Raw genomic sequence first — 43,904 nt, 5'->3', positions numbered from 1 at the left:
AGCCGACTTTTACATCAACCAACTTGACTCACTGTGATCAGCGAAGCCTTGTATTCTAGCATGCTTTTTGGAGCATGCCCGCAAAACGTTTCCGTTTTCTTTAGTGCTTATTGCGTCAACACTAAAGAAAACGCCCAGTCAGCTGACTGGGCGTTTCTTGCTGTAATAGCCTGACGATGACCTACTTTCACACGGGAACCCGCACTATCATCGGCGCAGAGGCGTTTCACTGTCCTGTTCGGGATGGGAAGGAGTGGGACCACCTCGCTATGGTCATCAGGCATAACTTGTTGCCACCCTGACATCGGTCAGGGCAACGAATTCATAGAGATTTAATCAGCTCCGGTATCGCACCGGATATGTGTTTTTGAATGCGTCACTTGGCATAACTAATCCTTGATACCACTTGCGTAGATCAAAGTTATAGGGTCAAGCCGCACGAGCAATTAGTATCAGTTAGCTTAACGCATTACTGCGCTTCCACACCTGACCTATCAACGTCCTGGTCTTGAACGACTCTTTAGGGGGCTCAAGGCCCCGGCAGATCTCATCTTGAAACGAGTTTCCCGCTTAGATGCTTTCAGCGGTTATCTCTTCCACACTTAGCTACTCGGCAATGCCACTGGCGTGACAACCGATACACCAGAGGTGTGTCCACTCCGGTCCTCTCGTACTAGGAGCAGGCTTCCTCAAATCTGCAGCGCCCACGGAAGATAGGGACCAAACTGTCTCACGACGTTTTAAACCCAGCTCACGTACCTCTTTAAATGGCGAACAGCCATACCCTTGGGACCGGCTACAGCCCCAGGATGAGATGAGCCGACATCGAGGTGCCAAACACCGCCGTCGATATGAACTCTTGGGCGGTATCAGCCTGTTATCCCCAGAGTACCTTTTATCCGTTGAGCGATGGCCCTTCCATACAGAACCACCGGATCACTATGTCCTGCTTTCGCATCTGCTCGACTTGTCAGTCTCGCAGTTAAGCACGCTTATGCCATTGCACTATCATCACGATGTCCGACCGTAACTAGCGTACCTTCGAACTCCTCCGTTACGCTTTGGGAGGAGACCGCCCCAGTCAAACTGCCTACCATGCACTGTCCCCGATCCAGATAATGGACCTAGGTTAGAACCTCAAACACACCAGGGTGGTATTTCAACGTTGGCTCCATGTGATCTAGCGACCACACTTCAAAGCCTCCCACCTATCCTACACAGATCTGTTCAAAGTCCAATACAAAGCTACAGTAAAGGTTCATGGGGTCTTTCCGTCTTTCCGCGGGGAGATTGCATCATCACAAACATTTCAACTTCGCTGAGTCTCAGGAGGAGACAGTGTGGCCATCGTTACGCCATTCGTGCAGGTCGGAACTTACCCGACAAGGAATTTCGCTACCTTAGGACCGTTATAGTTACGGCCGCCGTTTACTGGGACTTCAATCAAGAGCTTGCACCCCATCATTTAATCTTCCAGCACCGGGCAGGCGTCACACCCTATACGTCCACTTTCGTGTTTGCAGAGTGCTGTGTTTTTAATAAACAGTCGCAGCCACCGATTTTTTGCAACCCCGTTGGGCTCCATCCGCAAGGGACTTCACCTACTAAAGGCACACCTTCTTCCGAAGTTACGGTGTCAATTTGCCGAGTTCCTTCTCCTGAGTTCTCTCAAGCGCCTTAGAATACTCATCTCGCGCACCAGTGTCGGTTTGCGGTACGGTCGTGTGTAGCTGAAGCTTAGTGGCTTTTCCTGGAAGCAGGGTATCACTCACTTCGGCTGCAAGCAGCCTCGTTATCACCCCTCATCTAAGCCCGGCGGATTTACCTACCAGGCACGACTACAGGCTTGAACCAACATATCCAACAGTTGGCTGAGCTAACCTTCTCCGTCCCCACATCGCACTACACATCGGTACAGGAATATTGACCTGTTTCCCATCAACTACGCATCTCTGCCTCGCCTTAGGGGCCGACTCACTCTACGCCGATGAACGTTGCGTAGAAAACCTTGCGCTTACGGCGAGGGGGCTTTTCACCCCCTTTAACGCTACTCATGTCAGCATTCGCACTTCTGATACCTCCAGCAGGGTTTACACCGCCACCTTCACAGGCCTACAGAACGCTCTCCTACCACTTGCAATAAATTGCAAATCCGCAGCTTCGGTAACTGGCTTAGCCCCGTTACATCTTCCGCGCAGGACGACTCGATCAGTGAGCTATTACGCTTTCTTTAAATGATGGCTGCTTCTAAGCCAACATCCTGACTGTTTTAGCCTTCCCACTTCGTTTCCCACTTAGCCAATTTTAGGGACCTTAGCTGGCGGTCTGGGTTGTTTCCCTCTTGAGTCCGGACGTTAGCACCCGGTGCTCTGTCTCCCAAGCTGTACTCGTCGGTATTCGGAGTTTGCATTGGTTTGGTAAGTCGCCATGACCCCCTAGCCAAAACAGTGCTCTACCCCCGACGGTAATACTTGAGGCACTACCTAAATAGTTTTCGGAGAGAACCAGCTATTTCCAAGTTTGTTTAGCCTTTCACCCCTATCCACAGCTCATCCGCTAGTTTTGCAACACTAGTCGGTTCGGACCTCCAGTGCGTGTTACCGCACCTTCATCCTGGCCATGGATAGATCACTTGGTTTCGGGTCTACACCCAGCGACTGAATCGCCCTATTCGGACTCGGTTTCCCTACGCCTTCCCTATTCGGTTAAGCTTGCCACTGAATGTAAGTCGCTGACCCATTATACAAAAGGTACGCAGTCACCCCTTTCAAGGCTCCTACTTTTTGTAAGCATGCGGTTTCAGGATCTATTTCACTCCCCTCCCGGGGTTCTTTTCGCCTTTCCCTCACGGTACTAGTTCACTATCGGTCAATGATGAGTATTTAGCCTTGGAGGATGGTCCCCCCATATTCAGACAGGATTTCTCGTGTCCCGCCCTACTTTTCGTTAACTTAGTACCACGCGTCTGTTTTCACGTACGGGGCTATCACCCGCTATGGCTAGCCTTTCCAAGCTATTCCGTTAACAGTCGCGCTATCACTAACAGGCTTTTCCGATTTCGCTCGCCACTACTTTCGGAATCTCGGTTGATGTCTTTTCCTCGAGCTACTGAGATGTTTCAGTTCACCCGGTTCGCCTCGCATGACTATGTATTCATCATGCGATACCCCTAAGGGTGGGTTTCCCCATTCAGAAATCTCCGGATCAAAGCTAATTTGCCAGCTCCCCGAAGCTTATCGCAGGCTATCACGTCTTTCGTCGCCTATCATTGCCAAGGCATCCACCACATGCTCTTATTCACTTGACCCTATAACTTTGACGTCTCTTTACAGAAACACCACCGTTGTCTTCAAGGAATGTTTGATTGGTCTTTCACCAATCGCGTTATGCCGTAAACAACTACAGCCCTTTCGAGCTTTCATCGTTAATTTTGAATTTCAAACCAAAGTCTGAATATTCGTTTTGACGCAATCAAAAATTTGTCGCTAGCGGCACGGTCTGCACTAAACCTTTACGAATGTGCAGTTTCCGCTAGCAACGCTGATTAAACTCTATGAATTTTTAATGAACAGCCGATTAACCTTTCGGTTAATTTATATCGATCAATAGATATTGATCAACAACAAAGTAGCCTCGTTAAAAGCCACTTTGGTGTTGAATAGATAAGCACCAACAATATTGGTGGAGGTGACAGGACTCGAACCCGCTACCTACTGCTTGCAAAGCAGCCGCTCTCCCAGCTGAGCTACACCCCCACAAAAACGGCAGTGTTGTTGAATGGATGGTGGGTCTGGTTGGTTTCGAACCAACGACCCCCGCCTTATCAAGACGGTGCTCTAACCAACTGAGCTACAGACCCAAGCCGGTCGCTCTGAGATTCATTTCAAACAAAATCAAGGACTTCGTTTAAAAATTGTCTTAGCGACAACCTTCCAACAACCGATAAGTGTGGGCATTCAAATTTGATTGCAGTTTCCAGAAAGGAGGTGATCCAGCCGCACCTTCCGATACGGCTACCTTGTTACGACTTCACCCCAGTCACGAACCCTGCCGTGGTAATCGCCCTCCTTACGGTTAGGCTAACTACTTCTGGCAGAACCCGCTCCCATGGTGTGACGGGCGGTGTGTACAAGACCCGGGAACGTATTCACCGTGACATTCTGATCCACGATTACTAGCGATTCCGACTTCACGCAGTCGAGTTGCAGACTGCGATCCGGACTACGACTGGTTTTATGGGATTAGCTCCCCCTCGCGGGTTGGCAACCCTTTGTACCAGCCATTGTATGACGTGTGTAGCCCCACCTATAAGGGCCATGAGGACTTGACGTCATCCCCACCTTCCTCCGGTTTGTCACCGGCAGTCTCACTAGAGTGCCCAACTAAATGTAGCAACTAATGACAAGGGTTGCGCTCGTTGCGGGACTTAACCCAACATCTCACGACACGAGCTGACGACAGCCATGCAGCACCTGTGTTACGGCTCTCTTTCGAGCACGAAGCTATCTCTAGCGACTTCCGTACATGTCAAAGGTGGGTAAGGTTTTTCGCGTTGCATCGAATTAAACCACATCATCCACCGCTTGTGCGGGTCCCCGTCAATTCCTTTGAGTTTCAACCTTGCGGCCGTACTCCCCAGGCGGTCAACTTCACGCGTTAGCTTCGTTACTGAGTCAGTGAAGACCCAACAACCAGTTGACATCGTTTAGGGCGTGGACTACCAGGGTATCTAATCCTGTTTGCTCCCCACGCTTTCGTGCATGAGCGTCAGTACAGGTCCAGGGGATTGCCTTCGCCATCGGTGTTCCTCCGCATATCTACGCATTTCACTGCTACACGCGGAATTCCATCCCCCTCTACCGTACTCTAGCTATGCAGTCACAAATGCAGGTCCCAGGTTGAGCCCGGGGATTTCACATCTGTCTTACATAACCGCCTGCGCACGCTTTACGCCCAGTAATTCCGATTAACGCTCGCACCCTACGTATTACCGCGGCTGCTGGCACGTAGTTAGCCGGTGCTTATTCTTACGGTACCGTCATTAGCCCACCGTATTAGGGCAGACCGTTTCGTTCCGTACAAAAGCAGTTTACAACCCGAAGGCCTTCATCCTGCACGCGGCATTGCTGGATCAGGCTTGCGCCCATTGTCCAAAATTCCCCACTGCTGCCTCCCGTAGGAGTCTGGACCGTGTCTCAGTTCCAGTGTGGCTGGTCGTCCTCTCAGACCAGCTACAGATCGTCGCCTTGGTGGGCTTTTACCCCACCAACTAGCTAATCTGATATCGGCCGCTCCAATCGCGCGAGGTCTTGCGATCCCCCGCTTTCATCCAGAGATCGTATGCGGTATTAGCACAGCTTTCGCTGCGTTATCCCCCACGACTGGGCACGTTCCGATATATTACTCACCCGTTCGCCACTCGTCAGCTTAACCTGTTACCGTTCGACTTGCATGTGTAAGGCATGCCGCCAGCGTTCAATCTGAGCCAGGATCAAACTCTATAGTTCGATCTTGAATTTTTTGCCCCTGACTATTACCACCAGAGGCCACTCATAAATTGGAATCGACGCAAAACTCAACAAGTGAATTTCACATCTATTTACTTCATGAGCGTTTGTAGTGCTATGCACTAGTTCCGAAGAACTTGGCAATCGCATTCAAACGCCCACGCTTATCGGCTGTATATTTTTAAGGATCAGCAAGCCGACTTTTACATCAACCAACTTGACTCACTGTGATCAGCGAAGCCTTGTATTCTAGCATGCTTTTTGGAGCATGGGGGCTAATTTCTTCTCCCCGCCGCCAACTGCCGGCCACCTTGGTGACCCTCGTCAGGGTAGCCTTAGAGTATATACCGGATTTACGCGGCGCGCCTCCATATCGCAAATTTAGTTGCTCAATCACGGAGCCGTGGTCCTACCGTTCAGCGCATCCTGAACCCTCCACCAGCAGTCATTCACGGGCACAAACCACGAGGCAGGATAATCGCCACAACATGGCACTCATTACCCTACTCGACGCCCAACTGGCTTTTGGTCACGTCGCACTGCTCGACAAAGCCGCTTTTTCACTTGAAACCACGGAGCGTGTGGGCCTCATTGGCCGCAACGGGGCTGGCAAGTCATCCATGCTCAAGATTCTGGGTGGGCTGGAAAAGCCTGATGACGGCACGATGCATGTACAGCAAGGCTTGCGCATTGCCTACGTGGCCCAAGAACCAGCCCTAGACCCAGAAGTCACCATCTTCAAAGCCGCCAGCGTAGGACTTGCCACCGTCATTGAAGCCCGGGATCTGTATCTTTCCGGCGCCGAAGGGGTAGACCTGGACGCATTGCAATCTCAAATTGAAGCCTTCGATGCGTGGAATTGGGAGCAACGCGTGGAAGAAACTCTGCACCGCCTGCATCTAGACCCCGAGGCCATCGTCGGAACTTTGTCTGGGGGCACCAAAAAGCGCGTGGCACTCGCGCAAGCGTTGGTTGCCAAGCCAGACGTGCTACTACTTGACGAGCCGACCAACCACCTGGACCTGGACTCTATTGAGTGGCTGGAAGATCTGCTGATCGACTTCAAAGGGAGCCTGATTACCATCACCCACGACCGCAGCTTTCTGAACCGCGTCGCCACCCGCATTGTGGAACTTGACCGCGGCAAGCTCGGCTCCTACCCTGGCAACTTCGAACAATATGTACTGCAGAAAGAAGAGCAGCTAGCACAAGAGGCCGTTATCAGCGCAAAGGCCGACAAGCTACTGGCACAAGAGGAAATCTGGATACGCAAGGGTGTGGAAGCGCGCCGCACCCGCAGCCAAAGCCGCATCAGCCGCCTAGAAACACTGCGCAGTAGCCGTGCCGCGCGCCGAGAGGCACAAGGTAGCGTCAATCTGGATGTGGCGTCTGGCCAGTCCAGTGGCAAGATCGTGGCGGAGCTCACCGATGTCAGCAAGTCCTTCGGCGACAAGGTCATCGTCAAGGGCTTCAGCGACGTAATTTTGCGTGGTGACAAGGTCGGCTTACTCGGAGCCAATGGGGCGGGCAAAAGCACTTTGCTCAAGCTCATTCTGGGCGAAATCCAGCCAGACAGCGGCAACGTACGCCAGGGCGCGAATTTGCAGGTCGCTTACTTCGATCAGATGCGCAACGCATTGGATCTGGATGCCACACTGGAGGACTTCATCAGCCCCGGCAGCGAATGGATCGAGATTGGCAACCAGCGCAAACACGTCAAGAGCTATCTGAGCGACTTCCTGTTCTCGGCAGCGCGCGCCAATTCACCGGTCCGCTCCCTGTCTGGCGGCGAACGCAACCGCTTATTGCTGGCCCGGTTGTTCGCACGCCCTGCCAACGTGCTGGTGCTGGACGAACCGACCAACGACCTGGACATCGACACCCTGGAACTGCTGGAAGACCTGCTGCAGAACTACGACGGCACGATCTTCCTAGTCAGCCATGACAGGGCATTCCTGGACAACGTGGTTACCAGCATCATTGCCCATGAACCAGAGGAGCGCCCGGGCTTCTGGCGTGAATACGAAGGTAGCGTGCAGGACTGGTTGATCCAGAGCAAACGCGCCAAAATGATCGCAGAAACCAATAGGAAAAACACGCCACAGCGCGCGTCAGATCAACAAGTTTCACTATCAAATACAGAGCAAAAATCAACAGTTACAACGCCCACGGCGGGAAAGGCCCGCAAGCTCAGCTTCAAGGAACAACGTGAACTGGACGGCTTGCCCGCCCAGATTAGCCAGTTGGAACAGGAGCAGGCCGCCATCAACGCGGAGTTGGCCGATGGCCGCATCTACTCTGCGGACGCCACCAAGGCTACGGCCCTGGCACAACGCAACGCAGACATCGACGAGTTATTGTTAGCCGCGCTAGAACGCTGGGAAATGCTCAGCAGCTGATTGCTATGGTAGTGATAGCTACATGCGCAGATAGGATCTGCGCTATCGGCCGATTTCTTTAGCCATCCAGCGTGACATTTGCCACCATCAAATGCGGTTGTGCAAACGGTCGCCACCAGCGCCCAGCTTGGCCAGCAACGCAGGGGCAATTTTGTCTAACGGCAGAACTTCATCCGCGGCGCCATGGGCAATGGCCTCGCGCGGCATGCCAAACACCACGCAGCTGGCCTCGTCTTGCACGTAGTTGTAGCTACCTTTGTCGTGCATTTCACGCATGGCGCGCGCGCCATCGTTGCCCATACCAGTGAGCATGATGCCGTAGGCATTCCGTCCGACCATCTCGGCGCACGAGAGAAACAAAACCTCTACCGATGGGCGGTGTCGGTTAACGGGCTCGCCATCCTCCACAACTGCCACATAGTTCGCTCCGCTGCGCCCTACCCGGAAGTGCTTGCCGCCCGGCGCAATATAGGCGTGGCCTGGCAGTATGCGTTCGCCATGCACCGCCTCCTTGACCGTGATCTGGCACAAGCTGTTAAGCCGGGCCGCAAAGCTGGTGGTAAAGCCAGGTGGCATATGCTGGGTGATCACAATAGCGGGTGCATCTGCAGGCATACGCACCAAAATTTCCTTAATCGCCTCAGTGCCGCCGGTGGATGCCCCTATACAGATCATTTTCTCTGTCGACAAACGCCCGATCAAGGTATTAGCAGGACGCGCTACCGGCGTAGGTGGAGCACCAATTTGCTCACCCAATGCCAACGCCGGAGGACGGCGGAACTGGGCCACCGATGCAACGCGCACCTTGTCCACGATTTCTGCAGCCAGATCCTTCAAACCGTTCGCCAAACCGATGCGAGGTTTAGCCACAAAATCTACAGCCCCCAACTCCAGGGCACGCATAGTGACCTCAGCCCCCTGGGCCGTCATGGTGGAAATCATCACTACTGGCATGGGCCGCAGGCGCATCAAACGCCCCAGAAAATCAATGCCGTCCATGCGCGGCATTTCCACGTCCAAGGTAATCACATCGGGATCCAGGCTGCGGATCATTTCCCGCGCAATCAAAGGGTCGTTGGCCGCACCTACGCACTCCATATCAGCTTGACGGTTGATGATTTCTGTCAACAAACTGCGCACTAAAGCCGAATCGTCCACCACCAACACACGGATCTTCTTCATCACCCCACCTGACTAAAACAAATCGACCGACCCACCCGAAGTGGACTTCACCACCGTAGCCACGTTGCCGCGCCGCTCGGTCACCGCCTGGTCTGGATGCGCATGGGCCAAACGCTTCACCATGGCCTTACCCGTCACAGGGAAAAAGCATACTTTGCGCGGATAAATGTCCAACACATCTTGCGAGAGCAGCGGAATACGCTCCGTCTGCAAGTAATCAATTACAAACTGCGTATTGCGCTCGCCCACATTCATGGTGGTGAAGTTGGACATCACCTGACCGCCACCAAAAATCTTGGCCTGCATGGTTTCCCGGCGAGCTCCGCTCTTGAGCATCTCATTGATCAGCAGCTCCATGGCGTATGAACCATAGCGCCCCGCCCCCGAACCATCATCGCCATCAGGCAGCATGAAATGGTTCATACCCCCGACCTGAGCACGACTGTCCCACAGACATGCCGCAATGCAGGACCCCAGCACCGTCATGATGACCAGGTTCTCATCCGACACAAAATACTCACCAGGCAGTACCTTGACAGCATTGAACTGGAAGTGGTGATCTGCATAGAAAAAAGAAGCTTCACCCGGCTTGCGAGGACGGCTCTTCAACTGCTCCAGCGTGCAGTTACGTTCGCTCAACGGCCTGCCACCGGGTGTTGCGCCCACACGTGCGGCACGACGACGGTCGGCATCCGGCCCAATGGGAAACTCACCCGCCGCCATGCGCTGGGCGAGAGTAGGACCCGCAGTTCTAGGAATATCCATAGTCGTCAATCGTCCAACGCAATAGAGCCTACCGCCTGCATACCAAACCATGAACCGCCATGGGGCAAAAAGCCTTCAGCAGCGTTCATAACACGTCTTTCCACGCAAGATGAACAGGTCCCGGGACTCACTGAAATTTTCCGCATGACCCACAAACAACATACCACCGGGCTTCATGACACGATGAATGCGCTCTAGCACAGCACGCTGGGTTGCCGCATCAAAATAAATCATGACGTTGCGACAAAAGACAACATCAAACGGATCCCGAAACGGCCAGTCGTTACGAATCAAATTGATACTAAGGAAATCAATCATGCGGCGCAGTTCTGGCTTGATGCGTACCAGACCAGCGTTTTCACCCTTACCACGCAGTAAGAATTTTTGCATGCGCGCCTGGTCCAGCCCCTTGAGATTGTCCAGGCGATAAATACCCTGGGCCGCCGATGCCAACACCTTGGAATCAATATCACTGGCCGCCAACTTGAACGCGGCACCAGCGCCCAGGGACTCCATCGCGGTCATGGCGATCGAGTACGGCTCTTCACCCGTAGAAGATGCACTGCACCAAACATTCCAAGGCGTTGCAGCAGGCCGAGACTTCAGCAAGGCAGCAAGCATTTCAAAATGGTGCTGCTCTCGAAAAAAAGCGGTGAGATTGGTGGTGAGGGCATTCACAAACTCCTGCCACTCGGGACCATCGGAACGCTCCAGCCACCCCAAATATTCATGAAAACTGCCATGCCCCGTTTCACGCAATCTGCGCGACAAGCGGCTGTACACCATGGCATGCTTGCCATCATGCAGCTTGATACCCGCATGCTTGTATATCAGCGACTGCACGCGCTCAAAATCAGCGTCCGTCCAAATGAACTCACGACCCTCTGCAACAGGACCGTTACTGGCTGCAGCAGGTGAATAGCTCTGAAGCATGGAGGGGCGCGGTTCAGTCGGCAGACAAGGCCATATCGGCGCCGGACATCAGCCTCTCAATATCCAGCAAGATCAGCATCCGCTCATTGACCGAGCCCAGTCCCAATATGCAGCCGTTGTCGATGATGCTTTCGATATCCGGCGCAGACTTGATGCTATCAGCCGCAAGCTCAAGCACGTCACTGACAGAATCCACGACGATGCCCACGATGCGGCTACGCAGATTCAAAATGATGACCACCGTAAAGCTGTTGTATTCAGCCTCCGAACAATTGAACTTGAGCCGCATGTCCACAATAGGCACGATGGTGCCACGCAGATTAACCACCCCTTTGATGAAGGTTGGCGCATTGGCGATACGCGTAGGAGGTTCGTATCCACGAATTTCCTGCACCTTGAGAATGTCGATGCCGTACTCTTCCTGGCTCAACCTAAAAGTCAAATACTCCCGTGCAGCAGTAGTCAAATCACCTGCTCGTTCCATTGCACCCATATCTCTCTCCTTCAAGGTCTAACAGTTTGCACTTACGCTGCAGCATCAATGGCGCGAACGACGCACCAACGCACCAATATCCAGAATCAAAGCCACTTTACCGTCACCCATGATGGTGGCTCCAGAAACATTGGAGACTTTGCGGTAGTTAGACTCGAGGTTCTTCACCACAACCTGATGCTGCCCCAGCAACTCGTTCACAAGCAAAGCCACGCGGCTGCCTTCTGACTCCACGACCACCATGATGTTGTTGGCCTTATCAGCATCAAGAATTGGCACCTGGAAGATCTTTTCCAGGGAGATCACGGGCATATATTCCTCGCGAACCTTCACCAATTGCGAGCCCTGTGCAACCGTACTAACCGACTCATCATTGACCTGGAAAGACTCCACTACAGATGACAGCGGCAGTATGTAGACCTCATCCCCCACACTGACTGACATCCCATCCATGATGGCCAGTGTCAACGGAAGGCGTACAGACACCTTCATGCCAAAACCTTCACTGGAATCAATATCAACAGTTCCGTTGAGCGAAGCAATATTGCGCTTGACCACGTCCATACCGACGCCACGCCCGGACACATCGGTTACGACATCGGCGGTAGAAAAACCTGGGGCGAAAATCAGCTGCCACACTTCTGAATCAGACATGCTGTCACTGACATCCAGTCCGCGCTCTCGAGCCTTGCGTAGAATTTTCTCGCGCGACATACCACGGCCATCGTCTCGGACTTCAATCACGATAGAACCGCCTTGGTGCGCGGCAGACAAGGTAATCGTGCCATTTTCAGACTTGCCAGCCGCAAGACGCTCCTCCGGCATTTCAATACCGTGGTCGCAGCTATTACGAACCAAATGGGTCAATGGATCAGTAATCTTCTCTACCAGGCCTTTGTCCAGCTCCGTCGCTTCACCCTGGGTCACAAAATCCACCTTCTTGCCCAAGCGGTTTGCCAAATCACGCAGCATGCGGGGAAAGCGGCTGAAAACTATCGACATCGGAATCATGCGAATAGACATCACAGATTCTTGCAAGTCCCGGGTATTGCGGTCCAGATCCGCCAGACCTGCAAACAATTGCTGGTGCATGGCCGGATCCAGTCCCTGGCTGTTTTGGGCCAGCATGGCCTGGGTGATAACCAACTCGCCCACCAAGTTGATCAGTTGATCAACCTTTTTAATATCAACGCGAATGGTAGTGGCCTCAAGAGGCGTCTGAGCAGCCGCTTTAGGCTCTGCCTTACCCCCTTTGGGTCCATCCGCAGAGACAACTACAGCACGCTCCTCTGGGTGACCTGGCGCCCCCACAAAGAAACCATACTCCTCCTCGCCTGGGGACACTGTTGCAGCAGTAACCTCTGCAACCAGCGGTGCGGCCTCTGCCACAACAGCATTTGCTGCTTCCGCCCGATCACGAATCAAGACTTTTTCTTTAGCAACATGAAACACAAACAAATCGAGCAAATCTGCATCTGAAGATGTCGTTTCAACCGCAAAAACACGGGTGTCAGGTTGATCACTCGGCAAACTGGTCACGGAACCCAGGCCTGGAATGTCTCTGAACAACTCCTGCACAGGATCAGCTTGCTCTGGACGTTCCAGTGGACCAATCCGAATCTCCAAGGAGCGGGTTCCACTTGGCTTGCTACTGGCCATAGGGGCCACAGCAACAGCTGGTACAGCGGGAGCAGGCGCGGCCACTGCTGGAGGCGGGACTTCACCAGCGGCCAGTATGCTGATTCGCTTGACCAAAGCAGACGTAGAAACCGCCGTCCCCTCGCCTCCTGCTTGGTGCCGCGCCAACAAACTACGCGATGCGTCTGCAGACTCCAGCAAAGCATCAATCATGGGGGGAATCAACTTCAACTCATGCCGCCGTAAACGGTCGAGCAAAGACTCCATTTGATGGGTCAACTCGGCTACATCCGAAAATCCAAATGTGGCCGCACCGCCTTTGATGGAGTGGGCGCAACGAAAAATTCCATTGAGCTCTTCATCATCCGTATTAGCCAGGTCCAGATCCAGCAGCATCTGCTCCATTTGATCCAAATTTTCGCCAGCTTCTTCAAAGAATATTTGATAGAACTGCGTCAGATCAAAATCAGCGCCCGAACTCTCTTGGTGCATCTCAGCCATACAAACTCCTGTGTTGCCTTACCAAACCACCGTTGGTCAGCGAATAACTTTTTGAATTACTTCGATCAGTCGTGTGGGGTCAAAAGGTTTCACAAGCCACCCCGTCGCGCCAGCACTGCGGCCAGCCTGCTTCATCTGATCGCTAGACTCCGTAGTCAAGATCAGAATAGGGATGGTCTTGAACTTGGGATGCTCTCGCAGGAGCCGGGTCAGACCTATTCCGTCAAGCCGCGGCATGTTTTGGTCTGCAAGCACCAAGTCAATGGTATGGGACTGGGCCTTTTCGAAAGCATCTTGCCCGTCGACAGCCTCGATGACTTGGTAGCCAGCCCCGGTCAACGTGAATGACACCATCTTTCGCATTGAGGGTGAGTCGTCAACGGCAAGAATCGAATACATGAAAAACTCCAGCTAAAGAAGAGAGTGCTCGTGGATGTTAAATACAGGATTTGGGCGACTAAAAAAGCTCAACAGAGCCAGCGTCCATCTCGCTTTGAGTTACCGGGTTAGGGCGATCTGGAGACAACGCCTCAAACGGCGCGGCCTCCTCCCCTTCTTCTTGGCCCATGGTTTCCGACGCCAAACGAAAGGCACAGCCTTGCAGCATCAGAGTGGTGTGCACAATCAATTGCGAGGCCATGTCCTGAAACTGCAGCTCAGTAACGGCTGCACGGAGATTGCTCCGAACGTCTTCTACTTCAGGCGTGTCAGGCAAAGGTACAGACTGCAGACCCAAATTCACGCTGTTGAAGCGAGTCATCAGGTTATCCATCGTGTGGCTCAGCAGACCTTCCAACCGGCTGAGGTCGTGCATCACTACCATCAAAGAATCCTGCAGCTCAGCAACCAGCATTACCGGCAGCTTGACTACGGGTCCTGTAGATATGGAAGGCTCTGTTTGCATGTATTCTCCGTCGCTGCAGGAAAGCCCTTGGACAAATTGCCTCGTTATAGACGGATAGTAATTCTATTTCACATCCTGTTACCGAAAATCTGCAAAATCAATCGAACCGGCCCATCTAGCGTGGCTACTTCCGCGTATTTTTCACATCATTTTCAGTAAACGCACGGCATGCAAAACACCACCGACGCCCGTCCAATCCAGGTACTTCACCTAGAAGACTCCATAGTCGACCACGAACTGGTCGTCATGGCGTTGCGTAGGCAAGGCTTGACGTGCGAGGTCACCCGTGTAGAAACCCTCGAAGCCTTTGATAGGTTAACGCAAACATCAACATTTGACGTCATTTTGGCGGACTACAGGTTACCAGGCTTTACTGCAATAGATGCCTGGAACCACCTCCAGCAGCAACATGGGCCACCGCCCTTTATCCTGCTATCGGGTGCCATCGGTGAGGCTGCCGCAGTGGATGCCATCAGATTGGGGTTTAGTGACTACCTTTTGAAAGATGACATCAACAAGCTGGCGCACGTGATGGCCCGCGCCATTGAGGTACGAGAAACGCGTATAGCCAAGGAGCGGGCAGATGTGGAATTGGCCGCATCGGAACGTAGACTGGGCGAACTTGCAGAGCACCTGCAATCGTCCATCGAGCAAGAGCGCGCGGCTATTGCGCGAGAGGTACATGATGACATTGGCGGAGCTTTAGCCGCAGTAAAAATGGACCTGGCTTGGCTGGCAAGACACCACAAAGACGCAGCATCCCGAGGGCATATTGGCTCGGCGCTGGAGATGTTACAACACGCTCTAGGCGCCAGCCAACGCATCATGATGAATCTGCGCCCGCCCATTCTTGACCAAGGATTGGTAGCCGCAGTCCAATGGCTGGCACACAGCTTTCAAAAACGGACAGGTATAGCGACATCAATACATGCCACCAGCGACAAGATGCATGTTAACAAAGACATTCAACTTGTCGCCTACCGCACGGCACAGGAAGCCCTTACCAATATATCCAAGCATGCAGAATGCAGCACTGTCAGCATAGAGCTGACCGATGAAGAGGGCGTACTAACGCTGGAGATCGCCGACAATGGCAAGGGCCTGCACAAATCCTTCCTAGAAAAACCCAAGGCATTTGGCCTACGGGGATTGCATGAGAGAGCCAAAACCGTGGGGGGATGGCTGGACATCAGCAATCGAGGAGGGGTTGGCACCTCAATTATTTTGTCGGTCCCCCTACCTCACGATACGACAGAGATGCGAGTAGGGCAGCCCCCATGATCCATGTAGTTTTATGTGACGACCACGCTATGGTCCGACGCGGCATACGCGACATGCTGTCGGAGTCTGTCGACATCCAAGTCACGGGAGAGGCCGCAAGCTACGCCGAAGTACGTGAATTGCTGCGCACCACGGCATGTGATGTACTGGTACTCGACTTGAATATGCCCGGGCGAGGAGGCATGGAGGTGCTGGCCAGCCTGCGCGAAACCGATTCGCCCATAAAGGTATTGGTAGTTTCCATGTTCCCCGAAGACCAGTACGCCATTCGCTGCCTGCGAGCTGGTGCGCAAGGCTATTTAAACAAAGCCGGAGACCCTGAGGAACTAGTATTGGCGGTCCGGACAGTCATGATGGGCCGCAAATATGTAACACCTGAAGTTTCTCAGATGCTGATAGACAGCCTGTCCAAACCCCTACTGGAGCTGCCACACGCAGCCCTCTCCGAACGGGAGATGCAGACATTGGTGAAAATCGCCTCAGGCAAACGACTGTCGGATATTGCAGAAGAATTGCTGCTGAGCCCCAAAACTGTCAGTGTGTATAGGACCCGCGTACTGGAAAAGCTCAAACTGACGAACAACGCCGAGCTCACCGTTTACGCAATTCGCAACAACCTGGTTTAGTTGTGCCCCCCCATCTGACCATCATTTGGCAGTGAACAGATCGATAGCCTTTTCCATCAACGCCATCACAGGCTGGTCCAACATGGGCAAAGTAATAGTGACCCCCACGAGCCCCATAGTCAACGTGACCGGAAAGCCTATGGAATAAATATTCATCTGTGGCGCCACGCGGGAAATAACCCCCATGGCTAAGTTAACGAACAGCAGCATGCCTATCATGGGCAGAGCAATCCACAGAGCGCTAGAAAACAAGCTGGATCCCAAGGCATACAGCTTGATGTTCTGCAGGGTGTCAAAAAAATTGCCATCCACCGGGAAACTCTCAAAACTCTTGATCACCGCCATCAAGACGATCAAGTGTCCATTCATCACCACAAACAACAAAGTCGACATATGCCCCATGAAACGGGACACAGCGCTGACCTGGGCGTTGCTGGAAGGGTCAAAAAATGAAGCGAAGTTCAAGCCCATTTGCAAGCCAACCAACTCCCCGGCCAACTCTACCGAAGTAAACACTAACCGCACCGCAAAGCCAATTGACAAGCCCACGCCAACCTGCTGCACGACAGCCCCCAAGGCCTGGGGACTATTCAAGCTCACCAACGGTTGGCCTGCCAATCCGGCTTGCGCGGCGAAGGCTACAAAAAAAGCCAAGCCGATCTTTACCCGCTGGGGAATGGAACGAATTGAAAATACCGGCGCCACACTGAACAAAGCCAGGACGCGCAGGAAGGGCCACACGATGGGCGATAGCCATGCCGCAAGCTGCGCCTCGGTAAACGTAATCACCGGAGCAGCCCTTGCTTACAAAACCAGCGTCGGAATGGACTCAATTGTCCTGCGGATGTAATCAACCAAGGTCGCCAACATCCATGGCCCAGCAATCGCAAAGGTCAACATCGCAGCAATCAGTTTTGGGACAAACGACAAGGTTGCCTCATGGATCTGCGTAATCGCCTGAAAGATACTAACCACCAAGCCGACGACCAGAACCACCGCCAGAACCGGCGATGACACCAACAATAGCAGCCACAAGGCCTCTTGCCCCATGGTGAGCACCATTTGAGAGTTCATAGAAATCTTCGGTTACTGCACGAAACTGGCTGCCAATGAGCCAATCAACAAGTTCCACCCATCGGCCAGCACAAACAGCATCAACTTGAACGGCAATGCCACCAAAACTGGCGACAGCATCATCATCCCCAATGACATCAATACACTGGCCACCACAATATCTATCACCAGGAACGGGATGAAAATCATGAAGCCAATCTGGAATGCAGACTTCAGCTCACTGGTAACGAATGCAGGCACCAAAACACGGAGCGGGGCAGTTTCAGAGGTGACGCTTGAGTCAAGCCGGGCCAGCTTGGCAAACAAAGCAAAATCTGACTGTCGTGTTTGCTTCAACATAAACTGACGCACAGGCGCCTCGCCCTTATCCAAGGCTTGCTCAAACGTGAGTGCGTTGGTGGTGTACGGCAGGTATGCGTCTTGGTAGACGCGGTCAAATGTCGGTCCCATGACAAAGAATGTCAAAAATAAAGACAAGCCCACCACAATTTGATTGGGGGGGGTGGATTGCGTACCCAAGGCCTGACGCAACAAAGACAGCACGATAACGATCCGCGTGAAGCCCGTCATCATGAGCAAAATGGCGGGCAAAAAAGACAGCGCCGTAAAGAACAGTAACGTCTGGATCGGCACCGAGTAACTTACCCCCTGCCCCGGCGCCCCAATCAACAACGGCAAGGTACCCGCCTGCGCATACGCCTGACCCGACACCAGGCTGCCGCTGATAAGGCAAACCCAGAACAACCAAAATCGAAACAAGCGCACCTTAGACACCACTCACGCCCTGATCATGCAACGAAGACGCTACAGCGGCATAGCTTGGCGGCGAAGCCACGAGAGGAGCACTGTGCAGACAGGTAATATTTTGAGTAGTAACCCCCAGAACCAGCCAAGTCCGCGCATTGTCCGGTCCAACCTCAACAGTAACCACCTTTTGCTGCGGGCCAACAGCCACGACAGACACCAAGCGGGAACCACTCACATTGACGGGTAGCCCTCCACCTACACGCCGCTGCATCCATTTGACCGCCAATGGCACCATCGATAACAAGGCGACAAACAGCACAACCACGAGCAAGGTCTGACCCATCATATGGATTACCCCTTGCTCAAACGCTTCAAACGCTCAGAAGGTGTGACCACGTCCGTCAAACGTATGCCGAACTTATCGTTGACCACCACAACCTCCCCTTGCGCAATCAAATAGCCGTTGATCAACACATCCATGGGCTCCCCCGCAAGCGCATCCAGCTCAACCACAGAGCCCTGGGCTAACTGCAAAATATATTTGATAGGCACCTTGGTGCGCCCCAACTCCACCGACAGGGTCACCGGAATATCCAAGACCATATTGATGTCTTGAGAGGTGCCATCCTTGCCTACCGCCGCGCCACCACCGAACAAAGGACCGCCTTGGTCATCGCCCTCTACTTTCGTGTCCGACACTTTTTGCTCTTCCAGAGCCTCCGCCCAAGCGGCCATCGGATCGTCATCTTCCGGTTTTTCATCCGTTGCCATTTAATTCTCCCGGGACATTACTTTCATTACCACGCAAGCACTCTTCAATACGGATCGCGTACTTTGAATTGTGCGTTCCATACTGGCACTCAAATATAGGCACGCCACCAATAGATGCTCGAATCCGCGGCTCCCGCTCCAGCTCGATGAAGTCTCCCGGCTTCATGCTCAGCAGTTGCTCCACCGTTGCTTCCGCCTGGGCCAGCTCGGCCACCAGGGTCACTTCGGCGGCCTGGATCTCCCGACTCAGCAAGGTAATCCAACGACGGTCCACCTCGACAGAATCACCCTGAGTAGACGAATACAGCACATCGCGTATTGGCTCCAACGTCGAATACGGCATGCAAATATGAATGGCACCAGCGATGTCTCCAATTTCCAGCTGGAACACCGTAGACACCACAATCTCACTAGGCGTCGCAATATTGGCGAACTGAGGCTGCATTTCCGAGCGCTGATAGTCAAGCTCCAGCGGATATATACCGTGCCAGGCTTTCTTGTACTCGGCGCAAATCACATCAACCAACCGGTTGATCACGCGCTGCTCGGTCATGGAAAACTCACGACCTTCGATGCGGGTCTGGAATTTGCCTACGCCGCCATACAAGGTGTCGATGACACCAAAGACCAAGGATGGCTCGCATACGATCAGGCCACTGCCGCGCAGAGGGCGAATGGCCATGATGTTGAAATTGGTTGGCACCGCCAGCTCACGCAAAAAAGCGCTATACCGCCGAACCGACACGGTACCAACGGATACCTCGGGGCTTCTGCGGATGAAGTTGAACAAACCGATGCGAAAGTTGCGGGCAAAGCGCTCATTGACCACTTCCATGGTGGGCATCCGACCACGGACAATTCGCTCCTGACTGGAGATATCGTAGTTACGAATCTCCCCCGTCTCAAAAACCTCTTCAGCCGCTTTTTGACTCTCGCCAGTCACCCCTTCCAACAGGGCATCAACCTCTTCTTGCGATAAGAATGATTCACTCATGAAGCGGCTCCATGATCAGCCATCATTGGATGATAAAACTTGAAAACAAAATGCTTTGAATGGGGTTCGCAGCTGCGGTATGTTTCTTTTTAGCGGCCTTTTTCTTGGAAGTCGCATCAGCAGTCGCCTCCTCTGGATCCACGTCTTCTACCTCGTAGCCCAAGGGCGCAGAAACCGCGCGCAAGATGTCGTGCGCCAGCTTCTCTTTGCCTTCCTTGCTCAACAACTCTTCCGATGTGCGCTGCGAAATAAGTAGCAAAATTGCACTACGTATGCTTGGCAAATAAGCTTTCACAGCATCCGACACATGCTGATCATCCACGCCGATGGTGACACCAATCTGGGCAAATTTCTCACCACCTGGATCAGCTAAATTCACAACCATATTGTCCATGGGCAGAAATACGGGTGGCGTCCCATGCTTAGCCTCAGCGTGCGCAGCCGGCGCAGCCTCCTCACCATCTTCCGCAGTCGCAGAGTGGCGTAAAAAGAAAAACCAACCACCACCCGCCAAAACCAAGATAAGCACAACCGCCACAATAATGACGATCATTTTCTTACCCTTGGGCTTGGGCGCAGTTGCATCAGCGGCAGCAGGTGCAGACACAATAATTCCTTCCAGATAGGGTCAACAGCGATTGACCCTCAACACCAGTTCAATCGTATGGCCCATTATTGAGCCACACGAAAGATGCGATAGCCAGATAAGCGCTGAAAAACAGCTGCAATCGTATGGCTACCGACCCATAAGCCTGCGCTATACAAACAAATCAACAGCACGCCCTGAACCCCGGGGCAGGGCCACAGGTCGGGTAACAACCTCTTCACGTGCCTGGCGGGTATTGCTTTGCACGGTTTCTGTCGGCGCTCTACGCTCTCGGGCGCCTGCGTTTTCCGCGCCGGATGAACCGACCGACATACCCGAAAGCACCATTCCCTCGCTCTGCAACAAATCCTTCAGGTGCCCCGACGCGCCAGTCAAAAACTCGCGGGTTTCAGCCTGGTCCGAACGAAAGGCAATGTGAGCCTCGTTGCCAGACAAAGAGATATGGACCTCGACAGGCTGAGAATCCCCCCCGTTGAACGTCAACTCAGCATTTTGCACCCCTTGCGAAATCCAATAGCTGACTTGGTCCGCCACAGCCCTCTCTGGACTCGCCTGGGACAAATCCACAGATTTTGACGCGCTCTCAAACTGCACGGTCGGCGTGAAATGCTGCAGAGCATGCCCCCCCTCGGAGGACTTGCCCGCTTCGCCGACCTTCGTGTCCACCGAGGCAAGCTTAAGTGCCTCGGTAGTCTCCGTAACAACTTGCATTGCAGAAGGCTCAACAACAGGCAACATGAAAGCACCGCCACCCAGACTACTCAAACGGTCTGCACGTGCATCCGCCGCAGTGCCCAGCATGGGTTTCGCGCCTCCTTTTAAGCCAAGCTCGGTGTCCGACTGCGCCAATTCGAAAGCCGAAGAGTCCTTCTTGGTCATGCGACTCTGGATCTGCTCGAACACCGACGCATAGTTAGCCATACCTACGGAGTTGGCCCGCGCATCTGCGGCCGAAGCCTGCGAACGCATATCTGCTGCAGCCGTAGCCACACCAGCCCCCGGATTCGCAACCAATGCAACCGACTCCGCACCCAAGCCATCTTGCGTTACCGCCGCATCGGCAGGGGCCGCATTGGCGGGCGGCACTGCCGGTGGAATGAAGCCCGCCATCGCCATAGCCGCGTCCGGGGTGGCGCCGTCTGCCACAGTCTTTTTGCCAGGCAACTTCTTGGCGGCCTTTTTGTCACCGACCGCGTCCGCATCTTTTGAGCCCTCGGTCTGCGATGCGTGATCCGACGACACCTCATCGGGCCTAGCATCCAGCCCATTCATGACCTCAGAGAACCCTTTGGACTCCTTCTCAGGCATCGTGGATTTTGCCGCGCTGGGCACAGCCTCGACAACCCTGGGCACCGGAATTGCTGAAACACTTTCAATGCTCATGAAGTCACCTCACCAAACTGTTGATCCATCGATTTTCCAAAACGCTGCGCGGCAAACTCATCCGTTTGCTTTTGCTCACGACGACTCTGAGCACGATCCACCTCTTGCTGCTTTTTACGGCATATCTGCTTCAGTGTCGCCAAACGTATTTCAGCTTCAGCCAACTGCTTTTTTACGGCATCAACACGCCGAGCTTCCTCAGCCAGCATGCCCCGCTGCATCTGCATGGCCTGTTCCAGTCGCTCCATGAACTGGTAGTGGTGGCGCATCAACTCAGGTACAGCACAAGTCTGCGCCTGCACCATCCAGCGGTCTTCCGTCTCTTTGGCGTAACTTTCCAGTTGATGCAGCTGATCGCGGGCCGCAATATAGCGCTGCTGCGCATGCCCCACCGCCTGGCTTGCAGCATCACGCTTACTACTGGCAACGCTCACCGCCACCGCCAAGGTCTTTAGCAACGTCATCTAGCGCCCGCCTGACGCGCAATGGCGCGATCCATGCCCAGTACGCTTTGCTCCAGCGTACTGGAGACATACATGCCTTGCTGCAAGAATTCCGTCATACCCTCATTCAAACGGATGGCCTCATCCAAACCAGGATCCGACCCCATGGCGTAAGCACCAATTTGCAGAAGATCCCGCCCCTTCTGGTAACGTGAATTAATGATACGGAAGCGTCTTGCCAACTCAAAGTGCTCTGGTGTTACCACGTTATGCATGACGCGAGAAGCAGACTGCTCTATGTCAATCGCTGGGAAGTGCCCGGCCTCGGCCAACGATCGCGACAGCACAATATGCCCATCCAGAATGGCACGGGCAGCATCGGCGATCGGGTCCTGCTGGTCATCACCTTCTGACAATACGGTATAGAACGCGGTAATCGACCCCACGCCATTGAGCCCATTCCCACTGCGCTCGACCAGCTGTGGCAATTTTGCAAAACAAGAAGGCGGGTAACCCTTGGTCGCAGGCGGCTCACCGATCGCCAGGGCAATCTCCCGCTGGGCCATCGCGAACCGGGTCAAGGAATCCATCAGCAGCAAAACATGCTGCCCTTTGTCTCGAAAATGCTCCGCCACTGCCGTCGCATAAGCGGCCCCTTGCAGACGCAGCAAGGGGGGCGCATCTGCAGGTGCCGCGACGACCACCGAGCGCGCTCGGCCTTCTGCCCCCAGGATGTCCTCGACGAACTCCTTGACTTCACGCCCCCGCTCGCCAATCAGCCCCACCACAATCACATCCGCCTTGGTGTAGCGCGCCATCATGCCCAGCAAAACGCTCTTACCTACGCCAGAACCTGCAAACAAGCCGATACGTTGACCGCGCCCCACTGTCAGCATGCCATTGATGGCACGCACACCCGTGTCCAACGGTTCCCGCACAGGATCTCGGTCCATGGCATTGATAGGCTGGCGGTCCAACGGTTCAGCAACGACATCCAGAATAGGCCCGGCGTGATCCAACGGCACGCCCTGCGCATCGACCACGCGACCCAACAAACCGTCTCCTAGCGGCAACCGAAGCACACCAGCCGCGGCGGCAACCACGTCACGCGACGTATCGCCCAAGCGGGGAACAGAAACATAAGGCGGAGCCGGCACCACGCTCGCACCACTACACAAGCCGTGCACATCGCCCGCAGGCATCAAATAAGCCCGATCATTGGAAAACCCCACCACCTCCACCAACACCGGGGCCGCACCATCCATCACAACATTGCACTGCGAGCCCACCGGCACACGAATACCTACAGCCTCCAGTACCAAGCCGGCCAATCGAGTCAGCGTGCCCCGCGCCTCCAACACGGTCCCGGCCTGGACGCGCTGCAATGCATCGTCCATGAAACGGCTCCAGACGCGTGCATCTTCACGCGGCATCATCCGACTCCACCCAGGCAGATGCCAAACCCAATTGGGCAACGGCTCTCTCCCAGCGTTTCGACAAAGTGCCATCAATCACCATGCCGCCGGACTCCACCAAGCACCCGCCGCGCTCCACAGATGGATCAGTCAGCCAAGTGACCGCAGGCAAGGGAAGCGCCTCTTTCATAGGAGCCTCCAGCACCACCCAGTCTTGGGGATGAAGCTTGACCACCGCCTTCTTGCCATCCATAACCAGCATGTCCAAGGCCTCACGCACCACCGGAATCAATGCAACAGGGTCCACACTCAGCTCCCGACGCACCACCTGCCGTGCCAAGCTGCAAGCGAGATCCAGAACCTGGCGGGCAATATCTTGCTCCACCTGTGCGAGCCGCTCCTGCATGGTTGAGAACAACTCAGCCAGCTTCTGCGCGGTTTCCACACCTTGGCTCTGCACAAAATCATCCAGTCTTTGGTTACCTTCGAGGGTAGCCTCCGCATGGCCTTGGGCCAACCCAGCGTCATGGCCCTCGGCCCAGGCACGGTCAAGACGAACCTGTTCTGGCTCCTCCGGCTCAGCTTGTACAGGCTCCGGCAACTGCTCGATCACCAGAACAGGATCGCCTACCGAACCAAATTGCCATTCCGCAACCGCGCCGATTTCCTCGCTGGGAATAAAGCGCGAATGGGAGCGGCTTTTAGACAAAGCTGTCATCGCCACCCGATCCGATTACAACCTGACCTTCGTCCACCAGACGACGCACAATTTTGAGCACATCCTTCTGCTGGGCCTCGACCTCGGACAGCCTCATGGGGCCACGAGACTCGAGATCCTCACGCATGGTTTCGGCCGCACGAGTCGACATATTGGCCAGGATTTTTTCCTTCAACTCGGGGGATGCCCCCTTCAATGCCACGATCAAAGTCTCGGAAGCCACTTCCTTCAGCACCAACTGGATGGACTTGTTGTCGAGTTTGATGACGTCGTCAAAGACGAACATCTTGTCCACAATCTTCTGCGCCAGATCCGAGTCAAAACCCTTGATCGACTCAATGACCGTACCTTCAATGTTGGCACCCAGCAAGTTGATGATTTCCGCTGCCGTTTTGACACCGCCGAGGGATGTCTTTCGAATTTTGTCGCCGCCCGCCAGGACCTTGAACAGCACCTCGTTCAGGTCCTTCAGCGCCGTGGGCTGAATACCCTCCAAAGTAGCCACCCGCAGCAGTACCTCGTTGCGCTGCCGCTCGGTCAGTTGCTTCAAGATGGCGGCCGACTGCTCGTAATCCAGGTGCACCAGGATGGCCGCCACAATTTGCGGGTGCTCGTTGCGCAACAACTCAGCCACGGACAGCGGGTCCATCCACTTCAGGCTTTCAATGCCGGATACGTCGCCACCCAGCAAAATGCGGTCAATCAACAGAGACGCCTTGTCATCACCCAAGGCTCGCCGCAGCACGGCCTTGACGTAGTCTCCGGTATCGGTCACCAACAAGCTTTGAGCAGCTGCCGCATTGGTGAAACGCAGCAGAACCTCATCCACCTTGTCGCGCGTTACCGCCTTGGATTTGGCAATCGTTTCCCCCAGCTTTTGAACCTCCTTGGGGGAAAAATGCTTAAAAACCTCCGCAGCCTCTTCTTCACCCAAAGACATCAGGAAAATAGCTGCATCGGTGAGACCTTGTTCATCCATGGTGGTCTTTCAGTAAATGGCGCTCAAGAGCTGGATTCCCCATTAATCCACCCCCGGACAATATTTGCAACCGCAGTGGAGTTGGTTCTAGCCAACTGCCGTGCATCCTCCAGCCGCACTTGATGGTCCGTCGGCCCAAGCATGGGCACCCCGCCTGGCCCCATCAACATGGGGCGTTGAGGATCATCCGCCACCATTGCATCCAACTGTCCACCTGGACCAGCCAGAACTGGCAAACCATCCGGCCCCACTGAACCCACAGCCAAAGGCTCCACCTTGGGTGCCATCATGGTCTTCATACCAGGCCGGATCAAGCCAAAAAGCACCAGCGCCGCCAAAATCACAGTGCCAATAGGCCAGGCCAGGCTGCGCGCCACCTCCAATGTCTGCGGTTGCTTCCACAGAGGGGTGTCATCCACCACGGCACTTTCAACCATGAAAGGCGCATTCATCAGATTTACCGAGTCACCACGGTCCTTGTTGAAACCAATCGACTCGCGCACCAGGGCTGTCATCTGCTCGATCTGCTGGTCACTCAATGCCTTGGAAATCGGTTTGCCCTTGTCGTCCTCTGACACCATATGGTTCACCACCACCGCTGCACTCAGCCGCTTGATAGAGCCAGAGCCCCCGCGCACCACCCGCACGGTCTTGTCAACCTCGTAATTGGTCACCGACTCGCGTTTGGCTGGCGTTATGTTGGCACCTGCAGCACCGCCACCAGCCACCGTCAATGGCGAAGACGCACCGTTGATAGGAGCCGTCGAGGAAGCCGGGGGCTGGTTGGTCGTCGCCCCCGGGATACCCGTTGCCGGATTTCCAGCGCCCGCACCAGCACCGGATTCAACCACTTGCTGGCTGCGTACCGCGCTAGTATCCGGCGACAAATTGGGTTTGTGCATTTCCGCCGTGGATTCCACTTGCGAAAAATCCACCTCGGCAGTCACCTGCGCTTTGACGTTCTGCCGCCCGACAATCGGCTCCAACATATCCAGAATGCGGCGGCTGTATTGCTGCTCAATTCTTTGCACATATTGCAGCTGCTCTGCATCCGCACCAGCCGCACCGTCAGGCGACTGCGATAGCAGCTTACCTGTGTCATCCAGCACGCTGACCGCACTGGGCTGCATTTCTGGCACGCTGGACGCCACCAAATGCACGATGCCCGCCAACTGAGTTCTGTCCAGCGTCTGGCCTGGATTCAGACTCACCAAGATGGAAGCGGATGGCTTTTGCTGCTCTCTGAAAAACCCGTTCTGGTTGGGTAGAGCCAGGTGTACTCGGGCACTGGACACCGACGATAAGGCCTGGATAGAACGCGTCAACTCCCCCTCCAAGCCACGCTGAAAGGCCAGCCGCTCCTGGAATTGCGTCATACCGAACCGATTGGCTTCCATAATCTCAAAACCGGAGACCGAAGCTTTAGGCAAACCCAAGGAAGCCAGGCGCAAGCGCGTGTCATGCACACGATCCGCCGGCACCAGAATGGCGCCGCCGCCCTCCGTGTACTTGTACGGTACATTCATCTGGGTCAATTGAGCCACGATGGCACCGCCATCCTTGTCCGCCAGATTTGTATACAAAACACGGTACTCTTGCCGCCCGCTCATAAGAATCCCGGCAATAACCACCAAGACCAGCAATGCCAATCCAGCCCCCAGACGCAAACGCTGGGTGCGATCGAGCTTGGCCAGTCTTTCAGCAAATGGCGAAGAGCTAACGGGAATTTCAGCGACTGCAGACATCATGCTTTCCGGATCGGTATGGCGCGAGCTTGCTCCACGAACTGGGGTGATTATTCTGCCAAGCCCCCAAAACAGCAGCGTGATAAGCCCGTGTTTTGGCCACCATTTCGCCCAATGCTACCGCGCCCGCCTGGCTACGATCACTGCATAGGACCATTACCCTGGAGAAATCGCTATGGATCTCCGCTTGTCACCCATTTCGAGCACCCCGATCCCCCGCACGGGATCAACCATCCGTACCAACACCCCGACTGTGGGCGGCGCGGAAAGCGCTGGTTTTTCAACCGCCCTCAAAGGCGCGCTGAAAGATGTAAGCAATGCACAAAATACGGCAACCCAGCTACAGCAGGAGGTTCAGATGGAGAACCCCAATGTAAGCTTGGAAGAAACCATGGTCGCGATCCAGAAAGCGCAAATTGGCTTTCAGGCGACTCTGCATGTACGCAACCGCATGGTGCAGGCGTACAGCGACATCATGAATATGCAGGTCTAGCACCTGCACAACCGGGGTCCACGGACGCACCAGGCGCCGTGCCCCTCCCCTCTTCAGTGAACCACCTGGGGCCGACGCTCCAGCAGATGCTCAAACTGTTGAATCCAAGGCTCGGTCAGGTAACGGATCTCAGCGTCATTACGCAAGATACGTTGCATGATGCGGGCCTTTTCCGTTTTGTCTTCCGGGGTTAGCTGTTCGGCATAGGACTGGTGGCGCAACTGCTCAATCAGCACCGCACACGCGCCCTCATAACGCACCACTTCATCCCAATCTTCAACCTGGGCAGCCTGCAGCATCTTATGGCTGCTGTCTTCGATGGCTTTGTAATAGTCAATCAAGAGTTGCGACATGGTGTAAATCCAGCAATAGGTCTAAATTCAAGCGTTGCCAACCGAGGGCACATTGATGCTTTTCCAGGCATCAAACACCGGCACGATCAATTGGGTCACCTCCTCAACCAACGAAACATCGTTCTTGAGGTTGGCAGTGGTCAGCCGCAAAATACTGTAGTTATATACACCATTCAAATTCACGGCCAACTCACCTCCAGCTTCCATATCCAGGCCAGACTTCAGCCCTTCTTCCAGGATGCGAACAGCTTTGCCAATCGCCTCCCCCTTCGTCTCGATATCGCCTCGGGCCAGGGCACCGCGTGCACTATTCAAAGAGCGCAGCAAGGCTTCAAACAACAGGCAAATCACTTGATGCGGGCTTGCGCCTTCAATGCTGGTTTGTGCACCAACTCGCTTGTATGCAGAAGCTGCGCGCGCGCTGACTGGAGTAAACATGGTGGTAGTGTCCGTTGGGCTTGTTGTATTAGTTATCGACACAGCACAAAAAAACTCAAGTCAAATTGTTAAAAAAAGTACCGTCTGATCCAAGCAATACAGCGCCACTTACTTGCTACTGCCATTCCAAATATCGACCTGCTGCGTGATGTACGAATTCAACGCCGTCAAGCCCGCCATCTTGGTATCCAAGGCGGTATAGGTCTCCCGCAGACGCTTCTCTACCGATGCCGCACGCGCCGTGATCGTGTCTTGGTCCGTAGAGTTTCGCTTCACCGCCGCAGCCAAGGCATCAGACTTGTTGTTCAACCCCCCGTCAAAAGCCAGCAAACCATCGGCAAAGGTCTTGACCTTGCGAGCAATACCGTTAGTCGACAGGTCTGAATTCTTCTGAGCAAATAAAGCTTTGACGTTGTCCGGCGTATTCAAAGCCGTACCTAGCTTGGTGGCGTCTACCGTAAAGTTGCCATCTCGACCTAGCGAAATACCAATTTCCGACAAACGCGAATATGTGCCAGAGCCATTGGTAGTACTCGTTCCAGTACCGCTCGCCATGGTGGAACGCAGGGAATTGCGCAAACCTACCGCCGTGGAATCACCCTGCAAATCCCCAGCCTTCTTGGTTGTGTCGTCATAAGCCGTGGCGTCCGCCAGATACTTATTGACCGCGTTGTACGCATCCACAAAAGCCTGGATATTGGTCGTCAAAGCAGACTTGTCGACCGCGCTGGATATTTCAGCATTCGTGGTGGTAACCGCTGACGCGGTAATCGTCATACCTGCAATCACACCGGTGAAGGAGTTCGTAGCTGAAGACACCGCAATGCCGTTGATCGTCGCCTTGGCGTTCTGCCCCGCCTGGTAGGTATTGGCCGCCATGCCGTAAGCCGTAGCGGCAGACAGATCAAAGCCCAGCTTGGACAATCCCGAACTGTCCGCATTAGTACCGTCATTATCGGTAGCCAGCACCCGAAAACCCGCCGCCTCGCCCGTCGCAGACGAACGCAACATCAAACGGTCGCCTGTCGCATCCGTCAACACCGTGGCGATCAACCCCGCACCCGAATCATTGATCTTGGTGGCGATCTGGGCCATGGTGTCGGTTGCAGTAACCGTCACCGACACTGCTGCCGAAGTTCCCGCTGCAAAGGAATTGTCGGACTGCCAGGTTCCCGTCTGCAGCGTCAAGGTGCCCGAGCCACCGAAGGCAGCCCCCGCCGTCACGGCAGTCGATGCCGTGGACTGCGCCTTGGCCAGCTGAGAAACCCCTACGCTGAAGCTGGTGGCGCTGGCAAAGCCCGTCACCGACGCAGTCACGGCACTATTGGAAGAATCGACCTTGATACTGTTCCAGCCGCTGTCCAGCGTAATTTTGGAAGCCGCGTCCGACAGCGTGGACACCAGCGACTTGACTTGGGAATAGTCGGAAATCTGCGTCTGAATGACCGCCGCCTTCAGCTGCAGCGTCGTCAAAGGCTGCTTTTCCAACGCCACCAGTTTGGTGATGATGGACTCAACGTCCAAACCACTGCCGATGCCAGTTGATGTAATGCCCATGATGACCTCCAGGACGGATGCTTGCTACGACGAAACGAACAGGCATATTTGTACCTGCATTTCGGAACGCAAAACGGCGGATAAAGGGGGTGCCTTTATCCGCCTTTTCGTTTTAGCACCTATTCACGGTGCTGTCAGCCTTATTGCAGCAGAGACAACACGCTTTGTGGCAGCTTGTTGGCTTGCGCCACCATCGCGGTACCCGCCTGCTGCAGAATCTGCGTACGGGACAAGTTGGCGGTTTCCTGGGCAAAGTCTGCATCCACGATCCGGCCACGAGATGCAGAAAGGTTTTCCACGTTGATCGCGATGTTGCCGGTGGCACTGTCAAACCGGCTTTGCAAAGCGCCCAACTGAGCCCGTGCACTATTGACCTGGTTGATCGCAGAGTCCAGCTTCTTGATGGCCACCCAGGCGTTACGCTGTGTGTCAATAGTCAGGGTGTCGATACCCAGCGCGTCGGTAGAGGTGCTGGTCGCGCTCAACTGCGAAGCCATGGACGTGGCTGCCTCACCCGTGGTAGCAAGCGTAAAGCCGGTCAGGGTCACAGCTTCCGCATCGCCAGCCGTCGTCAGCTTGGACGACATCAGGTCGATACGGTAGGTTTGGTCGTCGTTTTGCGACAGGTAAGCAGTCACGCCCGTATCCGAAGTCTTACGGTTGATTGCCTCAACCACTTGACCCATACGTTCTGCACCGGAGCTTGCTGCGGCAATCACACCCAGATCCACAGCCACCGTTGCACTGGCGGTAGAAATGCTCAAGGTGCCGCTGTTGATAGAGGTCAGCGTGCTCACCGAGCTGGCCGCCACGGCGCTAGCAGACGAGTCAAAACCGTATGCCACCTGGGACAGACCATTGGCAGCCGAATTGGTCAGCTTACCCACGGTAATCGTGTCACCAGCGTTAGCGCCCACTTGGAAAGCCGCACCAGCAAACGATCCGTCCAGTAACTTCTTGCCGTTGAAGGTGGTTTGCTTGGCAATACGGTCCACTTCATCGGTCAGCTGGGAGACTTCGGCCTGCAGCGCCTTGCGGTCATCCGCGCTGTTCGTGGCATTACCTGATTGCACAGCCAGTTCACGCATACGTTGCAGCATGTCACCGACCTTGCCCAAGGCACCTTCAGCCGTTTGCGCCAGCGAAATACCGTCATTGGCGTTACGCGAACCCACCGTCAAGCCCTTGATCTGGCTGTTGAAGCGCTCGGCAATAGCCAGGCCGGCGGCATCGTCCTTGGCGCTGTTGACGCGCAAACCTGAAGACAGGCGCTGCATAGACGTGGCCAACGAGCCGGCGGACGACATCAGATTGCGCTGAGCATTCAGCGAATTGATGTTCGTGTTGATAGTTGTGGACATTTCAAAGCTCCTGAAAGGTTGAGTTCAATGACGAACCATTGAAAAGGCCCGTTGAGTATGTTTTCGGGTGTCCATCGCAAAACTTTAGGGCTGGACATGTAAATAGCCGGTGATTTCTGCCGCTTATCCAAGGACTGCCATGAACTCGAATAAACACAATTGAGTTACCGCTCATGGTCGTTGGCCAGCTGAGCTGACCCGAACCGGCTTTAGCCAACTTTCATCTCTCAAGGAGCTTCGCAATGGCTGCCACGATCAACACGAACATCAATTCGCTCAACGCCCAGCGCAACCTGGCAAACAATGCCATGGGGCTGGCCACCTCCATGCAGCGCCTGTCTTCAGGTTTGCGCGTCAACAGCGCCAAGGACGATGCCGCCGGCCTGGCGATCTCCGAGCGCATGGCCACCCAGATCCGCGGCTTGTCCGTCGGTTCGCGCAATGCCAACGACGGCATTTCGCTGGCGCAAACGGCTGAAGGTGCCTTGGGCAAGGTCGGTGACATGCTGCAACGTATGCGTGAACTGGCTGTGCAGGCCGGTAACGCCACCAACAGCAAGGAAGACCGCAAGGCACTGCAAGCCGAAGTCTCCCAGCTGACCGATGAAATCGACCGTATCGCCAAGCAAACCACCTTCAACGGCACCAAGATTCTGGACGGCTCATTTGCAGGCGCCGTATTCCAGGTCGGCGCCAACTCCGGCGACGTGGCTTCGCTGGGTGCGCTGACCAACTCCACGGCCAAAGGCCTGGCCGATATTGCCTACGCCTACGACCAGTCGGCCAGCGCCGTGGACGCCAGCGCAGTCAGCACGCTGACCTCCATCCCGTCCAATACCCTGACCATATCGATCGCAGGCGCCACTGCCGCTGTCGACCTGGGAGCCATTCCTGTTGCCAGCTCGGGCTCTGAGCGCATGGGCCAAGTGATCGAAGCGATCAACCGGAAGTCATCCGACACCGGCGTGACGGCTTATCTGTCACAGAACGATGACCAAACCTACCGCATCGACCTGATGTCAGCCAAACTGGACAGCAATGGAGACCCCGCCGCTGTCACACTGTCGGGTTTCTCGCTGGCTACCACCGGCGAAGCCGCCACCAGCATGGGTTCTAACATCAGCGCCACCGACACCTCGACCGACGCCCTGGGGATCGATACGCTGAGCATCACCACCCAACGCGACGCCTGGGTGGCAATGAAGAAGATTGACACCGCCATCAACCAGGTCAACACGGCACGGGCCGGCCTGGGCGCTTTGCAAAGTCGCTTTGAAAGTGCTGTGAGCAATATCGCCATCCAAGTGGAAAACCTGGCCGCCGCCAAGGGACGCATCGTGGACGCAGACTTCGCCCAGGAAACCGCCAACCTGTCGCGCACCCAGATCCTGCAGCAGGCCGGCACCGCCATGGTGGCCCAGGCCAACAAGCTGCCGCAAGGCGTGCTGACCCTGCTGCAACAATAAACAGCGTAAGCACCATGAAAAAGGCCCCGAGGGGCCTTTTTTCATGGGCGCAGCAAACCCCGACTCAATGCGCGGCGGATTTCGAGAACACGTTCATGACCACCACACCGGCAATGATCAGTGCCATGCCGCCCAGCGCAGGCGCATCCAGGCGCTGTTTGAACACCACCCACGAGACCACGGCCGTCAGCACGATGCCTACGCCGGACCAGATTGCATAAGCCACACCCGTAGGAACCGTACGCAGCACCACCGTCAGGCAGTAAAAAGCCGCGGCGAACCCCACCAGGGCGCCCAGCGTGGGCCACAGCTTGGTAAAACTGTCAGATGCCTTGAGCATCGCGGTGGAGATCACCTCCAGCACGATGGCGGCGGACAAAGCCAGATAAGCGTTCATGGAAGGTTCTCCTTATTAGATAAAGCCAATAGCGCGGCCTGGATCGCACTGCGGTCGGACGCGGACAGCTTGTAAATACCCAGCAAATCAGACAGCCACAGGCCGTCTGCTGCCAGGCGCATGATGGTTTCGTTGATGCCCGGGGTCGGGTCCTTCTGGCGATCAGCAGCAACCCAGTCCGCCCAGCGGGTCGCCACCGACCGCTCGACCACCGACGCCACCAGCACCGCCCGCCAGTGGGCCAAATCGTCCGGGTCCGCCCCACCACCCACCGCCGCCCGCACATAGGCCTGCGCGGCGGCGCCCGGCCCCACGCCCACCTGCCCCGCAAGCTCGACCTCGAACGCCGTGAGAAAGGTGTCCGCCATGGCCGCCAGCAACTGTTCGCGGGTGCCAAAGTGGTGCTGTACAGCCCCCTTGCTCACGCCTACATGTTCAGCCACCGCCCCGATGGACAGGGCCTGGCCTGCTGCGAGCAGCTCGGCCGTGGCGTTTAATAGCTTGGCGCGTACGGCGTCCGGGTCTTTTTTGCGGTGGTGAGCTTCTGCCATGGCTGAATTTTAACATTACGATCGTATTGTTTCAAATTCAAAAAAAGGCCCTGGCACATGCAGCGCCAAGACCTCTCCATGCAGATATATAGGGAAATATGCTGTTGACGCAGGTAATACCTACGCCAGCAGCTATCAAAACAGAAGCATCAACAAAACCTCAAGCGATACGCTTCAGGAAGCCTTCGGGGGCCACGGTGACCATCAGACGCGACTCGGACGCGCTATCCACGGCGAATTCGGGGTGGCTTTTCAGCCACTGGCGGCTGGCGGTCTTGGGGTTGTTACCCACATCCCAGGGGCGGTTCAGGAAGAAGTTGGGCGGCATGTCTTCGACAAAGGTGTCGAACACCACGCAGTAGCTGCCCGGCGTGACCAGGGGCGCATAGGCGTCCAGCTCGCCCAGCACGTGGTCATGGGTGTGCATGGAATCCAGAAACACCAACACTTTCTTATAACCCTGGGCCGCGGCATGCACCTGGGCCACCACGTCGGGCGCGACGGACGAGCCCTGCACCATCTGGATGCGGCTGGCCATGGGGTGGGCCTCGATGGCAGCACGGTTGTGCGGGCGGATGTCGATGTCGATACCAATCACCTTGCGCGCAGACTTGCGCGGGTCAATGGTGCTGCCGCTCTCGATGGCGTCGCACATGTCCAGCATGGCCAGCAGGGAGGCGCTCAGCACCAGCGAGCCGCCGTGGGCGATGCCGGTTTCGATAATCAGGTCCGGGCGCACCTGCCACACCAGCTCCTGGATGCCCACCATGTCCTGCGGGTACTGGATGATGGGGCGGCCCAGCCAGTCGAAGTTGTAGACATATTTCTTGTCCATCGAAGCTTGCAGCCACTGGCGCGACAGGTCTTTGAAGGCCGTGTCCTGGGCATAGGCGGCCAGGCGCTCCTGGCGTTCGGCGGCAAATTGTTGTTCTGGGGTCATGTCGTGCTCCTTGTTTCTTGAATGGGCGTATGTAATTAGCGTTTGATGACCAGGCCCTGGCCGGTGGGCAGCTCCATCACCTGGTAGCCACGCTGGGCCAGCCAGGCGTCTTCGGCCAGCTTCTGGTCGCGGTAGACGGCCCAGCCGTAGTCGTCCAGCACCAGCAGGGCGCCGGGCACCATGCGGTCGAACAGAACTTCCAGCGCGCCCACCTCGGCCGCCGCGTTGTTCATGTCCAGGTGCATGAAGGCAATTTTCTCGGGCGCCACCTGGTGCAGCACCTCGGGCACTGCGCCCTGGGTGACCACCACATTGGGCATGTCGGCAAACCGGTCTACCACCGCCTGGTAGAGCTGGTTACCGTGGTCGGGCATGGCGTGGTGGGCCATGCCAGGGGCATGTTCAAACAGGTCGTACAGGTAGTAGCGCTTGTCGCAGCGGGCGAAGTCCACCGTGTCGCAGACCACGCGCACGCTGGTACCTTTGTAACAACCACCCTCCACGAAGTCGCCCTCCAGCTTCAGGCCGTTGCGCACGCCCCACAGCAGGATAGAGGTACGCCACAGGATGGCCCGCTCCACGTCTTCATGGACGTTCTTCTCGACGGAGCGCATAAAGGCCTCATCGTCCAGAAAACTCAGGTTCCGGTTGAAGGTGAACAGGTTGTCGCCGGTGTAAATGCCCACCTGCACGTCCAGGTTGTTCACGCTGTGCTGGATACCGCGCAGAAACTCGGGCTTGTTGGCGGCGCCCCAGAACATGCCGGTGAGATGGTTTTTGTCGGTCATGGCGTCACCTTGGTCGTTGTAGGCACAGGCACCACCATGGCAGCCAGGCCTTGCTCCAGCGTCATTTGGGGCCGCCAGCCGGTGGCGCGCAGGCGAGTGCTGTCGCCCACCAACATGGGCGGGTCACCCGGGCGGGCCGTGGCCAGGGCCAGCACGGGGGCTGGGTCGGCGCCGCACAAGCGTGCCAGGATGGTCACCACGTCGCCAATGCGGCTGGGCTCGCCGGAGCAGATATTGAAGCTGCCGTTGCAGCCCTGCAGCAAGACCGTGGCCAGGGCTGCCGCCGCATCCGGCACCGGCAGCATGCCCCGGTAGGCCGCCACGTTCACACCAAACGGTGGTGCTTCACCCCGGAACACCCGCACCAGCGAAGGCAGCATGCGCTGAGGCGCCTCGCCCGGCCCGAACGGAAAAAAGATATGGCCCCAAGCCATGGACACGCCCCGGCCCGCGCACAGGGCAGCGGCCATGCGCCGGGTGGCATCCTTGGCCACGCCGTACAAGGTGGCAGGGGCGTAAGGCGACACGTCTTCGCGCAGATAGCCTGCGGCCCAGTCGTATTCGGCACAGCTACCGGCTATCGCCACATGCTGGCCGCCGGCATCGCAAAAGGCCTGCAGCAGGCGCAGCGTGGCGTCGGCCCAGCGGAAGTTGAGCGGAGATGTCCAGTACTTGCCGTATTCGGTGGTCCAGGCCAGGTGCATCAAATGGCTGGCACCGGCGGCCTGCACGGCCTCGGCCAGGTTCGCGCCGTCCAGCAGATCGCAGTGCACCAGAGGTACATCTTCAAACCCGGCTGGCAGGCTGCGCCCCAACACGGCCACCTCGCAGCCCTGGGTGCGCAGCTGGGCCAGCACGTAGCGGCCCAGGTAGCCGCTGGCGCCGGTGAGCAGTACCTTCACGGCCACACGACCAGCCCCGGCACGGCGGTGACGAAGCGGCCGCCCCAGTCGCGGATGTAGGCCAGCTGCTCCATCACCTCGGCCTGCAGGTTCCACGGCAGTATCAGCACATAGCGCGGCTGCTGGGCGCGCAAATAGGCTTCGTCCACGATGGGAATGCGGCTGCCCGGCATGTACTTGCCCTGCTTGGCGGGAGCCCGGTCCACCACATAGGGCAGCAGGTGCGGGCGCACGCCGGCAAAGTTCAGCAGGGTATTGCCCTTGGCAGCCGCACCGTAGGCGGCAACACTGTGGCCCGCATGTGCGCCGCTCACCAAAAATGAGAGCAGCTCACGCGCAATGCGCCTGCTCTGCGCGCCAAATTGGCTATAGAACTCGGGCGTGCGCATGCCGGCCGCTTCCTCACCCAGCAGCACCTGCTGCACAGCGGGTGCCACGGGCTGGGTGCCAGTATCCGAGCGCTGGGCAAACACGCGCAGGCTGCCGCCGTGGGTGGGTAGCTCCTGCACGTCGAACACCTGCAGGCCGTTGGCTGCAAAGATGCGCTGCACGGCGGTGAGCGACAGATAGGAATAGTGCTCGTGGTAGGCCGTGTCGAACTGGCACTGCTGCACCATCTGCTGCACGTGTGGGAACTCGAAGGTCGCCACACCCTGGGCCTTGAGCAGCAGGGCAAAGCCGGCCACGAAGTCGTTGATGTCGGGCACATGGGCCAGCACATTGTTGGCGGCGGTCAGGTCGGCCTGCTGGCCCTGGGCTACCAGCTCCTGCGCCAGTGCCACGCCAAAGAAGCGTTCTACCACCACAATCCCCTTGGCCTTGGCGGCGGCCGCCGTGCTGGCCGTGGGCTCGATGCCGTAGCAGGGCACGCCGGCGGCCTGCACGTACTGCAGCAGATAGCCGTCGTTGGACGCGACCTCAACCACCCGGCTAGCGGACGTCAGCCCAAAGCGCTGCTGCATCTCGGCCACATAGGCCTGGGCATGGGCCAGCCAGGAGCTGGAGATGCTGCTGAAGTAGGCGTAGTCAGCGGTGAACAGGGCCTCGCGCCCGGCGTGGTCCTCGGTTTGCACCAGCCAGCAGTGCTGGCAAACCAGCACGCGCAGGGGGTACCAGACCTCGGGCGCGTTCAGCGTGGTGTCGGTCAGGTAGGCGTTGCTGGGCGGGGCGCTGCCCAGGTCCAGAAAAGGCAGGCTCAGCAAGGCCCCACAGTGGCGGCATTTCACAAACGGACTCCTTCAAAATCATCACCCAGCGCCGGATGGCTGGCGTCGCGGGTAGACAGGCCACGCACCGGCAGCGGCCAGGCTATGGCCAGGCGCGGGTCCTGCGGGTGCAGGCCGGCCTCGCTCTGCGGCGCATAAGCCTGGGAATGGCAGTACAGCATTTCCGCATCGGCCTCCAGCGCCTGGAAGCCGTGGGCAAAGCCGGGGGGTATCAATAACGCACGCTGGTTGTCGGCCGACAGTGGCTCGGCATGCCAGCGCAGATAGGTGGGCGAATCGGGCCGCAGGTCCACCGCCACGTCCCACACCGCGCCGCGTATGCAGCTGACCAGCTTCATCTCGGCATGCGGCGGGTGCTGGAAGTGCATGCCGCGCACGGTGCCGGGCTCGGCCGTCTGGGTGTGGTTGATCTGGGCAATGGGGCCGACCCAGCCGGCCGCGGCCAGCTCGTCGGCACAGAACAGGCGCGACAGAAAGCCCCGGGCATCGCCCAGGCGCTGGCGCTGCACCACCCACAGGCCGACCAGCGGGGTGGGCTGCAGTTCAAATCGGCTCATGGCTGCGCCACTTTCTTTGAATAAAAAGTGCCTCCGGCACAGGAAATACCTGCGCAAGCAGCTATCAATAACAGAGCAAACGGGTTACAGCGGGCCATAGGCCTCCATCTGGCTACGGCAGAGCTGGGCCATGTCTTCACCGGCGCGCCAGGCGCGGTGCCAGGCCACGGTGTGCTCCAGCGCCTGGTCCAAGCTCCAGCGCGGCTGCCAGCCCAGCTGGGCGCGGGCGCGGGTGATGTCCAGGCGCAACAGGCCTGCCTCGTGGGGATGGTCGCCGCCGTCGGGCATGTCCACGCGGGCGCCCTGCCCCCACAGGCTGGCCAGGCGCTGGGCCAACTGGCCCACGCTGGCGTCGCCGCGTGCGTCGGGGCCGAAATTCCAGGCGCTGGCGGCCTGCGGCGCGCGGGCCAGCAGATGCTCGGCCAGGCGCACATAGCCGGACAAGGGCTCCAGCACATGCTGCCAGGGGCGCACCGCGCCGGGGTAGCGCAGCTGCACCGGCTGGCCGGCGGCAAAGGCCTGCAGGCAGTCGGGCACCAGGCGGTCCGCCGCCCAGTCGCCGCCGCCAATCACATTGCCGGCGCGTGCGGTGGCGATCTGCGCCGCATCGGCGGTATGGAAAAAGCTGGCACGGTAGCTGGCGGCGACGATCTCGGCCGCGCCCTTGCTGGCGCTGTAGGGGTCGTGGCCGCCCAAGGCATCGGCTTCGCGGTAGGGGTAGACCCATTCGCGGTTGTCGTAGACCTTGTCGGTGGTCACCACCACCACGGCGCGCACGCTGGGGACCGCACGCACGGCCTCCAGCAGATGTACCGTGCCCATCACATTGGTGGCAAAAGTGCCCAAGGGGTCGGCATAGCTGGCGCGCACCAAGGGCTGGGCCGCCAGGTGGAACACCACCGTGGGCTGGGCCGCGGCCAGGGCAGCCTGCAGCGCCGTCCGGTCGGCCAGGTCGGCACGGGTGTCGCTGGCCAGGACATCCGCCACGCGCGCCACCTCGAACAGGCTGGGCCTGGTGTTCGGGTCCAGCGCATAGCCATGGACCTTGGCGCCCATGGCGTGCAAGGCCAGGGCCAGCCAGCCGCCTTTGAAGCCGGTGTGGCCGGTGAGAAATACCGGGGCGTCTTGCCAGACCGCCATTACCAACGCTTCCAAGGGGCTTTACCAGAGGACCAAAGCTCCTCCAGCAGATTCTTTTCACGCAGCGTATCCATGGGCTGCCAGAAGCCTGTGTGCTCGTAGGCGCGCAACTGGCCTTCCTGGGCCAGCCCCGCCAGCGGCTCGGCCTCCCAGCTGGTACTGTCGCCGGCGATGCGGTCCAGCACCAGGGGCGAGAGCACGAAGAAGCCGCCGTTGATCAGCCCCCCGTCGCCGCGCGGTTTTTCAGTGAAACCCTGCACCACGTCGCCCTCCATGCGCAGCGCGCCGTAGCGGCCCGGGGGCTGTACGGCAGTCACCGTAGCCAACTTGCCGTGCTGCTGGTGGAAGGCGATGCTGGCGCTGATGTCCACGTCAGACACGCCGTCGCCATAGGTGAAGCAGAAGGCGGGCTCGTTTTTCACGTAGTCGGCCACGCGCTTGAGGCGGCCGCCGGTCATGGAGTCGTCGCCCGTGTCCACCAGAGTGACCTTCCAGGGCTCGGCGTGCTTGTGGTGCACTTCCATGCGGTTCTGCGCCATGTCGAAGGTCACATCGGACATATGCAGAAAGTAGTTGGCGAAGTATTCCTTGATGATGTAGCCCTTGTAGCCACAGCAGATCACGAAGTCGTTCACGCCGTGGGCGGAATACATCTTCAGGATGTGCCAGAGGATGGGCTTGCCACCGATCTCGATCATGGGCTTGGGACGGAGGTGGGTTTCCTCGGAAATCCGGGTACCCAGGCCGCCGGCCAATATCACTGCTTTCATATGTCTCTCCTCTCCCAGCGCTGGAACATCTGAGCATAGGCCTGCTCCACGTTGCGCGCAAAGCCCACCTCGTCCATCAGCCGGCTATCCCGCATCTGCTGGCGTAGCGTGGCACGCTGGTGCGCCAAAGCCGGCAGGTCCGCCGCCAGAGCCACCACTTTGTCCACGTACTCGTCTTCGCTCTGGGCAATCCATTCCGGGTGGCCTACGCCCTCAAGAATGGCGCTGCCGATGCGGCCCACGCTGGGGCGGCCCGCCAGGGTCACAAACGGTAATCCCATGTACAGGGTCTCGAACAGCGTCGTACCCGAGTTGTGCGGAAAACAGTCTAGCCCGATGTCGATGCCACGCAGCACGTCCCACGGAGGGCTGTGGTAGCCAATGTGCAGGCGCTCTGGCTCTATGCCGTGGGCCGTGAATTTGTCCACCGCAGCCTGCTGGACGCTGGCGTCGGTAAAGGAGCTGCTGTCGATGACGATATGGGCCGTAGGCAAGCGCTGCAAGATGGCGGACCAGACACGGATGGTGCGGTGGTTGATACGCACGCCCCGGGTCAGCGTGCCCAGCGTGATGTAGCCGCGTGTCAACGCTGGCAGGGGGCTGGGCTCACCGGTGGTGGTGGCCGGGCGGTAGGCGGTGTAGCTGCCGGGCAGGCGCCAGGGTTGCTCGGAGAACAGGTGTTCGCAGCCTTCAGGCGCGCTGGCCTTGTCGGTCAGGTAGTAGTCGATGGCTTTCAGGCCGGTGGTGTAGCCGTAGCCCATCCAGCTCATGGAGACAGGAGCCGGTTTGCGGGCAAATACCCCCAGACGGTTGCCTGCGGTATGGCCGGCCAGCTCCACCAGGATGTCGATGCCGTCGGCACGGATACGCGCAGCCAAGGCTGCATCGCTCATGCCTCTGGTGGGCACCCAGTGCTCTACATAGCGCTTGTAGCGCTGGGTGGCACCGTCTTCCTGGGTGAGTTCGGCGTAGGCGTACACGTCCACCACGCTGGGGTCGTGGTGTGCCAGCAGGGGCTCCATGAAGAAGGTGCAGGCGTGGTTCTTGAAGTCGGGCGAGACGTAGCCGACCTTCAGGCGCCGGCCGGCCGCCGGTGGGTTGCTGTGGGCAGGCCACTCACTGCGGTACGGTGCACCATACCGCCGCTCGAAGTCCGCGTAGACCTCGTAGATGGCCTCGGCACTCTTGTCGGCGTCGTAGTTCAGCGCAAACAACATGCTGGAATACACCGGGGCGGCGTAGTCGCACAGCTCCAGGGCACGGTAAAAGCTGGTGATGGATTCCGCCAAACGCCCCTGCATGAGCAGCGTGACGGCGTAGTTGGACCAGGTCGGCATAAAGCCCGGGTCCAGCGCAATGCCCTTGGCCAGGTACTCCTCCGACTCGGTCAGGCGCCGCTGCTCCTTGAGGCTGGCGCCCAGATTGCACAGCACCGCCACTGCATCGGGCTTGATCTCCAGGGCACTGCGGTAATCGGCCTCAGCCTGGCTTTGCAAGCCCAGCTCACCCAGGAAGTTGCCACGGTGGAAATAGCTTTCGTAGTCGCCCTCTTTGACCTTCACGGCACCACGTATGCAGGCCTCGGCCTCGGCGCCCCTGCCCTGGCGTTGCAACGCGCGGCTCAGGTGCAGCGATATCTGCACGTCGTCCGGTGTCCAGCGCAACAGGCTGCGCCAGACCGACTCGGCCTCGACAAAATTGCCGGCGTCCTGCAGCAAGGTGCCCAAAATCTGGTGGGCGGAAACAAAGTCTGGCTTCAGGCGCAGGGCCTCGCGGTAGCAAGGTATCGCCTCGACCCGGCGCCCCTGGCCGCACAGGGTGTTGCCCAGGTTGTGCTGGGCTTCGGCGTCGTCCGGCTGCAAGGCGATGACCTGGCGGTAGTAGTGCTCCGCCTGCTCCATCAGCCCTTGCTGCTCGTAGGTCCGCGCCAGGTTGAACAAGGCCTCGGTGTCGTCCGGCAACAGTTGGACAGCACGCCGTTTGGCCTGCAGCGCCTCTTCCAGTCGCTCCTGTTTTTGCAGCAAAGAACCCAGCAATTTCCAGCTGTAGCCATGCCTTGGATAACGCGCCACGAGGGCGCGGGCCGCCTGGGCGCCCTCTTCCCATTGGCCCGCATTGAAGCTGCGTACCAGTGCGTCCATGGCTTCCACGGGCGGCGTGGCCTCTACCGTGCCCGGCGCCACATCGGCCAGCCAGCGCGCGAACATCTGCGCATAGGCCTGCTCGACCTGGCGGGTGAAGCCGGCCTCATCCATCAGGGGGCTGGCCTGCATCTCCGCGCGCAGCGTGGCACGCAAGCGGGCCAGGGCCGGCAGGTCGGAGGCCAGGGCCACCACCTTGTCCACATACGCATCTTCGGTCTGGGCGATCCACTCCGGCCGGCCCAGGCCCTGCAGGATGGCGCTACCGATGCGGCCCACGCTAGGCCGGTCGGCCAGGGTCACATAGGGCAGGCCCATGTACAGGGTCTCGAACAGGGTGGTGCCGGAGTTGTGCGGGAAGCAGTCGAGTCCGATGTCGATGCCGCGCAGCACGTCCCAGGGCGGGCTGTTGTAGCCGATGTGCAGGCGCTCGCGGCCAATGCCGTGGGCGATGAACTTTTGCACCGCCGCCTCTTGCACCGGGCCGTCGCCAAACGAGCGGCTGTCGATCACGATATGGGCCGTGGGCAGGCGCTGCAGGATGCGCGCCCAGACGCGGATAGTGCGGTGGTTGACGCGCACGCCCCGGGTCAGCGTGCCCAGGGTGACGTAGCCACGCTCCAGCGCCGGCAGAGCATTCACCTCGCCCATGCCGGTACCAGGACGGTAGGCGGCGTAGCAGCCCGGCAGGCGCCAGGGCTCCTCGGAGAACAAATGCTCGCTACCCACGGGCACGCTGGCCGCATCGGTCAGGTAGTAGTCGATGGCGCGCAGGCCGGTGGTGTAGCCGTAGCCCATCCAACTCAGGGAGATGGGAGCGGGTTTGCGGGCAAACACACCCAGGCGGTTGCCCACGGTGTGGCCAGCCAGATCGACCAGGATGTCGATGCCATCGGCACGGATGCGCTCGGCCAGGGCCTGGTCCGACAGATGGCGGGTCAGCACCCAGTGGTCTACATAGCTCTGGTAGCGCTGGCTGACGTCATCTTCACGGCCCAGGTCGGCGTAGGCCCACACCTCTACCTGCGCAGGGTCATGGTGGGCCAGCAGCGGCTCCATGAAGAAGGTGCAGGAATGGTTGCGGAAGTCAGGCGACACATAGCCCACCCGGAGGCGGCGCCCGGGCGTGCGGTTGTTGGTGTGCGGTAGCCAGGTGGCGCGCTGCGGTGCGCCAAAGCGGCGCTCATAGTCCTGGTAGCTCTCGTACACCTGCTCGGCCGTATGGCCGGCGTGGTAGTTCAGGGTGAACAGCAGGTTGTCGAAAATCGATTTGTGCTCGGGTGTCAGCGCCAGTGCAGAACGGAAGTTGGCCTCGGACTCCTCCAGCCGACCCATCTTTTGGTAGGTGATGGCCAGATTATTGAAGGCTTCGGCGTAGGCTGGTTTGAGCTGCAAAGCACGCTTCAGCGCAATCTCCGCCTGCGAGTAATGCTCTAAATCTTGTAGCGAATGACCTAGGTTGCAGGCAGCCTCGGCGTCCTGCGGCAGCAGCTTGGCGGCCTGGCGTTTGGCATCCAGGGCCTCCACCGCGCGCCCCGAAGCCTGCAACAGCGCGCCCAGGGCCTTCCAGCCAAAGCCGTGCTGCGGGTAGTTGTGCACCATGGTCTGCGCGGCCTTGATACCGGCATCGAAGTCGCGGGACTCGAAGAACGAGGTCAGCAACTTCATGTCGTCCATGCTGGGATGCGCGCCCAGCGCCTTGCGGCTCTGCTTCTTGCT

Annotated in this window: 39 protein-coding genes, 2 tRNA genes and 3 rRNA genes (1 of these 44 running past the window's edge); 5 read left to right on the top strand and 39 right to left on the bottom strand. The window is 57.4% G+C overall.

The genetic code is table 11. The features are described from left to right. Positions 1 to 168: 168 nt before the first annotated feature. The 5 genes from rrf to AC07O2_RS20920 form a co-directional block, all read right to left on the bottom strand. Positions 169 to 281 (bottom strand): 5S ribosomal RNA (rrf, locus tag AC07O2_RS20940). 144 nt (positions 282 to 425) lie between these two features. Further along, positions 426 to 3,307, bottom strand: a 23S ribosomal RNA gene (locus AC07O2_RS20935). A gap of 372 nt (positions 3,308 to 3,679) precedes the next feature. Continuing rightward, positions 3,680 to 3,755, bottom strand: a tRNA-Ala gene (locus AC07O2_RS20930). A 27-nt stretch (positions 3,756 to 3,782) separates the two neighbouring features. After that, a tRNA-Ile gene (locus AC07O2_RS20925) sits at positions 3,783 to 3,859 on the bottom strand. A 120-nt stretch (positions 3,860 to 3,979) separates the two neighbouring features. Next, positions 3,980 to 5,507 (bottom strand): 16S ribosomal RNA (locus AC07O2_RS20920). Together the 16S, 23S and 5S rRNA genes with 2 tRNA genes alongside form the textbook arrangement of a ribosomal RNA operon. Before the next feature lie 488 nt (positions 5,508 to 5,995). Here AC07O2_RS20920 and AC07O2_RS20915 point away from each other — a divergent pair. Beyond that, a complete protein-coding gene (locus tag AC07O2_RS20915; RefSeq protein ID WP_495234246.1) occupies positions 5,996 to 7,906 on the top strand; it encodes an ATP-binding cassette domain-containing protein in 1,911 nt (636 codons plus the stop codon). An 87-nt stretch (positions 7,907 to 7,993) separates the two neighbouring features. On the opposite strand, the gene AC07O2_RS20910 is transcribed toward AC07O2_RS20915, so the two are convergent. The 7 genes from AC07O2_RS20910 to AC07O2_RS20880 form a co-directional block, all read right to left on the bottom strand. Beyond that, a complete protein-coding gene (locus AC07O2_RS20910) occupies positions 7,994 to 9,091 on the bottom strand; it encodes a protein-glutamate methylesterase/protein-glutamine glutaminase (protein ID WP_495098456.1) in 1,098 nt (365 codons plus the stop codon). A gap of 9 nt (positions 9,092 to 9,100) precedes the next feature. Then, positions 9,101 to 9,811 (bottom strand): chemoreceptor glutamine deamidase CheD, encoded by a 711-nt coding sequence (cheD, locus tag AC07O2_RS20905; protein WP_495098583.1) that lies wholly within the window; start codon positions 9,809 to 9,811, stop codon positions 9,101 to 9,103. A gap of 117 nt (positions 9,812 to 9,928) precedes the next feature. Continuing rightward, complete coding sequence (locus AC07O2_RS20900) at positions 9,929 to 10,786, bottom strand: CheR family methyltransferase (RefSeq protein ID WP_495098457.1); 858 nt, start codon at positions 10,784 to 10,786, stop codon at positions 9,929 to 9,931. Between the two features lie 13 nt (positions 10,787 to 10,799). After that, positions 10,800 to 11,279 (bottom strand): chemotaxis protein CheW, encoded by a 480-nt coding sequence (locus AC07O2_RS20895; RefSeq protein ID WP_495098458.1) that lies wholly within the window; start codon positions 11,277 to 11,279, stop codon positions 10,800 to 10,802. Positions 11,280 to 11,324: 45 nt separating this feature from the next. Further along, positions 11,325 to 13,418, bottom strand: a complete 2,094-nt coding sequence (locus tag AC07O2_RS20890) for a chemotaxis protein CheW (protein ID WP_495234245.1) — start codon at positions 13,416 to 13,418, stop codon at positions 11,325 to 11,327. A 36-nt stretch (positions 13,419 to 13,454) separates the two neighbouring features. Further along, a complete protein-coding gene (locus AC07O2_RS20885; RefSeq protein ID WP_490591175.1) occupies positions 13,455 to 13,817 on the bottom strand; it encodes a response regulator in 363 nt (120 codons plus the stop codon). A gap of 58 nt (positions 13,818 to 13,875) precedes the next feature. Next, positions 13,876 to 14,322, bottom strand: coding sequence for a hypothetical protein (locus AC07O2_RS20880; protein WP_495098460.1), 447 nt, complete (start codon positions 14,320 to 14,322; stop codon positions 13,876 to 13,878). A gap of 168 nt (positions 14,323 to 14,490) precedes the next feature. Here AC07O2_RS20880 and AC07O2_RS20875 point away from each other — a divergent pair, with 168 nt between their 5' ends. Together AC07O2_RS20875 and AC07O2_RS20870 are read left to right on the top strand one after the other, a co-directional pair. Continuing rightward, a complete protein-coding gene (locus AC07O2_RS20875) occupies positions 14,491 to 15,603 on the top strand; it encodes a hybrid sensor histidine kinase/response regulator (protein WP_495234244.1) in 1,113 nt (370 codons plus the stop codon). Beyond that, a complete protein-coding gene (locus tag AC07O2_RS20870; protein WP_495098462.1) occupies positions 15,600 to 16,229 on the top strand; it encodes a response regulator in 630 nt (209 codons plus the stop codon). Before AC07O2_RS20875 ends, AC07O2_RS20870 begins: the two co-directional genes overlap by 4 nt. 21 nt (positions 16,230 to 16,250) lie before the next feature. On the opposite strand, the gene fliR is transcribed toward AC07O2_RS20870, so the two are convergent. The 13 genes from fliR to fliF all read right to left on the bottom strand — a co-directional run bounded on the left by fliR (position 16,251) and on the right by fliF (position 27,105). Next, complete coding sequence (gene fliR / locus AC07O2_RS20865) at positions 16,251 to 17,018, bottom strand: flagellar biosynthetic protein FliR (protein WP_495098463.1); 768 nt, start codon at positions 17,016 to 17,018, stop codon at positions 16,251 to 16,253. Positions 17,019 to 17,033: 15 nt separating this feature from the next. Beyond that, positions 17,034 to 17,303: a flagellar biosynthesis protein FliQ gene (gene fliQ / locus AC07O2_RS20860; RefSeq protein ID WP_495098464.1), complete on the bottom strand. Its 270-nt coding sequence runs from the start codon at positions 17,301 to 17,303 to the stop codon at positions 17,034 to 17,036. 12 nt (positions 17,304 to 17,315) lie between these two features. Further along, complete coding sequence (gene fliP / locus AC07O2_RS20855; protein WP_495098584.1) at positions 17,316 to 18,047, bottom strand: flagellar type III secretion system pore protein FliP; 732 nt, start codon at positions 18,045 to 18,047, stop codon at positions 17,316 to 17,318. Positions 18,048 to 18,069: 22 nt separating this feature from the next. Continuing rightward, entirely contained in the window at positions 18,070 to 18,321 is a 252-nt protein-coding gene (locus AC07O2_RS20850; protein WP_495119496.1) for a flagellar biosynthetic protein FliO, read from the bottom strand. Between the two features lie 80 nt (positions 18,322 to 18,401). Further along, positions 18,402 to 18,821, bottom strand: a complete 420-nt coding sequence (gene fliN, locus AC07O2_RS20845; protein ID WP_490591183.1) for a flagellar motor switch protein FliN — start codon at positions 18,819 to 18,821, stop codon at positions 18,402 to 18,404. Beyond that, positions 18,808 to 19,815, bottom strand: a complete 1,008-nt coding sequence (gene fliM, locus AC07O2_RS20840; RefSeq protein ID WP_490591184.1) for a flagellar motor switch protein FliM — start codon at positions 19,813 to 19,815, stop codon at positions 18,808 to 18,810. The genes fliN and fliM overlap by 14 nt, the downstream gene beginning before the upstream one ends. Before the next feature lie 22 nt (positions 19,816 to 19,837). Beyond that, positions 19,838 to 20,422 (bottom strand): flagellar basal body-associated FliL family protein, encoded by a 585-nt coding sequence (locus AC07O2_RS20835; protein ID WP_495234243.1) that lies wholly within the window; start codon positions 20,420 to 20,422, stop codon positions 19,838 to 19,840. 150 nt (positions 20,423 to 20,572) lie between these two features. Then, on the bottom strand, positions 20,573 to 21,805 hold the full coding sequence (locus AC07O2_RS20830; RefSeq protein WP_495234242.1) for a flagellar hook-length control protein FliK: 1,233 nt from the start codon (positions 21,803 to 21,805) through the stop codon (positions 20,573 to 20,575). Further along, a complete protein-coding gene (fliJ, locus tag AC07O2_RS20825; RefSeq protein WP_495098468.1) occupies positions 21,802 to 22,269 on the bottom strand; it encodes a flagellar export protein FliJ in 468 nt (155 codons plus the stop codon). Before fliJ ends, AC07O2_RS20830 begins: the two co-directional genes overlap by 4 nt. Then, on the bottom strand, positions 22,266 to 23,681 hold the full coding sequence (fliI, locus tag AC07O2_RS20820; RefSeq protein WP_495234241.1) for a flagellar protein export ATPase FliI: 1,416 nt from the start codon (positions 23,679 to 23,681) through the stop codon (positions 22,266 to 22,268). Before fliI ends, fliJ begins: the two co-directional genes overlap by 4 nt. Then, the gene (locus tag AC07O2_RS20815; RefSeq protein WP_495234240.1) at positions 23,671 to 24,381 is read right to left on the bottom strand and encodes a FliH/SctL family protein; all 711 of its coding nucleotides are present in this window, start codon (positions 24,379 to 24,381) and stop codon (positions 23,671 to 23,673) included. The genes fliI and AC07O2_RS20815 overlap by 11 nt, the downstream gene beginning before the upstream one ends. Then, positions 24,365 to 25,360: a flagellar motor switch protein FliG gene (gene fliG, locus AC07O2_RS20810; protein ID WP_495098471.1), complete on the bottom strand. Its 996-nt coding sequence runs from the start codon at positions 25,358 to 25,360 to the stop codon at positions 24,365 to 24,367. Before fliG ends, AC07O2_RS20815 begins: the two co-directional genes overlap by 17 nt. 23 nt (positions 25,361 to 25,383) lie before the next feature. Then, the gene (gene fliF / locus AC07O2_RS20805) at positions 25,384 to 27,105 is read right to left on the bottom strand and encodes a flagellar basal-body MS-ring/collar protein FliF (RefSeq protein WP_495234239.1); all 1,722 of its coding nucleotides are present in this window, start codon (positions 27,103 to 27,105) and stop codon (positions 25,384 to 25,386) included. Positions 27,106 to 27,280: 175 nt separating this feature from the next. On the opposite strand from fliF, the gene fliE reads away from it, so the two are divergent. After that, the gene (gene fliE, locus AC07O2_RS20800) at positions 27,281 to 27,598 is read left to right on the top strand and encodes a flagellar hook-basal body complex protein FliE (protein ID WP_495098473.1); all 318 of its coding nucleotides are present in this window, start codon (positions 27,281 to 27,283) and stop codon (positions 27,596 to 27,598) included. 53 nt (positions 27,599 to 27,651) lie between these two features. Here fliE and AC07O2_RS20795 read toward each other — a convergent pair whose 3' ends face one another. From AC07O2_RS20795 to AC07O2_RS20780, 4 genes are all read right to left on the bottom strand, one after another. Further along, positions 27,652 to 27,951, bottom strand: coding sequence for a flagellar protein FliT (locus tag AC07O2_RS20795; RefSeq protein ID WP_490591192.1), 300 nt, complete (start codon positions 27,949 to 27,951; stop codon positions 27,652 to 27,654). A 27-nt stretch (positions 27,952 to 27,978) separates the two neighbouring features. Further along, entirely contained in the window at positions 27,979 to 28,389 is a 411-nt protein-coding gene (gene fliS / locus AC07O2_RS20790) for a flagellar export chaperone FliS (RefSeq protein ID WP_495098474.1), read from the bottom strand. A gap of 108 nt (positions 28,390 to 28,497) precedes the next feature. Next, positions 28,498 to 29,946, bottom strand: coding sequence for a flagellar filament capping protein FliD (fliD, locus tag AC07O2_RS20785; protein WP_495234238.1), 1,449 nt, complete (start codon positions 29,944 to 29,946; stop codon positions 28,498 to 28,500). A 140-nt stretch (positions 29,947 to 30,086) separates the two neighbouring features. After that, positions 30,087 to 31,307, bottom strand: a complete 1,221-nt coding sequence (locus AC07O2_RS20780) for a flagellin N-terminal helical domain-containing protein (protein ID WP_495234237.1) — start codon at positions 31,305 to 31,307, stop codon at positions 30,087 to 30,089. A gap of 242 nt (positions 31,308 to 31,549) precedes the next feature. Here AC07O2_RS20780 and AC07O2_RS20775 point away from each other — a divergent pair, with 242 nt between their 5' ends. After that, positions 31,550 to 32,773: a flagellin N-terminal helical domain-containing protein gene (locus tag AC07O2_RS20775; protein WP_495234236.1), complete on the top strand. Its 1,224-nt coding sequence runs from the start codon at positions 31,550 to 31,552 to the stop codon at positions 32,771 to 32,773. Positions 32,774 to 32,837: 64 nt separating this feature from the next. On the opposite strand, the gene AC07O2_RS20770 is transcribed toward AC07O2_RS20775, so the two are convergent. From AC07O2_RS20770 to AC07O2_RS20725, 10 genes are all read right to left on the bottom strand, one after another. Further along, positions 32,838 to 33,170: an SMR family transporter gene (locus AC07O2_RS20770; protein ID WP_495105755.1), complete on the bottom strand. Its 333-nt coding sequence runs from the start codon at positions 33,168 to 33,170 to the stop codon at positions 32,838 to 32,840. Further along, positions 33,167 to 33,721 carry a TetR/AcrR family transcriptional regulator gene (locus AC07O2_RS20765; RefSeq protein WP_495234235.1) on the bottom strand — a complete coding sequence of 185 codons (555 nt, stop codon included), beginning with the start codon at positions 33,719 to 33,721 and terminating at the stop codon, positions 33,167 to 33,169. Before AC07O2_RS20765 ends, AC07O2_RS20770 begins: the two co-directional genes overlap by 4 nt. A gap of 160 nt (positions 33,722 to 33,881) precedes the next feature. Then, positions 33,882 to 34,661 carry a cephalosporin hydroxylase family protein gene (locus tag AC07O2_RS20760; RefSeq protein WP_495098480.1) on the bottom strand — a complete coding sequence of 260 codons (780 nt, stop codon included), beginning with the start codon at positions 34,659 to 34,661 and terminating at the stop codon, positions 33,882 to 33,884. Between the two features lie 35 nt (positions 34,662 to 34,696). Next, positions 34,697 to 35,449, bottom strand: coding sequence for a class I SAM-dependent methyltransferase (locus AC07O2_RS20755; RefSeq protein ID WP_495234234.1), 753 nt, complete (start codon positions 35,447 to 35,449; stop codon positions 34,697 to 34,699). Then, entirely contained in the window at positions 35,446 to 36,351 is a 906-nt protein-coding gene (locus tag AC07O2_RS20750; RefSeq protein WP_495234233.1) for an NAD-dependent epimerase/dehydratase family protein, read from the bottom strand. The genes AC07O2_RS20755 and AC07O2_RS20750 overlap by 4 nt, the downstream gene beginning before the upstream one ends. Further along, positions 36,348 to 37,577: a class I SAM-dependent methyltransferase gene (locus AC07O2_RS20745; RefSeq protein ID WP_495234232.1), complete on the bottom strand. Its 1,230-nt coding sequence runs from the start codon at positions 37,575 to 37,577 to the stop codon at positions 36,348 to 36,350. Before AC07O2_RS20745 ends, AC07O2_RS20750 begins: the two co-directional genes overlap by 4 nt. Continuing rightward, positions 37,574 to 38,134, bottom strand: coding sequence for a dTDP-4-dehydrorhamnose 3,5-epimerase family protein (locus AC07O2_RS20740; protein WP_495234231.1), 561 nt, complete (start codon positions 38,132 to 38,134; stop codon positions 37,574 to 37,576). The genes AC07O2_RS20745 and AC07O2_RS20740 overlap by 4 nt, the downstream gene beginning before the upstream one ends. Before the next feature lie 84 nt (positions 38,135 to 38,218). Beyond that, positions 38,219 to 39,274 (bottom strand): CDP-glucose 4,6-dehydratase, encoded by a 1,056-nt coding sequence (rfbG, locus tag AC07O2_RS20735; RefSeq protein ID WP_495234251.1) that lies wholly within the window; start codon positions 39,272 to 39,274, stop codon positions 38,219 to 38,221. Then, positions 39,274 to 40,044 carry a glucose-1-phosphate cytidylyltransferase gene (gene rfbF, locus AC07O2_RS20730; protein ID WP_495105748.1) on the bottom strand — a complete coding sequence of 257 codons (771 nt, stop codon included), beginning with the start codon at positions 40,042 to 40,044 and terminating at the stop codon, positions 39,274 to 39,276. Before rfbF ends, rfbG begins: the two co-directional genes overlap by 1 nt. Then, positions 40,041 to 43,904: the 3' portion of a tetratricopeptide repeat protein gene (locus tag AC07O2_RS20725; RefSeq protein WP_495234230.1), read on the bottom strand. Its footprint extends 2,193 nt past the window's final position; 3,864 of the gene's 6,057 nt are visible here — the last part of the coding sequence; the start codon falls outside the window, past its right edge; the stop codon is at positions 40,041 to 40,043. The genes rfbF and AC07O2_RS20725 overlap by 4 nt, the downstream gene beginning before the upstream one ends.

Source organism: Rhodoferax sp. GW821-FHT10B06, from assembly GCF_059415605.1.
The sequence above is the reverse complement of the archived record's forward strand: the minus strand, read 5'-3'. Positions and strand labels throughout refer to the sequence as shown.

What these genes read in the sequence shown, in the direction of transcription:
- AC07O2_RS20770 (WP_495105755.1), bottom strand. Translation starts at nt 33,170, where the DNA reads ATGAACGCTTATCTGGCTTTGTCCGCCGCCATCGTGCTGGAGGTGATC.
- AC07O2_RS20880 (WP_495098460.1), bottom strand. Translation starts at nt 14,322, where the DNA reads ATGCAAACAGAGCCTTCCATATCTACAGGACCCGTAGTCAAGCTGCCG.
- AC07O2_RS20765 (WP_495234235.1), bottom strand. Translation starts at nt 33,721, where the DNA reads ATGGCAGAAGCTCACCACCGCAAAAAAGACCCGGACGCCGTACGCGCC.
- fliQ (WP_495098464.1), bottom strand. Translation starts at nt 17,303, where the DNA reads ATGAACTCTCAAATGGTGCTCACCATGGGGCAAGAGGCCTTGTGGCTG.
- fliF (WP_495234239.1), bottom strand. Translation starts at nt 27,105, where the DNA reads ATGTCTGCAGTCGCTGAAATTCCCGTTAGCTCTTCGCCATTTGCTGAA.
- AC07O2_RS20740 (WP_495234231.1), bottom strand. Translation starts at nt 38,134, where the DNA reads ATGAGCCGATTTGAACTGCAGCCCACCCCGCTGGTCGGCCTGTGGGTG.
- fliM (WP_490591184.1), bottom strand. Translation starts at nt 19,815, where the DNA reads ATGAGTGAATCATTCTTATCGCAAGAAGAGGTTGATGCCCTGTTGGAA.
- AC07O2_RS20875 (WP_495234244.1), top strand. Translation starts at nt 14,491, where the DNA reads ATGCAAAACACCACCGACGCCCGTCCAATCCAGGTACTTCACCTAGAA.
- fliN (WP_490591183.1), bottom strand. Translation starts at nt 18,821, where the DNA reads ATGGCAACGGATGAAAAACCGGAAGATGACGATCCGATGGCCGCTTGG.
- AC07O2_RS20795 (WP_490591192.1), bottom strand. Translation starts at nt 27,951, where the DNA reads ATGTCGCAACTCTTGATTGACTATTACAAAGCCATCGAAGACAGCAGC.
- AC07O2_RS20890 (WP_495234245.1), bottom strand. Translation starts at nt 13,418, where the DNA reads ATGGCTGAGATGCACCAAGAGAGTTCGGGCGCTGATTTTGATCTGACG.
- AC07O2_RS20900 (WP_495098457.1), bottom strand. Translation starts at nt 10,786, where the DNA reads ATGCTTCAGAGCTATTCACCTGCTGCAGCCAGTAACGGTCCTGTTGCA.
- rfbG (WP_495234251.1), bottom strand. Translation starts at nt 39,274, where the DNA reads ATGGCGGTCTGGCAAGACGCCCCGGTATTTCTCACCGGCCACACCGGC.
- fliD (WP_495234238.1), bottom strand. Translation starts at nt 29,946, where the DNA reads ATGGGCATTACATCAACTGGCATCGGCAGTGGTTTGGACGTTGAGTCC.
- fliI (WP_495234241.1), bottom strand. Translation starts at nt 23,681, where the DNA reads ATGCCGCGTGAAGATGCACGCGTCTGGAGCCGTTTCATGGACGATGCA.
- AC07O2_RS20755 (WP_495234234.1), bottom strand. Translation starts at nt 35,449, where the DNA reads ATGACCGACAAAAACCATCTCACCGGCATGTTCTGGGGCGCCGCCAAC.
- fliE (WP_495098473.1), top strand. Translation starts at nt 27,281, where the DNA reads ATGGATCTCCGCTTGTCACCCATTTCGAGCACCCCGATCCCCCGCACG.
- fliG (WP_495098471.1), bottom strand. Translation starts at nt 25,360, where the DNA reads ATGGATGAACAAGGTCTCACCGATGCAGCTATTTTCCTGATGTCTTTG.
- AC07O2_RS20830 (WP_495234242.1), bottom strand. Translation starts at nt 21,805, where the DNA reads ATGAGCATTGAAAGTGTTTCAGCAATTCCGGTGCCCAGGGTTGTCGAG.
- AC07O2_RS20775 (WP_495234236.1), top strand. Translation starts at nt 31,550, where the DNA reads ATGGCTGCCACGATCAACACGAACATCAATTCGCTCAACGCCCAGCGC.
- AC07O2_RS20895 (WP_495098458.1), bottom strand. Translation starts at nt 11,279, where the DNA reads ATGGGTGCAATGGAACGAGCAGGTGATTTGACTACTGCTGCACGGGAG.
- AC07O2_RS20815 (WP_495234240.1), bottom strand. Translation starts at nt 24,381, where the DNA reads ATGACAGCTTTGTCTAAAAGCCGCTCCCATTCGCGCTTTATTCCCAGC.
- AC07O2_RS20885 (WP_490591175.1), bottom strand. Translation starts at nt 13,817, where the DNA reads ATGTATTCGATTCTTGCCGTTGACGACTCACCCTCAATGCGAAAGATG.
- cheD (WP_495098583.1), bottom strand. Translation starts at nt 9,811, where the DNA reads ATGGCGGCGGGTGAGTTTCCCATTGGGCCGGATGCCGACCGTCGTCGT.
- AC07O2_RS20850 (WP_495119496.1), bottom strand. Translation starts at nt 18,321, where the DNA reads ATGCAGCGGCGTGTAGGTGGAGGGCTACCCGTCAATGTGAGTGGTTCC.
- AC07O2_RS20915 (WP_495234246.1), top strand. Translation starts at nt 5,996, where the DNA reads ATGGCACTCATTACCCTACTCGACGCCCAACTGGCTTTTGGTCACGTC.
- fliS (WP_495098474.1), bottom strand. Translation starts at nt 28,389, where the DNA reads ATGTTTACTCCAGTCAGCGCGCGCGCAGCTTCTGCATACAAGCGAGTT.
- rfbF (WP_495105748.1), bottom strand. Translation starts at nt 40,044, where the DNA reads ATGAAAGCAGTGATATTGGCCGGCGGCCTGGGTACCCGGATTTCCGAG.
- AC07O2_RS20760 (WP_495098480.1), bottom strand. Translation starts at nt 34,661, where the DNA reads ATGACCCCAGAACAACAATTTGCCGCCGAACGCCAGGAGCGCCTGGCC.
- fliJ (WP_495098468.1), bottom strand. Translation starts at nt 22,269, where the DNA reads ATGACGTTGCTAAAGACCTTGGCGGTGGCGGTGAGCGTTGCCAGTAGT.
- AC07O2_RS20780 (WP_495234237.1), bottom strand. Translation starts at nt 31,307, where the DNA reads ATGTCCACAACTATCAACACGAACATCAATTCGCTGAATGCTCAGCGC.
- AC07O2_RS20870 (WP_495098462.1), top strand. Translation starts at nt 15,600, where the DNA reads ATGATCCATGTAGTTTTATGTGACGACCACGCTATGGTCCGACGCGGC.